This is a genomic window from Nostoc sp. MG11 (genome assembly GCF_014904695.1).
Taxonomy (GTDB): domain Bacteria; phylum Cyanobacteriota; class Cyanobacteriia; order Cyanobacteriales; family Nostocaceae; genus Komarekiella.
On sequence record NZ_JACXXN010000022.1, the window covers coordinates 1 to 57671 of the forward strand.

Annotated in this window: 55 protein-coding genes, 1 tRNA gene, 1 pseudogene and 1 CRISPR repeat array (1 of these 58 running past the window's edge); of the genes and pseudogenes, 21 read left to right on the top strand and 36 right to left on the bottom strand. The window is 39.5% G+C overall.

Features of this window, described 5'->3' with window-relative positions; translation table 11 throughout:
• Nucleotides 1-1162: transposase (locus HCR01_RS24230; RefSeq protein WP_193198645.1), on the bottom strand; the 1162-nt coding region annotated here is incomplete at its 3' end.
• 1044 nt (nucleotides 1163-2206) lie between these two features.
• Between HCR01_RS24230 and cysH the strand changes: the two genes are divergently transcribed.
• The 6 genes from cysH (at nucleotide 2207) to HCR01_RS24255 (ending at nucleotide 6497) form a co-directional block, all read left to right on the top strand.
• Nucleotides 2207-2932, top strand: coding sequence for a phosphoadenosine phosphosulfate reductase (gene cysH / locus HCR01_RS24235; RefSeq protein ID WP_193198646.1), 726 nt, complete (start codon nucleotides 2207-2209; stop codon nucleotides 2930-2932).
• 609 nt (nucleotides 2933-3541) lie between these two features.
• Nucleotides 3542-5281, top strand: a complete 1740-nt coding sequence (locus tag HCR01_RS24240) for a Mu transposase C-terminal domain-containing protein (protein ID WP_193198647.1) — start codon at nucleotides 3542-3544, stop codon at nucleotides 5279-5281.
• Nucleotides 5282-5284: 3 nt separating this feature from the next.
• On the top strand, nucleotides 5285-5536 hold the full coding sequence (locus HCR01_RS24245; RefSeq protein WP_226889591.1) for a hypothetical protein: 252 nt from the start codon (nucleotides 5285-5287) through the stop codon (nucleotides 5534-5536).
• Nucleotides 5502-5669, top strand: coding sequence for a TniB family NTP-binding protein (locus tag HCR01_RS39000; protein WP_226889592.1), 168 nt, complete (start codon nucleotides 5502-5504; stop codon nucleotides 5667-5669). Before HCR01_RS24245 ends, HCR01_RS39000 begins: the two co-directional genes overlap by 35 nt.
• A complete protein-coding gene (locus HCR01_RS24250) occupies nucleotides 5611-5787 on the top strand; it encodes a hypothetical protein (protein WP_193198716.1) in 177 nt (58 codons plus the stop codon). Before HCR01_RS39000 ends, HCR01_RS24250 begins: the two co-directional genes overlap by 59 nt.
• A gap of 233 nt (nucleotides 5788-6020) precedes the next feature.
• The gene (locus HCR01_RS24255) at nucleotides 6021-6497 is read left to right on the top strand and encodes a DUF6262 family protein (RefSeq protein ID WP_193198648.1); all 477 of its coding nucleotides are present in this window, start codon (nucleotides 6021-6023) and stop codon (nucleotides 6495-6497) included.
• Nucleotides 6498-6781: 284 nt separating this feature from the next.
• Here HCR01_RS24255 and HCR01_RS24260 read toward each other — a convergent pair whose 3' ends face one another.
• From HCR01_RS24260 to HCR01_RS24270, 3 genes are all read right to left on the bottom strand, one after another.
• Nucleotides 6782-7546 carry a hypothetical protein gene (locus tag HCR01_RS24260; protein ID WP_193198649.1) on the bottom strand — a complete coding sequence of 255 codons (765 nt, stop codon included), beginning with the start codon at nucleotides 7544-7546 and terminating at the stop codon, nucleotides 6782-6784.
• Between the two features lie 303 nt (nucleotides 7547-7849).
• Nucleotides 7850-8110, bottom strand: coding sequence for a hypothetical protein (locus HCR01_RS24265; protein WP_193198650.1), 261 nt, complete (start codon nucleotides 8108-8110; stop codon nucleotides 7850-7852).
• A 157-nt stretch (nucleotides 8111-8267) separates the two neighbouring features.
• Nucleotides 8268-8750: a MerR family transcriptional regulator gene (locus HCR01_RS24270; RefSeq protein WP_193198651.1), complete on the bottom strand. Its 483-nt coding sequence runs from the start codon at nucleotides 8748-8750 to the stop codon at nucleotides 8268-8270.
• Between the two features lie 70 nt (nucleotides 8751-8820).
• Between HCR01_RS24270 and HCR01_RS40495 the strand changes: the two genes are divergently transcribed.
• The 3 genes from HCR01_RS40495 to cas12k (HCR01_RS40505) are packed head-to-tail and all read left to right on the top strand — an operon-like array spanning nucleotide 8821 to nucleotide 10762.
• Nucleotides 8821-9072: a hypothetical protein gene (locus tag HCR01_RS40495; protein WP_320073167.1), complete on the top strand. Its 252-nt coding sequence runs from the start codon at nucleotides 8821-8823 to the stop codon at nucleotides 9070-9072.
• Between the two features lie 53 nt (nucleotides 9073-9125).
• Nucleotides 9126-10013 (top strand): type V CRISPR-associated protein Cas12k, encoded by an 888-nt coding sequence (gene cas12k, locus HCR01_RS40500; protein WP_320073168.1) that lies wholly within the window; start codon nucleotides 9126-9128, stop codon nucleotides 10011-10013.
• Nucleotides 10014-10027: 14 nt separating this feature from the next.
• Nucleotides 10028-10762: a type V CRISPR-associated protein Cas12k gene (gene cas12k, locus HCR01_RS40505; RefSeq protein WP_320073169.1), complete on the top strand. Its 735-nt coding sequence runs from the start codon at nucleotides 10028-10030 to the stop codon at nucleotides 10760-10762.
• 787 nt (nucleotides 10763-11549) lie between these two features.
• Here the strand turns inward: cas12k (HCR01_RS40505) and HCR01_RS24280 are convergent.
• Nucleotides 11550-11620 (bottom strand) — tRNA-Cys (locus HCR01_RS24280).
• A gap of 516 nt (nucleotides 11621-12136) precedes the next feature.
• Here HCR01_RS24280 and HCR01_RS24285 point away from each other — a divergent pair.
• Nucleotides 12137-12664, top strand: a pseudogene (locus HCR01_RS24285) (IS701 family transposase); the annotation flags it as partial.
• A 669-nt stretch (nucleotides 12665-13333) separates the two neighbouring features.
• Here HCR01_RS24285 and HCR01_RS24290 read toward each other — a convergent pair.
• The 4 genes from HCR01_RS24290 to HCR01_RS24305 form a co-directional block, all read right to left on the bottom strand.
• Entirely contained in the window at nucleotides 13334-14434 is a 1101-nt protein-coding gene (locus HCR01_RS24290) for an ABC transporter ATP-binding protein (protein ID WP_193198652.1), read from the bottom strand.
• A gap of 8 nt (nucleotides 14435-14442) precedes the next feature.
• Complete coding sequence (locus tag HCR01_RS24295) at nucleotides 14443-15324, bottom strand: carbohydrate ABC transporter permease (RefSeq protein WP_193198653.1); 882 nt, start codon at nucleotides 15322-15324, stop codon at nucleotides 14443-14445.
• A gap of 76 nt (nucleotides 15325-15400) precedes the next feature.
• Nucleotides 15401-16312, bottom strand: a complete 912-nt coding sequence (locus HCR01_RS24300) for a carbohydrate ABC transporter permease (protein ID WP_193198654.1) — start codon at nucleotides 16310-16312, stop codon at nucleotides 15401-15403.
• Nucleotides 16313-16430: 118 nt separating this feature from the next.
• Nucleotides 16431-17744, bottom strand: a complete 1314-nt coding sequence (locus HCR01_RS24305; protein WP_193198655.1) for an ABC transporter substrate-binding protein — start codon at nucleotides 17742-17744, stop codon at nucleotides 16431-16433.
• 658 nt (nucleotides 17745-18402) lie between these two features.
• Here HCR01_RS24305 and HCR01_RS24310 point away from each other — a divergent pair.
• Nucleotides 18403-18600 carry a DUF2811 domain-containing protein gene (locus HCR01_RS24310; protein ID WP_193198656.1) on the top strand — a complete coding sequence of 66 codons (198 nt, stop codon included), beginning with the start codon at nucleotides 18403-18405 and terminating at the stop codon, nucleotides 18598-18600.
• Between the two features lie 166 nt (nucleotides 18601-18766).
• On the opposite strand, the gene HCR01_RS24315 is transcribed toward HCR01_RS24310, so the two are convergent.
• The 9 genes from HCR01_RS24315 to HCR01_RS24345 all read right to left on the bottom strand — a co-directional run bounded on the left by HCR01_RS24315 (nucleotide 18767) and on the right by HCR01_RS24345 (nucleotide 27126).
• Nucleotides 18767-19900: a putative CRISPR-associated protein gene (locus HCR01_RS24315; RefSeq protein ID WP_193198657.1), complete on the bottom strand. Its 1134-nt coding sequence runs from the start codon at nucleotides 19898-19900 to the stop codon at nucleotides 18767-18769.
• A gap of 90 nt (nucleotides 19901-19990) precedes the next feature.
• Nucleotides 19991-21904 carry an RAMP superfamily CRISPR-associated protein gene (locus HCR01_RS24320; RefSeq protein WP_193198658.1) on the bottom strand — a complete coding sequence of 638 codons (1914 nt, stop codon included), beginning with the start codon at nucleotides 21902-21904 and terminating at the stop codon, nucleotides 19991-19993.
• A gap of 5 nt (nucleotides 21905-21909) precedes the next feature.
• Nucleotides 21910-22317, bottom strand: coding sequence for a hypothetical protein (locus HCR01_RS24325; RefSeq protein ID WP_193198659.1), 408 nt, complete (start codon nucleotides 22315-22317; stop codon nucleotides 21910-21912).
• Nucleotides 22293-23129 carry an RAMP superfamily CRISPR-associated protein gene (locus tag HCR01_RS24330; RefSeq protein ID WP_193198660.1) on the bottom strand — a complete coding sequence of 279 codons (837 nt, stop codon included), beginning with the start codon at nucleotides 23127-23129 and terminating at the stop codon, nucleotides 22293-22295. Before HCR01_RS24330 ends, HCR01_RS24325 begins: the two co-directional genes overlap by 25 nt.
• Before the next feature lie 15 nt (nucleotides 23130-23144).
• A complete protein-coding gene (locus HCR01_RS24335) occupies nucleotides 23145-24116 on the bottom strand; it encodes a type III-B CRISPR module-associated Cmr3 family protein (RefSeq protein WP_320073170.1) in 972 nt (323 codons plus the stop codon).
• Nucleotides 24110-24253 (bottom strand): hypothetical protein, encoded by a 144-nt coding sequence (locus HCR01_RS40510; protein ID WP_320073171.1) that lies wholly within the window; start codon nucleotides 24251-24253, stop codon nucleotides 24110-24112. Before HCR01_RS40510 ends, HCR01_RS24335 begins: the two co-directional genes overlap by 7 nt.
• Entirely contained in the window at nucleotides 24241-24930 is a 690-nt protein-coding gene (locus HCR01_RS39005; protein WP_226889593.1) for a Cas10/Cmr2 second palm domain-containing protein, read from the bottom strand. The genes HCR01_RS40510 and HCR01_RS39005 overlap by 13 nt, the downstream gene beginning before the upstream one ends.
• A gap of 42 nt (nucleotides 24931-24972) precedes the next feature.
• On the bottom strand, nucleotides 24973-25890 hold the full coding sequence (locus HCR01_RS39010) for a type III-B CRISPR-associated protein Cas10/Cmr2 (protein WP_226889594.1): 918 nt from the start codon (nucleotides 25888-25890) through the stop codon (nucleotides 24973-24975).
• Between the two features lie 246 nt (nucleotides 25891-26136).
• Entirely contained in the window at nucleotides 26137-27126 is a 990-nt protein-coding gene (locus HCR01_RS24345; RefSeq protein WP_193198661.1) for a CRISPR-associated protein Csx3, read from the bottom strand.
• 218 nt (nucleotides 27127-27344) lie between these two features.
• Here HCR01_RS24345 and HCR01_RS24350 point away from each other — a divergent pair, with 218 nt between their 5' ends.
• A complete protein-coding gene (locus HCR01_RS24350; RefSeq protein ID WP_193198662.1) occupies nucleotides 27345-28202 on the top strand; it encodes an Rpn family recombination-promoting nuclease/putative transposase in 858 nt (285 codons plus the stop codon).
• A 47-nt stretch (nucleotides 28203-28249) separates the two neighbouring features.
• On the opposite strand, the gene HCR01_RS24355 is transcribed toward HCR01_RS24350, so the two are convergent.
• The 5 genes from HCR01_RS24355 to HCR01_RS24375 all read right to left on the bottom strand — a co-directional run bounded on the left by HCR01_RS24355 (nucleotide 28250) and on the right by HCR01_RS24375 (nucleotide 31613).
• Nucleotides 28250-29647 carry a HesA/MoeB/ThiF family protein gene (locus tag HCR01_RS24355; protein ID WP_193198663.1) on the bottom strand — a complete coding sequence of 466 codons (1398 nt, stop codon included), beginning with the start codon at nucleotides 29645-29647 and terminating at the stop codon, nucleotides 28250-28252.
• Between the two features lie 65 nt (nucleotides 29648-29712).
• Entirely contained in the window at nucleotides 29713-30198 is a 486-nt protein-coding gene (locus HCR01_RS24360) for a hypothetical protein (protein WP_193198664.1), read from the bottom strand.
• Between the two features lie 98 nt (nucleotides 30199-30296).
• Nucleotides 30297-30494, bottom strand: coding sequence for a hypothetical protein (locus HCR01_RS24365; RefSeq protein WP_193198665.1), 198 nt, complete (start codon nucleotides 30492-30494; stop codon nucleotides 30297-30299).
• A 42-nt stretch (nucleotides 30495-30536) separates the two neighbouring features.
• A complete protein-coding gene (locus tag HCR01_RS24370) occupies nucleotides 30537-30950 on the bottom strand; it encodes a hypothetical protein (protein ID WP_193198666.1) in 414 nt (137 codons plus the stop codon).
• A 42-nt stretch (nucleotides 30951-30992) separates the two neighbouring features.
• Nucleotides 30993-31613, bottom strand: a complete 621-nt coding sequence (locus tag HCR01_RS24375; RefSeq protein ID WP_226889595.1) for an NYN domain-containing protein — start codon at nucleotides 31611-31613, stop codon at nucleotides 30993-30995.
• A gap of 310 nt (nucleotides 31614-31923) precedes the next feature.
• Between HCR01_RS24375 and HCR01_RS24380 the strand changes: the two genes are divergently transcribed.
• A complete protein-coding gene (locus HCR01_RS24380; RefSeq protein WP_193198667.1) occupies nucleotides 31924-32538 on the top strand; it encodes a hypothetical protein in 615 nt (204 codons plus the stop codon).
• Between the two features lie 91 nt (nucleotides 32539-32629).
• A CRISPR array of direct repeats spans nucleotides 32630-35733; the repeat unit is 36 nt; unit sequence GTTTCCAACTAATCCGATTTAACCCAATCGGTGGGG.
• A gap of 17 nt (nucleotides 35734-35750) precedes the next feature.
• Here the strand turns inward: HCR01_RS24380 and HCR01_RS24385 are convergent.
• The 6 genes from HCR01_RS24385 to HCR01_RS24410 all read right to left on the bottom strand — a co-directional run bounded on the left by HCR01_RS24385 (nucleotide 35751) and on the right by HCR01_RS24410 (nucleotide 40487).
• Nucleotides 35751-35921 (bottom strand): hypothetical protein, encoded by a 171-nt coding sequence (locus tag HCR01_RS24385; protein ID WP_193198668.1) that lies wholly within the window; start codon nucleotides 35919-35921, stop codon nucleotides 35751-35753.
• A 29-nt stretch (nucleotides 35922-35950) separates the two neighbouring features.
• Nucleotides 35951-36226, bottom strand: a complete 276-nt coding sequence (cas2, locus tag HCR01_RS24390; RefSeq protein ID WP_193198669.1) for a CRISPR-associated endonuclease Cas2 — start codon at nucleotides 36224-36226, stop codon at nucleotides 35951-35953.
• A 272-nt stretch (nucleotides 36227-36498) separates the two neighbouring features.
• Complete coding sequence (gene cas1 / locus HCR01_RS24395) at nucleotides 36499-37503, bottom strand: CRISPR-associated endonuclease Cas1 (RefSeq protein WP_193198670.1); 1005 nt, start codon at nucleotides 37501-37503, stop codon at nucleotides 36499-36501.
• Nucleotides 37504-37748: 245 nt separating this feature from the next.
• Complete coding sequence (locus HCR01_RS24400; RefSeq protein ID WP_193198671.1) at nucleotides 37749-38699, bottom strand: reverse transcriptase domain-containing protein; 951 nt, start codon at nucleotides 38697-38699, stop codon at nucleotides 37749-37751.
• A 23-nt stretch (nucleotides 38700-38722) separates the two neighbouring features.
• The gene (locus tag HCR01_RS24405; RefSeq protein ID WP_226889596.1) at nucleotides 38723-40231 is read right to left on the bottom strand and encodes a TIGR03985 family CRISPR-associated protein; all 1509 of its coding nucleotides are present in this window, start codon (nucleotides 40229-40231) and stop codon (nucleotides 38723-38725) included.
• Between the two features lie 64 nt (nucleotides 40232-40295).
• Nucleotides 40296-40487, bottom strand: coding sequence for a hypothetical protein (locus HCR01_RS24410; RefSeq protein WP_193198672.1), 192 nt, complete (start codon nucleotides 40485-40487; stop codon nucleotides 40296-40298).
• 100 nt (nucleotides 40488-40587) lie between these two features.
• Here HCR01_RS24410 and HCR01_RS24415 point away from each other — a divergent pair, with 100 nt between their 5' ends.
• Entirely contained in the window at nucleotides 40588-41712 is a 1125-nt protein-coding gene (locus tag HCR01_RS24415) for a site-2 protease family protein (protein ID WP_193198714.1), read from the top strand.
• Between the two features lie 430 nt (nucleotides 41713-42142).
• Here HCR01_RS24415 and HCR01_RS24420 read toward each other — a convergent pair whose 3' ends face one another.
• A complete protein-coding gene (locus tag HCR01_RS24420; protein WP_193198673.1) occupies nucleotides 42143-44431 on the bottom strand; it encodes a dynamin family protein in 2289 nt (762 codons plus the stop codon).
• A 258-nt stretch (nucleotides 44432-44689) separates the two neighbouring features.
• Here HCR01_RS24420 and HCR01_RS24425 point away from each other — a divergent pair, with 258 nt between their 5' ends.
• The 3 genes from HCR01_RS24425 to HCR01_RS24435 all read left to right on the top strand — a co-directional run bounded on the left by HCR01_RS24425 (nucleotide 44690) and on the right by HCR01_RS24435 (nucleotide 46458).
• Nucleotides 44690-45295, top strand: a complete 606-nt coding sequence (locus HCR01_RS24425) for a vWA domain-containing protein (protein WP_193198674.1) — start codon at nucleotides 44690-44692, stop codon at nucleotides 45293-45295.
• A gap of 55 nt (nucleotides 45296-45350) precedes the next feature.
• Nucleotides 45351-45956 carry a vWA domain-containing protein gene (locus HCR01_RS24430; RefSeq protein WP_193198675.1) on the top strand — a complete coding sequence of 202 codons (606 nt, stop codon included), beginning with the start codon at nucleotides 45351-45353 and terminating at the stop codon, nucleotides 45954-45956.
• Nucleotides 45957-46065: 109 nt separating this feature from the next.
• Nucleotides 46066-46458 (top strand): salt stress protein, Slr1339 family, encoded by a 393-nt coding sequence (locus tag HCR01_RS24435; protein WP_193198676.1) that lies wholly within the window; start codon nucleotides 46066-46068, stop codon nucleotides 46456-46458.
• A 201-nt stretch (nucleotides 46459-46659) separates the two neighbouring features.
• On the opposite strand, the gene HCR01_RS24440 is transcribed toward HCR01_RS24435, so the two are convergent.
• Nucleotides 46660-47007, bottom strand: coding sequence for a winged helix-turn-helix transcriptional regulator (locus HCR01_RS24440; protein ID WP_193198677.1), 348 nt, complete (start codon nucleotides 47005-47007; stop codon nucleotides 46660-46662).
• A gap of 276 nt (nucleotides 47008-47283) precedes the next feature.
• On the bottom strand, nucleotides 47284-48027 hold the full coding sequence (locus HCR01_RS24445) for a response regulator transcription factor (protein WP_162394484.1): 744 nt from the start codon (nucleotides 48025-48027) through the stop codon (nucleotides 47284-47286).
• Nucleotides 48028-48180: 153 nt separating this feature from the next.
• On the opposite strand from HCR01_RS24445, the gene HCR01_RS24450 reads away from it, so the two are divergent.
• Nucleotides 48181-49233: a YheT family hydrolase gene (locus HCR01_RS24450; RefSeq protein ID WP_193198678.1), complete on the top strand. Its 1053-nt coding sequence runs from the start codon at nucleotides 48181-48183 to the stop codon at nucleotides 49231-49233.
• Nucleotides 49234-49301: 68 nt separating this feature from the next.
• On the opposite strand, the gene HCR01_RS24455 is transcribed toward HCR01_RS24450, so the two are convergent.
• Both HCR01_RS24455 and HCR01_RS24460 read right to left on the bottom strand, forming a co-directional pair.
• A complete protein-coding gene (locus HCR01_RS24455; protein WP_193198679.1) occupies nucleotides 49302-49466 on the bottom strand; it encodes a hypothetical protein in 165 nt (54 codons plus the stop codon).
• A 45-nt stretch (nucleotides 49467-49511) separates the two neighbouring features.
• Nucleotides 49512-49781: a hypothetical protein gene (locus HCR01_RS24460; protein ID WP_193198680.1), complete on the bottom strand. Its 270-nt coding sequence runs from the start codon at nucleotides 49779-49781 to the stop codon at nucleotides 49512-49514.
• 356 nt (nucleotides 49782-50137) lie between these two features.
• Between HCR01_RS24460 and hetI the strand changes: the two genes are divergently transcribed.
• Nucleotides 50138-50857 (top strand): 4'-phosphopantetheinyl transferase HetI, encoded by a 720-nt coding sequence (gene hetI / locus HCR01_RS24465; protein ID WP_193198681.1) that lies wholly within the window; start codon nucleotides 50138-50140, stop codon nucleotides 50855-50857.
• A gap of 131 nt (nucleotides 50858-50988) precedes the next feature.
• Here hetI and HCR01_RS24470 read toward each other — a convergent pair whose 3' ends face one another.
• Together HCR01_RS24470 and HCR01_RS24475 are read right to left on the bottom strand one after the other, a co-directional pair.
• Nucleotides 50989-51792 (bottom strand): SDR family NAD(P)-dependent oxidoreductase, encoded by an 804-nt coding sequence (locus tag HCR01_RS24470; RefSeq protein WP_193198682.1) that lies wholly within the window; start codon nucleotides 51790-51792, stop codon nucleotides 50989-50991.
• Nucleotides 51793-52550: 758 nt separating this feature from the next.
• Entirely contained in the window at nucleotides 52551-53081 is a 531-nt protein-coding gene (locus tag HCR01_RS24475; protein ID WP_193198683.1) for a PadR family transcriptional regulator, read from the bottom strand.
• Between the two features lie 627 nt (nucleotides 53082-53708).
• Here HCR01_RS24475 and HCR01_RS24480 point away from each other — a divergent pair.
• Both HCR01_RS24480 and HCR01_RS24485 read left to right on the top strand, forming a co-directional pair.
• On the top strand, nucleotides 53709-55121 hold the full coding sequence (locus HCR01_RS24480) for an efflux RND transporter periplasmic adaptor subunit (protein WP_193198684.1): 1413 nt from the start codon (nucleotides 53709-53711) through the stop codon (nucleotides 55119-55121).
• 135 nt (nucleotides 55122-55256) lie between these two features.
• On the top strand, nucleotides 55257-57671 hold the 5' portion of the coding sequence (locus HCR01_RS24485; RefSeq protein WP_193198685.1) for an efflux RND transporter permease subunit. Its footprint extends 777 nt past the window's final position; only the first 2415 of its 3192 coding nucleotides appear in the window; it begins with the start codon at nucleotides 55257-55259; its stop codon lies beyond the right edge, outside the window.

Consider the following 57671-nt stretch of genomic DNA (forward strand, 5'->3'; position numbering starts at 1 on the left):
CAAATCCTAGTCCGGCCTTTGCTTGCCACCCAACATTGAGAGCTACTGGCCCCAACAGGTCAATGTTATAGTCTCGCTGTGAGGTAGAAAGTAATTGTGCTGATGTGTATGCTTGGTCAACCAAGTGCTGTTGAGGCAGGAGGTTTTTTTCTCCCAAAGCTTGGTGAATTGAGGGAACAACAGTTAGGTCTTGAGTTGTGGCAGCAGTCGTCTCTACATGAGTGATAATATGAGGCGAATCTTCATCACAACTTTCTGTCAAATGCACTTTGTAGCCTGTCCAGTTGGTAGTGCGTTTGGTGCTGTTACGGGCATCTAAGTCATAGGGAGAGCGAATTCGCACAGCTCCGGGTGGCCCATCTTTGTCATTGCGTAATTCAATTTTGTCTGTTGGTGCATAGTATTGCTGTAACCAAACCTGACGCAAAATTTCTACGGCTGGCAGTTGCCGCAGTTGGATGGGGGAAGTTTGGGAATAGATGTTATCGAGTAAATAAAAGCCATCAGCCCCAATTGTCTGAGCTAAAAATTCTCGCTCCCAAGCCGTTCTGGGCAATCGGGTATCTTCAAAGCGTCTGCTATAGCGGTCATACCATTCGGCGGGAGCTAATGACTTCAGCCAAGTCGGTGCAACTTCAGCCACAGCATTCAAAGCGTACCGCAGGGTTTCTCCCAAATGCTCTAGTCTTGTTAGGTCTCTAACTACTGTTAACACATGGGTTGAGTCAGTGCGCTGTTTTCCCTTTGCCCAGAGCAGTTTCCGTTCCTGAAATCTCAACAACATCTTGTCTAGTATTTGCTGCTCGACACCACCTGTTATTAATCTGTCGCGGAATTCGCTCAAAACACTAAAATCAAAACCAGGATCTGTTAACTCCAACGACAAAGCATATTTCCAGTCAATCCGCCCTTGCACTGCCTGCGCTGCTTGTCTATCAGATAAATTTTCTAAATATTGCATCACCAGTATCATCGCCAATCGCCAAGGTGCTTGCGCTGGCTGACCCCGTTGTGGATAAAGTGATGCGAAATCTTCATCCTGATAAAACACCCCAAGTTCATCACGCAGTCGCATATATAAATTACCTTTGGGAAACGCAGCTTTGGCTACACGTACCGTTTCATCGGGAATAGGAAGAATTTCTTCGGGATGTAAGCACATATACTGCCTCCAAAGGTATTTCTTCTAGTTTATTGATAATTGAGGCAGCTAAGTTAATTTTTTCTCTCCGTGTAATACACGGAAAGGTAAAACCAGCCTCTCCATGTAATACGCGGTAAAATCAGCGTTTTTATATTAAGTAATATTTCGCCAACGGTATCAGATACGTGCAAAATGGGACACGTTGTAAAGTTATGTTACGCAGATGGCTGAAAACCCTAGATTTTGCCTTGTTTCAATACCGATTTGAGCGTCTTCTCTCTTGTGAAAACATCACCAAAAAAGGTCATTAATGGGCAAGTGTAAGGGACGAAAAGCCGTAAAAGCTTGGTTTTAGCATGGAAGATTTGGATTACTCCATCATCATTTTTGGGCAAGTTAGTAAATCAACAAGGCATTCTCTGCAATATTTATTTACAACGTGTTCCAATTTGCAGGTATCCCGGCGGCCACCCTTATACACCAATACAGTTCAGTTAAGCCCAAAAAATTAAATTATGTAGGTTGGGTTTCACTGCGTTCAACCCAACCTACAATTATTCTTAACTGAACCGTATTGCCTTATACACAAAATGTAAAAACCCTACTCAGTTCTGAGCAGGGCTATGTAAAGTTTTTTGCTAAAATTCTCAGTTTTATTTTTAGAACACGTTCATGATCGTAATAATGCTAACGCTAGTTAACATAATCAAAACGCCCATAGTTAAGGATTGGCTTAATGTATTGGAAGATTTTGAATTGTTCATTTAAGTAAAATCCTTTTTATTAAGGTTCTCTTAACCATATCAATGCCAGTATAAATATCCATAAAAGCACAGCAAAACTTAAAATCCTGTAAAGTTTCTTAGTAAATACTATGATTTGTACTTCCTAGTCAATTGTACTGAGTAAAAAAAATCAGACAATGGTCGATGCTCTATGCTCTATGCTCCATAATGTAGCGATCGCCGAATATCTGAATTACCTAATCTCCGAGCGGATTATGCGCCTTTTGTAGTGTAAAATTTACATTAATCAAGGTAGACATTTGAACAAAAAATTATTATGACAGCTTTCACGGCATCTCAAAACCAAACGAGCGCTTTTGACCTAGAGCAATTAAATCAGCAATTTGAAACAGCCACTCCAAAAGAAATTTTGGCATGGTCTATAGAGAATATCCCAACAGGGCTGGTGCAAACTAGCGCTTTTAATGTGGATGACATGGTAATTACACATATTCTTTACAGTGAACTTAAGCATCCGGTTCCTGTGATATTTCTCGACACCTTGCACCACTTCCGTGAAAGCCTAGAATTAGTTGCCAAAGCCAAACAGGTTTATAACCTAGATCTAAAAACATACAAAACTCCAGATGTAGACACCCGCGAAGCCTTTAATGCTAAATATGGCGAAGCACTTTGGGACAGAGATATTGCCCAATTCCACCACATTACGAAAATTGAACCTCTGCAACGTAGTTTAGACGAACTAAATACAGTTGCTTGGATAACCGGACGCCGCCGTGACCAAGCAGTAACCCGTGCTAACATGCCCATATTTGAATTGGATAACCAAGGTCGGCTGAAAATAAATCCTATTGCCACCTGGACACGCCAAGATAGCTGGGTTTATGTGGCTGAACACAAAGTGATCTACAACCCTCTGCACGACCAAGGTTATCCCAGCATTGGGGATGAACCTATCACTACCAAAGTAGGTCAAGGCGAAGACGAACGCGCCGGACGCTGGCGGGGAAGTAATAAAACTGAATGTGGAATTCATATTTAAGGATAAGTAGGGAATAGGGAGTAGGGAGTGAGAAATGGAAGAAAATAATATATTTCTCCATTCTTCTAATCGCCCTCTCTCCTCGTCTAATTACTCTGCACGTCTACGGTTAGATCAAGAATCGCATAAAACAAATTACATAACTGGTTATCTATATGAGTTTCTATCCGCAACCAGGGTATAAGCTAAACCTCTTAGGATACTCATAAAAATACCCCTAGCGATCGCAGGGGTTTAGGGTATTCAGATAGCTCAGTTAACTCTCGGTTTAGCTTTTGACTATCAAGTATCTCTTTTGAACTAATTTTGAAAGTTCTAAAAGGCTAAAAGCCTTGTACATTCACTAATTATTTGTCCATTTAACAAAATATTGTCAAAATATTCTAAATACCTAAAACCCGAACATAGCAGAGATTATGCCAGGTTTTTTCCTATTTAAGACAGTTATACCCATCTAAGCCGATATTCACTAATTAGATGTCAAATACCAGATATTTCACAATTTAATTGTCACTTCCAAAAACCTGGAAAAATCATGAGTTTTCATAAATTAACAAATTATTTGTCAATTTAATAGTATAATACAACTATGTTTTGATAAAACACTGTATGGAAAATGCAGAATTTTCTACAACCTCTACGACTTGGGCAAGCTCCGCAGATGTTAATAATGATCTTGCTGAAGCAAACGTTATAGTTTCTAAACTTTCAGATGAAGCTTTGCTGAAAATGGAGGTGATTCAAAATCTTTTAAAAAATCGCGATCGCACTACATATACTCAAAAGCTCAAGGAAGCAGCAGAAAAGCTTGGGAAGTCAGTACGTACAGTGCGACGGCTAGTAGACAAATGGGAACACGAAGGTTTGGCTGGACTGGTGCAAAATCAACGGGTGGATAAAGGGAAGCATCGAGTTGATGAAGACTGGCAAAAGTTTGTGTTGAAGACTTATAAGGACGGTAATGAAGGTAGTAAAAGAATGACTCGCCAGCAGGTATTTATTAAAGCTAAGGCCAGAGCTGATGAACTGGGAGTTAAGCCTCCTTCCCACATGACGGTTTACCGAATTTTGCAACCGTTAATAGATAAAATTGAGCAAGCTAAAAGTATTCGCAGTCCGGGTTGGCGTGGTTCGCGGCTATCAGTCAAAACCCGTGATGGAAAAGATTTACAAATAGAACACAGTAACCAAGTTTGGCAGTGCGACCACACCCTTGTTGACGTTTTATTAGTAGATCAGCATGGCAAAATTCTTAGTCGTCCTTGGTTAACAACAGTTATTGATAGTTATTCACGCTGCATTATGGGGATTAACTTGGGCTACGATGCACCAAGTTCGACTGTTGTAGCTTTGGCGCTACGTCATGCAATTTTGCCCAAGCAATATGGGTCAGAATATGGACTTCACGAAGAATGGGGTACTTCTGGTTTGCCGCAACACTTTTATACCGATGGGGGTAAAGATTTTCGTTCCAACCATTTACAGCAAATAGGGGTGCAGTTAGGATTTGTTTGTCATTTGCGCGTTAGCGAAGCGGCTCTGAAAGAGCTTCGCCCATCTGAAGGTGGTACTGTCGAACGTCCATTTAAAACTTTAAATACAGAATTATTCTCAACTTTACAAGGATATACAGGTTCAAACGTTCAAGAGCGACCAGAGGAAGCGGAGAAAGAAGCTTGCTTAACGTTGCGGCAATTAGAGCAAATGTTGGTGCGTTACATCGTTGATAACTATAACCAGCGACTTGATGCTCGAATGGGCGACCAGACAAGATTTCAACGCTGGGAATCTGGTTTAATTGCAGCACCCGATTTACTTTCCGAGAGGGATTTGGATATTTGCTTAATGAAGCAAACACGGCGACAAATTCAACGCGGGGGATATCTGCAATTTGAAAACTTGATGTATCGAGGTGAACTCTTAGCGGGTTATGCGGGGGAAAGTGTTGTGTTGCGATATGACCCCAGAGACATCACAACGATTTTGGTTTATCGCATAGAAGGGGATAAAGAGGTATTTATTGCTCGTGCTTATGCTCAAGATTTGGAGGCAGAAGAACTATCTTTAGATGAAGCAAAAGCTAGTAGCCGTAAGGTCAGAGAAGCGGGTAAGGCTGTGAGCAATCGCTCAATTTTGGCTGAAGTTAGGGAACGCGAAACATTCCAAACTCAAAAGAAAACTAAAAAAGAGCGTCAGAAAGTAGAACAGGCTGAGGTCAAAAAATCTAAACAACTTATACCTGTTGAGCCAGAAGAATCAGTAGAGATGGTATCTATTGATAGCGAACCTGAGCCAGAGATGCCGGAAGTTTTTGATTATGAACAAATGCGTGAAGATTACGGATTTTAAAAAATGACTTCAAAAGAAGCCCAAGCAGTCGCCCAACAATTAGGTGATATTCCCGTTAATAGTGAAAAATTACAGGCGGAGATTCAACGATTAAATCGTAAAGGTTTTGTCCCACTTGAACAAGTGCAAATTCTTCATGATTGGTTGGAAGGAAAGCGTCAATCAAGACAATCTGGGCGTGTGGTAGGTGAGTCCAGAACAGGTAAAACAATGGGTTGTGATGCCTATAGGCTTAGGAATATATCAAGTAACTAAAGGAACAGTGGCAGAAATTCGAGATAGAACACTGCGGGTTCTTAAAGGTTGCGGGGTAGAGATGTTGATTATTGATGAAGCTGACCAATTTAAGCGGGGGTGCGATCGCCCGATGGGAAAAGTTTTGGTTTAATCCGCCTCCTTCTCGGCAGCAGTTGGAAGCGTTGGCTATTGTGGTGGGAGTTGAGGCCGATAGGTTAGAGCAGATGTTACCACCTGCTGGGGAGGGAATGAAGATGGAGCCAATTTGATGTTTGCCAATATGACAAGTGATCAGAAGTGTTTATAGACTTTATTTTTGAGTATTGACTGTTTATGTTTTACTTTATAGAATTTTCTATAAAAATTGTATATGATGTATACCATAATTAATAAAAATATTAAACAAATTTAATAATAAATTATCTGAAATCAAAAATTTTCAAACAATGAACAATAGCAGTAATAATCAAACTTAGTATTGTTTTTTTAGGAGAAAGTTAAGGTGAATCATGATAGAAATGTTGAAGGCTTACGTCAGAATGCTTATAGAAAGCGACTAGAAGCTATTGAAAAGACAGAAAAAGGAATTCAAAAACTTCTACAAGAAGGTAAAAGTATAAACTTTAAAGCTGTTGCTGAAGCTGCTGAAGTTTCCACAGCTTGGCTTTATAAGGAACCAGTGATTAAAGAACGTATTCAAATTTTAAGGGATCAAAATACTAAAAAAAAGAAGCAATATTCTTTGAAATGTCAGACTTTTAATGATGAAATATGTGCTGATATAATTGTGGTAATAGATAAAGCAGTAAACAAAATAGAAACAAAAAACATGGATTGGGATGAATGCACTAGATGTATAAAGCAAATAAGCACACAAATCGCAGAACTTGATGAGCAAATACACTCTTTGAAAATTGAAAACTTAAAACTTAAAAAACAGATCGCTTATATAGCTTCAGAAATGAATCAGAATATTTAGCAAATTTGATTTAATTAAAAAAGGCATATTAAATATGCCTAGATTTAATGAAAAATATAACTTTACTTAACTTGAGCGTTATTTATTTAAAACTAACAGTCGATCACAACTTATTATCTTAATTTGACGCTAAAATGTGTAGATGCTTATTCAGTGAAAGTTTTGCTAGTTCTTTTGCAGCTTCATAATCACTATTTTCTCGATGTAAGTTTTTGGACATTAAATTCAAACAAAATTCCTTTTCATATTCGTCAACAGATTTATACTGTTGTTGCTTATTTTTTCTATTCTTCATATGATTCTCCTTGTACTTTAGGCTTTTTAACTTGATGATAGTAATTAGCAAAGAAGAGAGGATTTAAGTGTTGTTCAAAATATTGCTTCTGCTTAATCCATATGAAACCATCTCCTTTGGAAATTACTGCTACATCGATCAACCCTCCTACAGTTTCATCTTCCATTGATATTTTTTGCCTTAGTGCTGTCAAATTTACCAGCGACTCTGCCATTACCGCTAGTTCTTCTTTTGGAAGAACTGCACAAGCGTTGATAATAGGATTAACATGTTTTTCTCTTCTATATTTTGACATATTTGAGTTGAAATCATTTAGTACATTAGTACTTAATTTCTTAAGTTTTTTAATAAGTTCAGTTCTACGGGTATTGTTTAATTCAGTTATGTGATTTACTATCTGAACATGATACTCTTCAAAAATTGCATCTAAGTACCCTTCAAGACATAAACGGTAGTCAGGATGTATACCCTCCATGAATGTATAAACCATTTTATGTTGTGCAAAAGGAACAATAGCTGCTGTCATATCAGAACTAATTTGAGTCTCTCCTGTTTGTTTATATTTTAATCTATTGTTAGCTACACCTTCAATTAAGTATGCCATCACTGATGGATATATATCTGACTCGCCAAAGCCTGCAATTACAATTCCAGAACTTAGCTCTGAAGGAAATATATCTTTTGAAAATAGATAACCACAGATTTCAGTCAACTTAATATTAAGGTTTTTTGTGTTAACTAATTTTCCAAACACATCTTTTTTAGCTGATTCTATTTCTTCGTCATACTTATCAAGAATTTCTTGAAAATGATTTTCTGAAACAGAAGGAATATTCTTTGCCTGGCGTAAAAGCTTATGAGTATATGTAATTCTTTCAGATAGTATTTTTTTATATTTTTGTTTAGTTAATTCTTCTTCTTCATATATAATTTGTTTTATTTTATTACCAATTTCTTCTTTAAGAGTTTCAAATAAATTGCTAATAGCAGCATATACATAGTCTGATTGTTCTGTTTCAGGAAAAAGAGGGTTTCCATTATCAAGATAAGTTACAAATTACTCTGCATATTCTTGGAGTGTCTCAAATTTTTGATCTCCAAGTTTTTTGGAATACATTTTTATGATTGTTTCCCAAGGAATACTCATCAAATCTGCATTGCCATAAACCATAATGCCAACAGGATGATACTTAGATAGCATGAATAGTTTATTAACTGTGTTATATACTTTTCTTCCTCCTTGACCAACAACTGTAACTGCACTATCTGCGGCTAGGGCAACAGCCATTCTATTCATTACTGCTACTTCTGCTGTCATAGAAGCTTTTCCAGATAAAATTTATGTACTTTGTAAGTATATAAACAAAGTAAATACTACGTCAAGAGTAAGCTAAATTTTTTACTGCTTTGTAGTGTTTGAGCAAGAGTTTGTTAGGCTTTTGAAGCCCTATATTATGCAGTTATGTGGAGATTCGTTATTCTATATTGTCTTCACGGTTGATGGCTTTATCCCGTAGACTATTTACTACCGACAAATAAATTACATCTAACCATACGGGAATCACTGCTTTACCTTCCACTACAGAAGCGATCGCTTTTTCTCGGTCAAACTCCACAAGGGAAAGCATCAGCCCTGTTCCTCCCTTGGCAGCTTTTTCTCCCACTGTTCCTAACAACATAAAACGCTTTCCCTGACCAGATTTAAACAACTCCGGCTCCTTGTCTTTCAGGGTTTTGACCGTTTCACCAGCCAAATCAAAACTCAACCCAGCAGACAGAAAATATACCATCACAGCCAATTCCACCAAATTGGCTTTTGAGTAATAAATACTACGCCCAGTTCCCGTTTCACTGATAACAGGAACAATCACCCCCTTCTCTCGCCAGTACTGGAGCTGACGCAGGGTACAGCCTGTTATTTCAGCCGCTTGTTTGCTCGTAAAAAATGTGTCCTGCATGAAATAATTTTACACATAGCTGTTTATAAGACAAAAATGTTATTATTAAACATATATGTTTTAAAATGCCATGAGCCAAATCACAATTCAGTGCCGTTTGGTGTCCAGTGCATCTACCCGCCAATACTTATGGAAGTTAATGGCAGAGCAAAACACGCCTCTGATTAACGAGTTACTGGAACAATTGGGACATCACCCAGACCTTGAAAATTGGCGACAAAAAGCTAAAATCCCTGCTGATATAGTTAAGCAACTATGTCTGACACTTAAAACTGACCCTCGCTACAGTGGTCAGCCTTCTCGGTTTTATGCCAGTGCGTAGACGCGTTCGCGGAGCGTCTCGAAGAGAAGCGGCTTGCCGAAGGCATCGCATTGGTGAATTACACCTATAAATCATGGCTGGCGTTAATGAAGCGGTTGCAGTCACAACTCGATAGCAAAATCTACTGGCTGGAAATGCTCAGAAGTGATGCTGAATTAGTTGAAACCTGCGGTGCATCCTTGGATGGAATTCGCACTAAAGCAACTAAAATTTTGGCTCAAATTGCTCCAGTCGATATAATTGACACTCAACAGCCAAAGACCAGCAAAGTCAAAAAGAGCAAAAAGTCTGCGCTTTCACAGACTGATGGTGTAAAGCACGCACTTCAAACAAGCGATCGCCATGTATTTAATACCTTATTTGAAATTTACCGCAATACCGAAGACATCCTGACTCGTTGCGCCATTAGCTATTTACTCAAAAATAGCTGCAAAGTCACTGATAAAGAAGAAGACTACGAAAAATTTACTCAACGCCGCCGTAAACTTGAGATTCAGATTGAACGCCTCAAAGAACAATTAGAAGCACGAATTCCCAAAGGTCGAGATTTAACTAATACTAAGTGGTTGCAAACACTCTTCACCGCTATACACAACGTCCCTCAAAGTGAAACCGAGGCGAAATCTTGGCAAAACAGCCTTTTAAGACAATCTAGTTCTGTACCGTTCCCAGTAGCTTACGAAGGCAGCGAAGAGATGACTTGGTTTCAAAACCAAAAGGGACGCATTTGTGTAAAATTTAAAGGTATCAGCGAGCATACCTTTGAAGTATATTGCGATAGTAGGCAGCTACATTGGTTTAAACGCTTTTTAGAAGACCAACAAATCAAACGCAACAGTAAACATCAGCACTCCAGTAGTTTGTTCACTCTTCGCAGTGGTCGTATTGCTTGGCAGGAACAGGAAGGTAAAGGCGAACCCTGGAATGTGTTCACAGTCTAACTCTCTACTGTTGTGTGGATACTCGCCTCTGGACAGATGAAGGTACAGAACAAGTAAAGCAAGAAAAAGCAGAAGAAATCGCCAAAATCATCACCAGAACCGAAGCGAAAGGCAATCTCAACTCCAAACAAGAACTATTTATCAAGCGGAAAAACTCGACACTATCTAGAATCAACAACTCCTTTCCTCGTCCGAGTCAACCTTTGTACAAAGGTAAATCTCATATTTTAGTAGGTGTTAGCCTTGGTCTAAAGAAACCTGCAACAGTAGCAGTAGTGGACGGCATTACAGACAAAGTTATCACCTATCAAAGCATTAAACAGCTACTTGGGAATAATTACAAACTGTTAAACAGACAGCAAAGAGAAAAACAAACTTTATCTCACAAACGCCAAATAGCCCAAATATTCGCTTCACCAAAACCATTTGAAGAATCCGAGTTGGGGGAGTACATAGATAGATTACTCGCTAAAAAAATTGTCACCCTTGCTCAAACATACTCTGTTGGTAGCATAGTCCTGCCCAAACTAGGCGATATACGAGAGCAGGTAAACAGTGAAATTCAAGCAATAGCTGAACAAAAATGTCCAGATTGCCTGGAAGCACAGAAAAATTATGCCAAACAGTATCGGCATAGTGTCCATCAGTGGAGTTATGGCAGATTGATTGAGTGTGTTCAAACTCAAGCGGCTAAAGCTGGAATTGTTACAGAAGAAGGGAAACAGCCTATCCGAGGCAGTCCACACTAGAAAGCAAAAGAGTTAGCGATCGCCGCCTACAAATCACGCCAAATGGCAGATTGACAAAAATTTGAACCTTGAAAATAAAATAAGTAATAGCGCCGCAGTTCATGTTGTAATCAACCGCTGAACTGTGAAAAGTTTGGGTTAGTTTGACTGTGGGAACACAGTCGTGCTTTCTGACCCTAGTAGCTGCCCACCTTGAAGCTGCTGTCTGTTGTAGACAGGAATCAAGTGCGCCCCCAGTAATAGAGGTGCGGGTTTACCGCAGTAGTGGCTACCGAATCACCTCCGACCAAGGAGGAACCCACCTTAATTATTTTTGATAGGGGTTAAAGATTCAAGCAGTTTCAACTCCCGTTCTTAAATTAGGAGGGTTGAAAGATTCTTAGAGGAAAAGGTTAGCGCATCCTTGGGTGCTTTAAAAACCCTTTCAAGCGGATGGGTTGAAAAAACCGACAGGGAGCGAGTTAAAAGCCTTTCCATCTATAAGGCTTATTGAAGGTTGAGTACTGACACATTTTCAGATACGCGTAGGCGTAGCCCGCGGTAGGCATCGCTTTTTTCAATAAGCCTCTATCAAGTTTGAGTTGAGAAAGCTTCTACATATTAAGGTTTTAGTAGTTATACTAAAACTTTGCTAGATTTATGGTGGGTTGAAAGGTAAGGCAGAGGTCTGCCTTTGTGATGGGTATCCGTTTGTAGTTGTGACAAAAAATCTGTTAACAGTGACATCATTTTGTTAAACATGACATTAATCTGTTAACAGTGACAAATAATTAGTTAATGTACAGAAAGGCGGCACCCGGATTTGAACCGGGGATGGAGGTTTTGCAGACCTCTGCCTTACCACTTGGCTATGCCGCCAGACATTTAATAACTTATTATATCAAAATTTTATCTAAATTTGCACTCTCTATCTTGGTAAATCCTCCAGTGTATAACAAGATTCAGAATTCAATAGCCTCTTTGCACCCCATGAGATGGCAATACTGAGTGCACCATAATTTATCATCTTTCATTATGTTACTTTCTTGGCTGATAATTCTCCTTGAAAAGCTCTGTTGATAGATTTGGTGTGATTAAAAAACTTGGAATTTTCGATGTTAAGTCCATACTCAATCTCATTGAAGCCAATTCATCTACGCGATAATTAGCTATAGTTTGTATATAGTGTAAAACTTACGCATTGACAGAGTGCTAATATAATGCAGACTTGAAATTGGTGTCGTCTACTCACAGGTATTAGAGAAATCAGCAAACCCTCGACAGCACAATGTAATCTGGAACATTACACTCTATTTCTGCTATCAGAGCCAAAGCATGGGGGATGCAGCCGATTAGCAGAGATATTGGAAAATGTTTCACATGATAGTGTAAATCTCAGGAGTGGAGAACTTGAAATTTCTAAGAAACCAGGAATTGGGTTTTCTATTCGGTGTTGAGAAAAATAGAACTGTCTCGAATGAAGCAGGTAAATACAGCCAGGTAAGCACTCTAGAGATTCCAGATGAAGGTTTAAGAACTCATCTAAAAGAATTTGAATTTATTAAGTTGTTTAGGAAAGTCTTTAAAAAAGAAGACTCTAAACACTATATTTTATATCTACCTGATGAGGACAAGCTCCAACAAATAGCGAGGAGTGAATTGATCACAATTCATGATACCCATTGGGGAATTGAAACATTTCATCGAGCAATCAAACAGGTCTGTGGAATCTGTCGATTTATGGTTAGAGATAGCCAAGCAATTAAGACTTATATATTTTGCTCACTTCAAGCATTTGTTAGATTGGAGCTAATGCGTTCTGAAAAAACAATTACCAACTGGTATGAAGTGCAAAGGAACTTATTTACAGAAGTCGTGCGCGAGTATATTTTGAACAACATCACTAGTGCAGGCGTTTATTAAAGTTTATAAGTGATGTTTTTTGTCAATGCGTAAGTCATATAGTGTAATATTGCTTAATATATAGATATAACGCAAAGACTCAATGCATTTAGTGTGCAATGAAGTTATGAGATCGTGCCTTATAGATAATCGCTATCTTTATGAGTAGTCTAAGAGGATGTCTGAGAAGTCAAAAATGTCATGCTGAACGTAGCGCCAGCGGGGTGTTCGCGTAGCGTTCAGAATGACAAAATATACCTTGCCAAAACTTTTCAGACATCCTCTAATGTAAACCACAAGAAATCCTCCATTCTTATGACTGTAAAACTCCAGACCGAAAACGACTTTATTCCGGCAAGCACTAGCATAAAGATAAATCAAGAAACAGAAAACGAAAAAGTTTTATGTTCTCATTGTCAGCGCACCGCTACGAACGGTATTAAATGTAAAGGGATTTGTGTGGCTGACAATGATTATTAAGGTATGAATTTTATCGCTGCAATTTAGATGGGTAAGCAAGATTTTCAATATTCTCCATTAATAAGGACAATCCTGAACTCAGGGGCAAGGGTGGGTGCTGGACGCCAACACAATTTATATATCCTTGTAAAGTTTTTAAGCACGATGTTCAATATCATAACTGTCATCGGTGTAAGCAAAAATTTTTCTATCAAAGCTATAACTGTAGCACTAGCTCCTCGCATCTAACATTTGCCTCCTGACAAGAGCATGGCCAGATTGAACATCAAACCAGTGAATATCCTCAGAGGGCAATGTCAGTGTAATATCTTTGCTACTCCAATTTTGGTCTGTTGGCAACAAAGCACGTACTATAATCGCTTCAGTTTGTGAACTCTCAACTCTGACACTGACTAAATAGTGCATACCCAAGTTTTCTACTAGATACACTTGCCCTTGGATAGTTTGGGTATCACCTGGTTGGGCAATGCGAACGTTTTCTGGGCGGATACCTAGCACAATCTGAGGTGGTACAGTTGGTATATCTGGCAGAGGCACTTGGAAGTTACCTAGTATTGCGTATCGTCCTTTACAAGGTAGAGTCAGCAAATTCATCTGAGGACTACCAACAAATCCAGCTACAAATAAATTAGCTGGATGGTTATAGATGAGTTCGGGCGGGTCAAGTTGCTGAACATAGCCATCGTTGAGCAAAGCTACTTTCGTGGATAGTGTCATCGCTTCTGTTTGGTCATGAGTGACATAGACCACAGGGACTTTTTGTGCTGCAAAAATTTGCTTGAGGTCGGCTCGGACTCGCTCCCGCAACAGCGCATCCAAGTTACTTAATGGTTCATCTAGTAGGTACACATTGGCATTACGCACTAAGGCGCGACCGACCGCAACACGCTGGCGTTGACCTCCTGACATTTGACCAGGCTTGCGGTTCATTAACTCTTCTAATCCTAAAACTTCTGCTACTTCTGCTACTCGCTGTTTAATTTCTACAGGTGGTACTTTTCTTAGCTTGAGTCCAGAAGCGAGGTTTTCGTACACTGTCATGTGGGGATAGAGTGCATAGCTTTGAAACACCATCGCAATGTTGCGATCGCCTGCTGGCTTATAGGTGACATCCAAATCCCCAATCTTAATCTGACCACGAGTAGGTTCCTCAAGACCCGCAATCATGCGTAGGACGGTGGATTTGCCACAGCCAGAAGGGCCAAGTAACGTAAGAAACTCATCGTTATCTACTGTTAAACTAACGTCTTTGACAGGGACGATTTTAGAAGTATAGGTTTTATTCAAGTTTTTGAGTTCAAGTTTAGCCATTTTTATTTTTATCCTTTGACTGCACCAGCGGTAAGACCTTGGACAATCCGGCGCTGGAAAAACAAAACTAGTAAAACCAGAGGTAACGTCCCCACAACAGTAGCAGCAGCGATCGCACCATAGGGAATTTCAAATACTGTCGCACCACCTAACTGAGCAGCAGCAACAGGAATCGTCTTTAACTCTTCACGAGTCATAAACGTCAAAGCAAAGATAAACTCGTTCCAGGCAAAAATAAAGGTGAGAATCCCAGTAGTCACTAAGGCGGGAAGTGTCATCGGTAGCACGATTTGCCACAGTAGTTGAAAGGTGTTGTAGCCATCGACCCTAGCAGAATCTTCTAAGTCTTTGGGCAATTGTTGGAAAAAGCTTCTGAGTACTAGAATTGTCAGCGGCAAATTGATGGCAGTGTAGGGTATAATCAACGCTAAATAGTTGTTTCCCAGTCTGAGCGCTTGGATAATTTCTAACAGTCCCAAGAACAATAGAATTCCAGGAAATAAAGTCACAATTAAAATGCTTGCGAGGATAACTTTTTCACCCCAAGGGCGTAACCGTGCCAGGGCATAAGCAGCGGGTGCGCCGATCGCTAAAGCTAAAGCTGTAGAAGTAATCGACACAAAGGCACTGTTGAAGATGTAGCGCCAGAATGGACGACGGGTGAATAACTCAATGTAGTGATTGAAAGTGAATCGTGTGGGGAAATAAACAGTAGGAACAGCTGCAATATCTTCGTTAACTTTAAATGAGGTCAGCAATTGCCATAAGGCTGGCGCTAGGCTGAATAAAACTACTGAGGCAATTGCGATTAGCAGCAAGATTCTTTTCAGAGAAAACTTAGTTTTCCCTGTTCGTTTTGGAGTTGTTGAAACTACTTGTGGAGAACTCATGAGTTATATCATGTCCGATTGATTATCTAATGGTCTATGTATGCAAAAATGTAAAAACTCTTTCTCCCCCTGCTCCTTAAGTGGCTCCTGGTGTTCTGGCACGGTACTTGTTAAGCAAGAAACTAGCGATCGCCACCGCAGAAATTAATATTAGAAATGTTACTACTACAAGAGCTGCTCCATAACCAAAATCTAAGTAGCGCATCACCGTGGAGTAGATGTACAACGACACCACCTCAGTAGCACCACCGGGGCCACCTCCAGTCATCACAGCAATCAAGTCAAAAATTCCGAAAGCTTGAGCAAATCGAAATAGGACTGCAATTAAGATTTGCGGCAGCAGCAGTGGCAGGGTAATATTGCGGAAGCTTTGCCAAGTATTTGCCCCATCGACTGAGTAAGCTTCATAGAGGTCTTTTGATATCGACTGTAAGCCAGCTAGCAGCAGAATACTGATAAAGGGTGTAGTTTTCCAAACATCAGCAAATATCGCTGCACTCATTGCCAGAGTTGGATCTCCTAACCAATTAATTCCAGTTTGAATTAACCCCAATCGTAGGAGAAGATCGTTGACAATCCCAAACTGGTCGTTAAAAATCCAAGCCCATGCCAGACCAATCAGAGCGGTAGGCAAAGCCCAAGGTAAAATGGCGATCGTCCGCACTATGCCCCGTCCAAAAAACGCCTGATTAAGAACTAGGGCAATCCCCAATCCTAGCAATAATTCTGAGAGTACGGATACTGTTGTGAACACAGTCGTCGCCCATAAACTCTGCCAAAAACGACCATCCCCCGCCATCCGCACATAATTGTCAAAACCAGAGAATACGGATTGTAGTTCAGTTCCCAAATTCCTGGTAAATACACTTAACCAGAATGCTCGTAAAATCGGGTAGGCAAATACAAACAACAACAGCAGCAATGCTGGTGTTAGTAAGATCCAGGCCGTTCTTTGTTCCCGACTTCGGAGTGTATGCAGATTAGTCATTTGTTATTAGTCATTTGTCATTTGTCAGGAATGAAATGGTAAAGGGTAAAGGGATGAGAAATTACATTAGTATTACTTTCTTGCCGTTTTCCCTTTTCCCTTTCCCCCTCTTATCTCCCTAATCCCTAGCACCTAGCAGTCGGCGCGTTTCATTAGCAGCAGCTTGCATTGCCCGTTCTGGACTTATTCGACCAGATAGGGCGGCGCTGAGATAACGCTGCAAAATATCAGATGTCTGGGCATATTGTGCGATCGGCGAGCGTAAAACTGCATTGTCCACGACCTCCAATAACTGCGGATAGTGGGGATATTTAGCAACAATTTCTGGATTTGTAAACAAATCTCGGCGACTTGGCACATAGCCTGCACTCAAAATGAATCGGCGCTGTGCTTTTTCACTGGTGAAGTATTGAATTGCTTTCCAAGCTTCTTCGGGATGTTTAGAAGATTTAGCAATCCCTATACCCCAGCCTCCTAGGCAAGCCGCTCCAGTCTTACCAGGAGCATGAACCATTGGTTTAATTGCAATTTTGCCTTGAATTGGCGAACCTTTTGCTTGGGCTAAAGGCCATGCATAGGGCCAGCTGCGTAAAAACGCCACTTGACCACTTTGGAACAAACGTCGAGTGTCTTCTTCTTGATAAGTCGTCACTCCAGGAGGAGAAACGCCCTCCCTGATAGTACTACGCAAAAACTCAATTGCTCGTAATGTTTCTGGTCGATCTAGTCCGACTTCAAGTGTGTCAGGATTAACCCAGAAGCCACCAAAGCCATCAAGGACTTCCACAAACATTGCTACGAGTCCTTCATATTGGCGTCCCTGCCAAACATAGCCCCAATTTACCTTGTCTTTTTTCTGCAAGGTTTGGGAAATTTGCATCAAATCCTCGAAGGTTTCTGGCGGTTTCAATCCTGCTTCTTTGATTAAATCTTCCCGGTAGTAGAGCATTCCTACGTCGGAACGCACGGGAATGCGGTACAGCTTGTTCTGGTAACGTCCGCCTTCTACATCCTTGGGTGAAAATACTGCCAACTCCTGCTTGGAGATGCGATCATCTAGGGGTAGCAACCATCCAGCAGCAGCAAACTTGGGCGTCCAGATGACATCCATATTCACTAGATCGTAAGGGGATTCACCTAAGATAAAAGATGAGGTATACAGGTCTTCAAGCAAATTTGTGGCATTCGGCCCCTCTACCAAGTTAATGCGAATGCCTGGATTTTCAGCCTCAAAGTCTCTAATCAAACCCTGCTTCCAAGGTTGGGCATCAGGGGCAGTAATTAACATACTGAGGGTAACTGGTCGCTGCGAGAGTGCTACCCAATTGAACAATATGATACCAAACAGAATGGCCAGAAAAATCCCCACAGACAAAAAATTTTGTTTTTGGATTAATTTTTGCAGCTTGTTTATTGGGTTTTGGTACAACATTATTAATGTAGCGATCGCTAATAGGAATAATTATATAGTTATCTATGAAGGCAACTGTGTTTAGTACCTATTTACGAGGTGTAACTATCTCTATTACTTACTGTTTGCGGTTTTCTTTCCTGATTATACTCTCCCTGTAGTAACAAAAGCGGTTGACGAAGTTGAGTTTCTTAGGGAATTGTAACGCCGAAGATCATAGATTTGGACTTTTTGTAATTCTTATCATTAGCTGAACTTTTCTTAACTTATTCCACAGACTTTCCACAGCTATTTCATCTGTTTTCCACAACCGCTTTACAAGCTAATAAGCTTTCTTTACACTACTGGGGATTTTGTCTCACAGGGTCAAGCATTCTGAGTTACTGAGTTACTATTTAGTAACGTAACAAATATATAGCTGCAATCCTGATTCTGCTGTAAATATTTATTTTTTCTATAGTTATGTTTAATATTTTGTAGCATTGACAAACCTACCCCCTCTGGCTGCACAATAATTCGACTAGCTTTTATAATCCGTCGAACTGGCAGCATCAACCGTATAAATTTACTCAAGTATTATTACAGGTTGTTCAGGAACCGAAGGACGGTGTGAAACAGCTTCAAATTACTCAATTGTGCTATTTGTCCTGATTAATTTGCTCTCTAGAAGCAAAATCTTATGAAAGCAACAGTTAACATTTTGACAGCCATCCCGGAATCATTGCATGAATCCCTAAAAGTTTATCTAGAACAGCATCCTGATTGGGATGAAAACCGAGTAGTGACGGCGGCGATATCTCTTTTTCTGCTGCAACATGGAGATGGCGATCGCCGTGTTGCTCAAGTTTATTTAGAAACTCTGTTTCATCGCTGCTAAATGAGAATTAGTATTCAGATGGCAATGGTCATCAAATTTTAGATTTTGCGGAAAGTTGCGTGGGCGGCTGTGCCGACTTGAGCAGACTTTCCAAGACGGATTGATTCCACAGATAAATCTGCTTGCTCTATACCATCAAGGAATTGTCGGTCAAAATATCAATTAACTAAGGATTATTGTTGACTTCTGGTTCTAAACCATAGCGACGTAATATCAATTTTCCCTGAGAAATAGTATTACTAACCCGTGTATCTTGAGTTACTCGAAAATGGTCGATATTTCCCTTGTTAACATAGCGGTCATACTGTATTCCTCCATGTTGCCGAAGAATTGCAGTGTCACCATTTGACTCATCCAATAAACGTGTCACTGCCGCTAGAGTTTCTTGTAATTTGACTCGTTTAAATTTTTCTCTAACTCTGTTATGGTCAGCCTTAAAAGTATCTTGATATTCTAATCTAGAGAAGTGGATTAAATCACCAGAAAGCAAGTCACCTTTACACTGGTTCCAAATCAGTTGTCCCCAGGTTGAAAGTGTCATCTTTCCATCAACTTCCCCTAGCATCGTTTCGGGAATTCCTGCGGTTTCATCGGTAGAAAGTCCCACACCAGCATTTAATAAGGCTAGTTGCATGGTGTAGGGTTTAATTAAAGAAGTATCCACAGAAATTGGTAAACGGGGAATTGTAATTAAATCAGATTTTTCTCCTTCAAAAATGTAAATTATCTCATCTGCATAAAACATTCCAATAGTGTTGAGATAACCTTGTAAACTCTTGAAACCACCTACCAAATTAAAACAAATTTTATATTTACTTTCCTTCAAGGGTGGAATATTTTCTTGCAGCCAAACAATCAAGGCATCAATTCCCATAGAAAAGGCTTCGGTGCTAGCAGTAGAAAGACCGCTGGGAGAATAGATATTAGTATTAGTTAAACCTTGTTTTCTGAGAAAAGTTTCGACAATTTGAGCCGAAGTTTTGCCTTGGACTGTATCGGTAGCAATGAGATAATGGCAATCTTCTTTACCCTTGGTCAAATCCTCTTGATAAATACCATAAATACCATTTAATTCCGCACTTGCACGACGAATTTGAGGAATTTTTGCACTAGATAATTCTGTATCTGCTCTTTGTTTAAGAGTAGTAATAATATCTTTGATACTTTCTGGTGTTTCCTGCTCATTAAGATTAGCTGTATCGCGCAGATGCGAATACCAATCTTTTTCTGCCGGGTTTGCGCGATTAATTTGATTGGTGAGTAAACTAGTACCAATGGTAGATAAAATTACGCGACGCATGATGTTTTTAATTGATTATTTATACTTGTTAACTATTGCCTTAAAAATCATTTTATTTAAGGAAGAATTTTTTTACTGTATTCTTCATCCTTACCCAACTCGCTTCCATTCTGCCTGAAAAGCAAGCCATTCAATCAGCGATTTTGCTTCAGCACATCCTTTGGGGAAAATAGTAATTAATTCTATGTATTGGTCATTTTTTAAAGGATACATTCGATGCCAAAGTCTACCAATCTGGGTTGGATCAGGTGATTTTTGTTTATCTTGGAGTCTACCAGTTAAGGATGTCCGATAAATATTAGGTCTAGTAGAAACTGGATTTATTGGCTTTGCAGGTCTTTGGAATGCTGAAGGTTTACTTTGGTTTTGTGGTTTGTTTGGTGGATTGTGATAACTACCCTTTTGGGGTTGCTGATTTCCTCCTTGTTTAGAAGAATGCAACCAGTGAATAACCTTAGAATCTACTGCATTTTTAGCAATTATTCCCCATACTTGTACATTTTCTTGATGCCATGCTTCGCGCCATTCTGTTACCTGTGTTGCTTGATTTTGCTTTTTATTAGGTCTAGGTATTGGTTTGTTGAGTTGTGGCTGTTTAGGGATATTTGATGTTGCTGTCGAGTTGTTATTGAGTGGCTGGGTAGTTATAGATTGTATCACCTCATAACCTCTTTTTACCATCCATTCTTTTGCTGCTTTGAGTATTTCTTTAATTAACGTTGTCGCATCATCTAAACTTTGATTATCTAAACTTTTAATTGGATTATTATCATCTACCCAATTCCAATGGCAACCAATTATATGTTCAGTGTATTTTGGGTAGAATATTCGATGGTCAGCGCGTCGCCAAGATTTACCAAATCCACCGAGTAGCATTGCAAACTGAGTTAACTTTTCTACAAAATTTTGTAAGTAAGGACGATGTTTAAAATTTTCTAGCTTTCCTAATAGTAACCAAATTAATTTACCGCTGACATCATAAACATCACTATCATTAACAAAATCTGGGTTTTCTTGATAAAATGCCATTCCCAACAATCCTATTTTTTCTTTTCCTGGGCGAATACCTCCAAATAATTCATCAACAATATCTTCAGCTTGATTTGGATTTAAACCGCCAAATATTCGTAGTGCATGACCTCGTAATGCAGCTCGAAAAATATTTGGTCTAAATTCAAATTTTTTATCAATAAGTTTAGATGATGCACCTTTTCCATGCAGTTTTACTTGGTAAAGAACATCTCCTGTAATTTTATCTGCTAATCCATATCCACAACTAACTCTGCACCCGATACCGAAACCTAAGGCCTTTTCCCAAATATTCCAAATCTCATCCCAGTTAATTTCTTTTAGCTGACAAGAAATACCAAATTTAATGGTGGGTTTGTACAAAGAAATTAACGCAAAAGCACTTTCATTTTTTGGTTTATTAGTAGTATCTAATGTTTGAACTTGCCATTGTTGCTGCGGATGCACAATATCTAATAGATTTTCCTGCCATTTATTAACTGGATAACCACCATGAAAACGGAGGATACCGGGTTGAGAATCACCCTCTTTTAATTTTGCACCACAATAGCGATCGCAAGTTCCCAAAGAAAGTCTCCCGGCTTCTTCTTCTCGTCTGCAAGCTTCTCTAAAAGCTCCTTTCATACTGCTACCGGGATAATATGGTAAACCAGATGCAGCAATTAACGGCCGGATAATCCGGTCATCTTTACCACCATTAGTCACAAATCGCCAAGAAATTTTGTATTGCTTAGTTTGAAATTGGGTAGTCTCTTTAGCTAAGTCATCATCCAATAAAGAATTACGAGAATTTTTGCTCTCCGATTGAGATTCTAACCATTGCTTTACCCAACGTTCAGAATATTGTTCTTCTGTTTCTAACTCTTCTTCTTGGGCAATCTCCTGCAAATCTTTTGGCCCATAAATGCGATGTAACTGGCAACGTTTTTCAAGTTGCGCTCGATACATTAAGGGTACGTCGTTTTTGTCAGGCATAATAATTATTGTTTTGCGTCGTTTTTATATCGTTGTGTCCACCACACCATGCAATCGCAAAGTTGCGTTAAAACTGCTAGTGCAATTTGTTGGTCTTCACGTTTTAATTGCCATAATTTATCTGCCATTTTAGCAACATCATCATGTTTAGGTAACTTGACTTCTGCTTTTTCTAAAGTTTCGGCTAAGATATTCCAAGTTTCTTTCCAATATATAGCTAAAGCAGGCGAGTCTTTTTCATGACGTTTGGCTTCACCCCAAAATCTTTCTAATCCATAAACTACTGTTTCGCGCATTTTATAGGATTCTTTAAAAGCTTGTTTGCTAGCTTCTCTAATTCCTTGATCTTTTTCCAGAGCATTTTTGACTAATTGCCTAGCTTTTTCATCTAAAGCGTATGGCTTCCAGGACATAATTTGTACTCCTTTGATGCTAATTTGACATGACAACGACCGAACCCAATCGATTCCAAACCGCCAAAATAAAGGTCTTGGGATGTTTGATTAACAAATGGATGCCAACCTGCATCTTTAATAGCAATAGGAAATATCAAAATGCTACTTTCTGGTAAAGCTTCTACTCCAAAGAAATTTTCTACTTTTTTGACATCGTTCTCTAACTTAGTACGAGTTTGACGGTAAAGCGCCATGTCATGAATAATGCCGATTTCGGTATCATCAACCACGACTAAGTTATCTAGTTCAACCCCTTCAGGAACCCAATCAGATAGCTGTGGATTTGGGGTTAAGTCGTCCAAAAAGCCTAAATTGAAGAAGAGAAATTTGCGATCGCGTTTGAGTTTCGCATTTCCAGCTTCGGGTAGCTGTGCAAGTTTTGTTTTACCGTTTTCTGTAACCGTTGGTTTTCCTGTAATCTGCTGATAGCGCTTCAGCAATCTACGACATGTCACCCAAACAATCGGTTGACCAGGACAAAATACGGGAAGCCATACCAAAGAAGCATATTCAAACTTTACTAATGCTTCTGTTGTGGTGTTTTCCTCTCTCGATATGGCTTCATGACCGTACCATTGGCTTTCACTTCCCTGGGAACGCGATCGCATATCTGCCCGAAATCTACCCCGAATCGAACTACCAGGAATAATCCCTGTTTGGGTGAATTGGTCGCGGAAAATTAGGTTAAGATTTCCAGTTTCTTCCCCCGCACTTGCTCCAATGTGCAGAGGTGCTAAAGTTTCAATAATGCCGTATGCTTTTTGATACATTGATATTACTCTTGATTAATTACCTGTACTCGCTAAAGGTAGTGCCAATCCAAATCCCCAACGCTTCAAAGAAGGGCCTTCTTGAGGAAACCAATTAACATCCCAATCTTGCCAGGGTTGATTTATTGGTTTTTCTAAAACGTAAACAGTACCCGCAGGAACGGCATAGCGTCCCCTTGAAAGTAACTTAGTTTCACCTTTACCCCCCAAACGGTAACGGAAGGGTATGGGACGTTCTGTGAACAGTGCTTTTAGTTTCCAAACATTTTTTTCTTGGCTTTCTGGTTCTGGTTGTTCATAGAAAGCCTGATCACGTTTTTCTAGGTAAACAGGTTCTCGCTGCGATAACCGATTAGAACCCCAAACCGCAGGTGTAATTAGGGCAAAATTGTTTTCTATAGGTTGCTGGAAAAAGCTAGCGATCGCATTGCCAATCGGTTCGCATCGCACATCAACCAGATGCCCCTCACCACCAAAGCGATACCAACCAGGTTCAAGTTTGGTGTTGGACAAGTAAACTAAACAAGTACCAGTTTCCATCTGCACGGAGTTTTCGAGAAATAAACTCCCCTGTTCTTGATGATTTCTGATGACGTGTCGTTCATCCTGTTCCAAACGTGGATGCAAGTGTGCTAAAAACCGCCAAGGATTTTTCTTGATTTCCTTTGGCTTCTCCCAGTCATTAATGGCTAACCAAGTATTACTCTCATATTTATCAGTTGGAGTTTTATCTTGTTGATTTAGCCATGCCTCCTTTTCGTTGTTCCAACTCAGTTTATCAACGATTTTTCCATCTTTAACTAGATAGTTGCGTGGAGTCGGTATGTAAAAGTTCTGTTCATCTGAAATTACTTCATCTACATTCCCCCAAAATGGCCCTGCTAACATCAAATCGCGGATGTCTGCGTTTTTACCTTGAGAAGCTGCAAACAAACCCGATAGAGTCGCAGCACTAGGGGGAAAACTACTACCAGAACGTCCTACCAAGTTTTCTGTGAGAGAAATCTTCCCGAACTACCGTAGAGTAGACCCAAGGGTTCGATAATGATGAGATATTCAAAGGGGGAACGGGGAGGAAGGTATTTTTCTTTAGATGTGTTATCTGCGGTTTCTACTGCTGACATAGGTGAAATCCAACTTTGGCAAGGTTAATAATCCAGTTAGTTAAAGCTTTGTTGACTTTAGTTTGGTCGATTTCTTCGGAATTTTCTTTGTAGTACAGATGCTTTGCGCCTAAAACCCCGGCTTGAGTCTGTGTCAAATCTGCTTTAGGTGGATGCAATTGCTTGTGTCTGTCTGTAAATACATTTACATAGTTGGGAAAATATATTTCCAGTAAACCTAATGCAACATCTAAACCATTGCCATCGAAAGCATGACGGGATTCTAAGACAGCGACATCATTGTATATATGCGTCCAATTTTGTTTCTTTTCTCTATCCTGGTAACTCGACAGTAAACCAGTTTCTAAAAGCCACCAGGGACACACCCACTCTAAGCAATTACCGTTATTAAATAAGATGCGGAAAGCAATGCGATCGCGTCCATTATTTTTGGCAGATTTTTCCGCATCCCGACAGTGTTGCAGTACATCCCGTTGAGGAATACCGGGGAAAGCCCAAACAAAACCAACGCTGACAGTTATTTTCTTTTTATTGGCTTCATTTCCATGCCAAATTTTCGGTTTAAAATCTTTAAACCAATCAACACAATACCTTGGTTTTAATTCCTCTTTTGAATCTTCATTATCATAAAATACACCTAAAAAATCATCGCCTCCAGCATAAATAACTCGACCCATTTTCAACGGTCTATTTTTGAACCATTTACCCCAATTTCGCATTTATTGACTAAAATCATGAGTCTTTTCTGGGTATTGTTTCAAATATTCACCAGCTTGATCGCCATCCCCTTGAAACCATCCTTGAAAACCTCCATTCTCTTTGTGTCGATTTAAATCTTTGAAAGATGATGGTTGTAAGTCTGTTGATATCTGTTGTATTTCCTTAATTAATGGTTCAATATTTGCCTGATCTTTACCGAATTTATCTTGAAAACTTGCAATTAACTGATTAGAAACACTCTCATAGGTAATCATCCGCTTAATTAACTCAGGAATACTAAGTTGTTCCTTTGGATCGATAAATGATTCCCCTAATTTCTCGCTGAGTGCTTCATAAAAAGCTGTGACATCTTGCTTTTCTTGCTGGTAATTATAATTGCGAGGGTCGGAAATTTTACCGAGTTTTGGATAGGCGATCGCATCTGTACCAGAAAGAGTAGAACTCTCACCTTGCCAGTTTATCCCAGTCCAATCGCGCCAACGTTTTTTCTCATTTAATTTTTCCCTGACTTCACTTATAGACTTACCATCTTCTCCTTGAACCCAAAAAAATTCCCATGCATATTTTGTCCACAAACCCCAACTTCTTTTCCAGGGTTTGTAATCACCTGGAACATTATCTTCAACCCATTGACGACAAGTTTCTGTAACACATTCCCAAGCTGTTAAGAATGCTGATTTAGCTTTGTTTTCTGGGAAATCACCCTTAATAATAATTTGATTGGGCATTCCTTGAGTGATATTTATGGAAGCTGGCGAAACAACTTCACAATCATGTTGTTTTGCCGTGTTACAGATTACCCATGATAAGTAAGAAAGTAGATACGAACTCCCATATAAATCTCGCAACTTCCGCGATTTCTCAATAAACCCCTGCACCGGAGCAAAGGTAATTACAGTGTAAATTGTATTTGTCATATAAGGTGAAGATATATCTTTTGGCTCCCTTACCATGCTGAATTTTTACTAAACTTTGTAAAACTTTGTAATTTCTATAATTCCTTAATTATTGCAAAAAATGCTGATTTTTAGATTTATATGACAAATTTACAGCTAAAGAACTTAGATAAATCTAGAAGTATTACGTATTACTTTAGTCTTATTTTTGACAGAACAATACCTGCTTATGATTAATTTAAAATTTCATATTTATTGAAGCTTTTCTTAACACTTCGTCAAATGGATTAAAACCTCAGCTAATGCTTGCACCATCGGACGAGTTGATAAGTCTTCTCCCCGCTTCAAACCATGCACCCTACCTGTAAGTAAAGGAGCTTTTTCTAGTAATTCGCTTGTATTTTCTTGCCAACCATCAGCAAACCAAACTTCGTCTGACACAGCATCTAACTGACTGTGAATTTTCACAATAATTTTCAGTCCCAAGGCTTGACAAAATTCTTCCCACTCTGCAAATTTACTTACATTTCCTGAAAGAATAACTGCATGGGTTGCTGGCTGCATAATTGTCTTATTTTCTGGTGAAGTTTTGCCGCCAACATCAATAATATTGATTAACTGGTTTGCACTTCTCACCCATTTCACTGCTTCTTGTGCAAACTCTGGGGTTACATCTGCTTTATTATTACGCTTGCAGTCCTTGGCTACTGACTTATTATTTTCATAAGCTTCTTGATGCCAAGACCCTTCTCCATCAGGACAAGCGGTGATTACATAGGGATAAGGTGCGCCTAAATTACCCAAAATTGCTCTTTTTAAACCATCTCGCAAACAGGATTTCCCCGATTGTGGTGGCCCGCATAAGACTACTTTGATGATAGAACGCTCTTTTTGAGATTCTTTTGTTTCAATCAAATCTCCTACTTGATATTTTGCGGAACCGTGTGCAGAGGTGACTATATAGGTTTTATGTCTGATAGCACCATCTGGCGTACTGATTTTACTACCTAGTTTAGGGTCGAGGACGGCGACTACTTCATATAAATGCACAAGTTTGTGAGAAAGGACATAAGCAACAGGAACAGATTGCGGCCCGTCGATTAAAATACGCTTTCCTCCCGGAATTTCCCCCGAATCAATCATTTGATTTAATAATTCTAGAGTGTCTCGGACTATGCGATCGCCCTGTGCAGGAAGGTTACGATTAAACCCAACGTGCAATACCTCACCTTGTAACCTGATTTGGTAGCTGTGCATACTTGGTTTTTCAATATATCTTCTCACGATAAATTTAATATTACAGACTTGGTGGAATACGCTTATTCCATTCCCAGTTTAATTTTGGATTTGAGATAAAAATCACGCGATCGCTTTTTCTATGAATAATTTAATTATTGTTTATTTACAATAAATATTTAAATGTATCCATCATCTCAAGTTAATATGAGTCTCCGGCTAAAAGTGCATCTATAACAATGCCAAAACCCGCAGATACAAGCACAAAAAAACTAATTAGCCTAGCCCCCGATAATTGGGTGCTATGGGTGACAGATATTCCTAATATCAAAGCAAGTGAAATTTTATCGGGGGAATTTCAATGGATAAGTAGAGAAAGCGATGTATTAATTCGAGTCACAAGTTCCGAATATGGAGAATTTATCGTATTAAACGAACTGCAATTACGCTATAGTTCCAAAATGCCTCGTCGAATGCGTTCCTATGCCGCACTCGCAGAAGAAAAATACGAATTACCGACTTACCCGGTGTTAATTAATATCCTGCCAACAAGCGATATAGAAATACCCACAAACTTTACATCCAATCTAGCCGGATTAAGGGCTATTCAAGATTACCGCGTAATTAATTTGTGGGAAGTTGATGTTAAAGTTGCTTTCCAACAACCTTTGCCATCATTACTTCCATTTGTACCAATTCTTAAAGGAGGAGATAATGAGTCTACAATTAAGGAAGCACTGCAAATTTTGCGCCGGAATGAAGACTTAAATCAACTGGAGACGGTTCTAGCGTTTTTTGCTACCTTTGTATTAGAGAGTGCCGTAGTTCAAGACATTATGAGGTGGGACATGGGAATTTTACGCGAATCACCTTGGTATCAAGAAATATTACGTGAGGGAGAAGCACGCGGAGAAGCACGCGGGGAAGCACGGGGAATAATTACCAGTATCGAAATAAATTTAGAAGCAAAATTTGGCAATCGGGGTTTAGAATTGATGCCAAGGATTAAGCAAATAAATGATTTAGAGCAATTGAAGGATGTTTTACGCACCATAATTACAACAAGTGCGATCGATGATTTGCAACAATTTTTATGACGATATTTGTCACAACTCAACTCCAATATTTGGGGCTGAAAATTTTACTAAATAAAATTTGAATTCTCAAAATCGGAATTTGCAACCACTTCATCCAAACCCTTTACACCACAAAAATAGCAATCATCAGTTTGCAAATACTCAGTATTAGTCTTACGCCAATCATTACCAGGAAACTCATAAATCCAATCAATCCCAGAATCTACATTCAAAAAACCGCTCACCATCCCGTGAATTACACCAACACCTGTACTCGCACAGATGCTATTCAACCAAAATACTGCCGGATTGTTTACCCCTTCTAAATAACCTGCACCCGCAGCCATATTGTTAATCTCCAATGGTGCAGACTCTAAAGCTGCGCGTTGCAGGTTGATGATATTACCGCACATCAAACACCAACCACCACCCAGAGGAGGAACGGTAACTCTGCAATACATTCGCGGTGTGTTGTCTAGTTTTACATCTATATAAGTTCCCAAACACACCAAAGGACGCATATATTGCAACGCTAATTCTTGAGCAGTTTTTCGAGAAAGATGATTGTCAGTCGCCACCACAATTAAATCGCAAGTTGCTATTTCTTGCTTACTTAATTCAGTTTCAACTGCGGTTGCTATTGTTTTGACACAAGAACCCTCATGGTAAATTTTTTTAATTAGATGCTTGACATAATGTACTTTATACCATTGTTGTTCTACCATTTCTTGTGTAGCACCAGGCATCCGATTGAGGTTAACTGTCTCTAATTTATCGGGGTCAATTAATACCCAATTTTTAACACCCAAACGCCCCAATAATTCAGCAAAAATTGAACCAATACCACCACAACCAATTAATCCTACTTTTAGTTGATGAAGTATTTTTTGATTAGCTGAGCCAAATATTTTTTGCCGAGCAAACATTAAATCTGTATTATTCATCGCATTTTGATAATTAGAGAGTTCAAATAATGAATTACAGAAGTTAACATGCTCAAATTTCTGTCCTTTTCTATCCCAAACCCGAAATTTACCAGATTGTAAACCCTCATCAAATACCCCCGAAATCAAGCGCGGTTTTTTGGAAAAACTAGCGGCGATAAACCGCGCATATTCAGATTCATAACGGTCATCGACATAGGAAAAATCAGGTATACCTCGACCTGCATGAGTATGAATGTGAACTATATCTAAACCTGGTTGAAGATGATATTCTAGCAGATAGGAATGAAAATGCTGTTTTAATACCAATCCACTGGCAGATTGATGTTCGTAACAATCAGGAGAAGGAACAACCCAAGTTTTAGGAAAATACCGGACTTGATATTTTGAAACTTGATGGCGCTGACAAAACAAAAAACCAATTACTTCCTCATTAAACATGCGAGAATTGAGCATATTTTTCTGAAATTCAGACCACATTCTTGGTGGTATATGCAGAGAAATTGCAGCAGAATTTTTCATGCTTACTTAATTTTTAATGAACTATATAAATCTGATCTGATGACTGAAAAAAACCATTCTATTCTCTATTCATCACTATTAATTGCGTGACGTGCTGTTACAAATAAAGTCGCCAGATTATGTCCATTACCAGGATTATTATTAGGTCGCCAAGAATTTAACCAGACATCATGGTTAAATCCTCCTCCCAATCCAACGCAGTACCAATACCATCCTGCTTCACTCAGAAATGGCGCACCATAGTAACTTTGTCGGGTAAAGTGATGGTCTCCTTCTCCTACAGTATTCCACGGGTAATTTAGATAGCAACCAATGGGAGGAAGTCGCGGATAATCTGGTGGCAACAAAAACAAAATATCCGTGTTATAAACCGTGAACTTTTTAGAAGATAAAGGCATTCTCTTAATCAGAATAGCTATATATTTGATATCACCTAGTTTCTTGCTACCAACAATTACATTCTTAGCAACTTTTTCTAACAGCTTGAGTTCTTCTACAATTCGCAGACTTGGTTTAAATCCTGAGTTTTCTTGACTAATTGTAACTGCCATGTCTCACCTTCTCAATTTTAAATATAAAACTAGAAAATTGGATAATCCAAAATTTATAGACGCTTCTGCGGCTTACCGTAGGATAATCTAAAATCACATTACCCTTTGACAATTTTGGGTACAGTCCAGACCTTTGAACCTTCTTTCAGCGCTTCGTTATTTTTCAAAGGACGAGTACCACCAAAAACTTCTTCCATCACATCATCTTGACCAATTTCTGGTAATCTTTTTCTTAATTCTTCAACAGTTGCACCTTGTGGTAAATCAATCAGTTTACCATTAACAATTGCTCTCATTTTATTTCCTCACTTCGTTCTAATTATTGACTTGGTGGCGAGTTAAATATTTAGTAACAATTCATTTCTAGATTTTGGTTGAATTAATTCTAAAGATTCCGCTTTTTTCAGAGGCTTAATGCTATTATCTTCAGGTTTATTCTTCATACCAACTATCAGCCACAACCCTATGAAAGCAAGAACACTAGTTATTTTGAGAAAAAACAATTGTTTAGCTTGTTTTGATGTCAATTCCTCCAAAAAGCCAATTCTTTGCTCCAGCTTTTGCAGATGAGCTTGGCTAATATTTACCTCATGACTTATATTTTGTAAATACTGTGTGTAATTTTGTCTGCTAATAGCAGTTACCTGAGATTCTAAATATTCGCAACGTTGATTGATTATCTCAGTTATTTGTGTAAGTTCATCAAACTTGTTTAGTTCCTGATTAATTAATTTGCCATTTACTGTCATCATGAATAACTCCTTCCGGTTTTTGTTGATTGTAGAATTTTGTATTCATGAATCAAAGACATTAGAACTACCAATACGATAATAGTTTTGGCTAGTATCATGTTGGTCAAATTTATCAAATACCTCAGTTAAATCCACCACACTGTTAGCGGAATTTTTTAATTCACTTCCTAAAGATTGTTCCACTGAAGCTACTTCAACTCGGATGCCTCGTCTTCTCAATTTTTCTGCCAAATAAGCGAAATCTGAATCTCCTGTCACCAAAACTACAATATCTGGTTTAATTTCTAAGGCTAGTTCAATTGCATCTATCGCCATTACGACATCAACATTATTCTCATAATCATCACCTTTAGCCTTGCCTTCCCTTACAACAACTAAAAAACCATTACTTTTTGCCCAGTAGACAAATTTTTCTTTGTTTTTACGCTGTTCTTCAAATCTTTCTTTTGCGGGAGGTAGACCAATATAAATTACCATTTCAATTAACTCTCTCCCTTCTTTTGGGTCAGCTAAATAATCCCGCACTTTATGCCAATTAATTTTGCGATTAAAACTTTGTGCTGCCATAAAAGCATTATCACCATCCGCAATCACCATCACTCGATGAAGATTTCCCATATCCTTTGACCGTTTGTTTTGGGTTTGTGTTTTCTTCTTTTTCATTAAAACCTATGGATGGAATATGCTTTTTCCTTTAGAACTTCTATAGAGGATATTTGAAAAGTATTACGGGAAATACCAAAATCCTCAGAAACCTAACCCCCTAGCCCCCTTCTCTACGAGGGAAGTGGGAATTCAAAGCTTCTCTCCCTGAAAGGGAGAGGTTTGGAGAGAGGTTTCTAGTATACTTAACGACTTTCCAAACATAATCTTAGATAAATCATGGTCATAACTGGAAATAGCATTTTCCAGTAACTCATTAAATTAAATACATCAACGTCAGATTTAATGAATATTCAACAGTTAGAAACCTATGAAAAAAGAACCCACGAAAGCAAGCCAAATCTTTTCAGGACTAATTGCAGCTGAGGCGGCAATATATGAGGAACTAGCATCTTTGGTAGGTGAAGATGCGAAGAAAGCTGTAGAAACTATTAGACAACACTCATACATTTCTGCTACCTGTGGACTTCTTGTGATAACTCCAGGAGCCGATATATTAGCTTTTTTAGCTAATACTTGGACAATGTATGCCCGAATAAATAGCGCACTTGGTATTTCACTCAGCAAGAATATTTTAAAATCAGTTGCATCGGCAATAGGAACAAATGTGTTATCAGTTATTCCAGGAATGATATTGGGATCAGTTGGAGGTTCTATTTTAAAAATGTTTCCAGTTTTGGGAACAGCTGGAGGAATGGTAGTCACAGGTGCTACTTTCTATGCTATTTCGACTGTAATGGGTTGGACTTACTTGAAAGCAATTACGTTTCTTGTTTCCTCAAATGCACCCATTAATGAAGAGAATTTAAAAGTGGCAACAAAGCAAGTTACAAAAGATAAGGATTTTATCAGGGACATTTACAATTCAGCAAAATCTGATTTCAAGGAAGAACAAGAAGATTCTGACCATACTGGTGATAGCTAAAGTTTATCAACTTTCTCAAAGATTCAGATCCCCGACTTTTTCAAGAAGTCGGGGATCTTATTTTATGCAAGAGATATTTGAGTTTCTAACTAATTCCAACTAATCCGATTTAACCCAATCGGTGGGGTCAAATCCTGTTGATCTATTGACTTACGTTCTAAAGTTTCCAACTAATCCGATTTAACCCAATCGGTGGGGACAGCCGCGTTGCTTGCTTCTTGGGCATCTTTTGGTTTCCAACTAATCCGATTTAACCCAATCGGTGGGGTTTGTCATGACCGAAGAAAATGATGTACTCTTTTCAGGTTTCCAACTAATCCGATTTAACCCAATCGGTGGGGTCAATAAGCTTCATGATCATGGTATTAATGTTCGGGTTTCCAACTAATCCGATTTAACCCAATCGGTGGGGTCATTTTTTGCCGATAAATTGGTGATTGCCACTGGTTTCCAACTAATCCGATTTAACCCAATCGGTGGGGTTTTGTTAATAACTATCAAAAGGAAGTGTGGGAACAACAGTTTCCAACTAATCCGATTTAACCCAATCGGTGGGGTGATCCTGCTGCTGCTGCTGCTGGTGCTGCCTGTGGTTTCCAACTAATCCGATTTAACCCAATCGGTGGGGTCAACAAAGTCCTCATGCTATAGAGCTGGAGTTTCCAACTAATCCGATTTAACCCAATCGGTGGGGTTGATGTTCAAGTTGGTTGTGAAGTTTTCCTAACGTTTCCAACTAATCCGATTTAACCCAATCGGTGGGGTTGTCGGTGTTGCTGGTGTAGTTGCTTATATTATGGTTTCCAACTAATCCGATTTAACCCAATCGGTGGGGTTCAACAGGAGGTAATACCGGTATTTCTAATGGTTTCCAACTAATCCGATTTAACCCAATCGGTGGGGGTCAATACGTAGCATTAGAGGGTGTTCATACTTTACTGTTTCCAACTAATCCGATTTAACCCAATCGGTGGGGGGTAAAAAACATTAACGGCGATATTATAGGATCAGTGGTTTCCAACTAATCCGATTTAACCCAATCGGTGGGGGTTTCTGCGGTTTTTGCACAAACAACTGGAGCTAATGTTTCCAACTAATCCGATTTAACCCAATCGGTGGGGCTAAACAGCTATAATGCTGTCTTTATATTCAGTGTTTCCAACTAATCCGATTTAACCCAATCGGTGGGGCATGTGTACAATCGAACATAATCAACCCAATACTTGTTTCCAACTAATCCGATTTAACCCAATCGGTGGGGTACATAAAGGACACAGAACACAAAACTGTTACGGTTTCCAACTAATCCGATTTAACCCAATCGGTGGGGGAAATGGCTTTCCGAAAGCTGGAAGCCAACGGTGTTTCCAACTAATCCGATTTAACCCAATCGGTGGGGAAAAAGATGGTAAATCAAACTCCTGGTGATGCAGCTAAGTTTCCAACTAATCCGATTTAACCCAATCGGTGGGGTTGCACATGCGGGGCAATCAGTGCAGGAAATGGTTTCCAACTAATCCGATTTAACCCAATCGGTGGGGTAGCAGTTTTTTTCGTCTGCTGCGCTAAGATCTTACACACGTTTCCAACTAATCCGATTTAACCCAATCGGTGGGGTTTACGCCTTCAAGATGAGGCTATTATGTTGCGTTTCCAACTAATCCGATTTAACCCAATCGGTGGGGTTGTAATGGGAATGATATTACTTTCTCCTCTACAAGTTTCCAACTAATCCGATTTAACCCAATCGGTGGGGTTGTTTTGGCTTTCTCCGTTTTCTTTGGTTCCACTGTTTCCAACTAATCCGATTTAACCCAATCGGTGGGGCAGCTGTAATTCGTTTATTCGTCAATCTCGACGGTAAAAGTTTCCAACTAATCCGATTTAACCCAATCGGTGGGGTTGTTTTGGCTTTCTCCGTTTTCTTTGGTTCCACTGTTTCCAACTAATCCGATTTAACCCAATCGGTGGGGCGCAATTAGATTTAGGTAAATCTAACATTAAAAATGTTTCCAACTAATCCGATTTAACCCAATCGGTGGGGTAAGGAAACCTCTGTTAACTTCAAATTATTTTGGTTTCCAACTAATCCGATTTAACCCAATCGGTGGGGCAGAGAATTAGTTGATTATCAGCAGTATCTTTTAGTTTCCAACTAATCCGATTTAACCCAATCGGTGGGGACGTTCTGAAAACTACGTAATGCTAACTCTATACAATGTTTCCAACTAATCCGATTTAACCCAATCGGTGGGGCTTAAAGATGAAGACCTTAATGAGTTGTCTGCAATGTTTCCAACTAATCCGATTTAACCCAATCGGTGGGGCCAAACTCTCGCTGCCCAACTTGGTGTTTCTGAAGATCGTTTCCAACTAATCCGATTTAACCCAATCGGTGGGGCAACTTGGTGTTTCTGAAGATCAGATTACACCTCAGTGGTTTCCAACTAATCCGATTTAACCCAATCGGTGGGGTGTTTTTCCTGAAATTTTCTCGTTAAACACATTTGAAGTTTCCAACTAATCCGATTTAACCCAATCGGTGGGGTCAAAACCAGATACCTGAAATGAAGTTTCTTCGTAAAGTTTCCAACTAATCCGATTTAACCCAATCGGTGGGGCTTAGATTGCTTGATGCTGATTTAAGTGCTACACAGGTTTCCAACTAATCCGATTTAACCCAATCGGTGGGGCCGAGGAAATATTGACTATTGATGTAACAGACGTTTCCAACTAATCCGATTTAACCCAATCGGTGGGGGGACAGGAGTTTTGCTCCACTTACTCGACATACATTGTTTCCAACTAATCCGATTTAACCCAATCGGTGGGGACAGTGATGGCAACGCAATCAAAGACTATTATAAAATGTTTCCAACTAATCCGATTTAACCCAATCGGTGGGGTACATATTCCGTTGCAAATGATCCAAGTGTTTTGGAAAATGTTTCCAACTAATCCGATTTAACCCAATCGGTGGGGACCGGAAGACCTTTCAAGATGGTAGTCGAAGTTTCCAACTAATCCGATTTAACCCAATCGGTGGGGGTGTTAACAAAGCACTAGGAATGAACCGCCTTATAACGTTTCCAACTAATCCGATTTAACCCAATCGGTGGGGTTCCAGATTACGTGGTAAATCAAAGTGAATTACGTTTCGTTTCCAACTAATCCGATTTAACCCAATCGGTGGGGAGTTCGTCTATGAGCTTTTACCCAGCAAGGGTTTCAGCCGCCAAATCAACACCACTCTGAAAAACATTGTATACGAAAAGCAAAATCGAAGAAAATACATCCCTCAAACCCTTGCCCTGTAAGCAATCGACACCACTCAACCTAAAATGTAGGCTTTTGGCGATTCTCTGAGTGGTGTCGATGACCATGTTACAAAACCTCTTTAATTGCCTTAAAGCTAGATAACATAATACTTTGGTGGTGCTGCTGGTTCTTCACTACCAATAGTTAGCACTCTGGAAACAGCTTCCTCCGAAATCCAATAAAATCGCACATTATCCTCAGATGGTTTCACAAGTTTTTTCGATTTCTCAAAAAGCTGCCGCATTTCCTCTAAACTTAAAAAACATTCAAACACAGAAAACTGTACTCTTCGCCCGTAACCTTCTAGAAAGTTGGATAACTTAGTGCGCCTTTTATCATCAGGAATATCATACACAACAAGCACTAACATTTTTAGCAGTAATCACTAAAAATTTACGAAAATCTAAGCTGTTTGACTGACGACTCAAAAATTAATTAAAAATAGAGATTCTTCCTTCCGCTTTGCTCCAGTCAGAATGACATGTTTGACTGTGGAAAATAGACATCCTTCCGCTTTGCTCCAGTCAGAATGACAAATATACCATTACCTGGCCTTTAAAATATCCTCTAATCTGCCCTTAAAAAATATTCATAGGGAACCAGTGACAAATGACCAATAACAAATGACAACTGTCTAATCCTCTAACCTGCCCTTAAAAAAGATTCATAAGGAACTCCAGATAACAAACAACGTTTATATCTTCTCACTTGCAACTGAATGGCATGTCTGTATGTTACTTGAGATATTAAATCTGGATGGGAAACTTCTTCATTCATCCGAGCTTCAAATTGTTTGAGAAAAACTTTCCGCGCTGATTGACTTAAATACACCCCTCCCGTACTCGCAACTACATCAAAATCCTTTGGTTTAAATAAAGAATGGTTGATAATATTTAAAACCAAACTATCAACCACAGGAGAACGAAATTCTTCCATCAAATCGAAAGCTAAATATGGCTTCTGCTTTTCACCATAATGAAAGTTACCTATATATGGAGAAAGTCCTTCTGCAACAATAAAACTCAAGACATTATTAAATAATAGCGTGTAACCAAAACTCAATAACGAATTAATTTCATCAATTGGAGGTTGACGAAATCTCTGAGAAAAACTAAAAGCAGAATTAGTAATTAACTTGCCAAAAGCTGGAAAATATCTCGCAGCGGCAATTCCTTCATAACCGCGCAATGAATCCAAATTATCTACATATTCTAAGGCATCGATATCTTGATTAATCCCATAAATAGCCTTTTCCACATCTTCTAATTTGCGCTTCCGATTAAATCGCATTAATAATTGCTTAGAATTCATTAATTTACCTAAAACAACAGCTTTGGATACACCAAATTGAAAATTATTATTCTTATGTCTCTCAATCTGAATTAGCTGATTATTTAGATTAGTAGACTCTTCACTCCACAAATGACCGTGATATTGTCCAGATTGACTGAGAAATAATACAGCAATTTTCTCTTGCAAACAAGCATTAATTACAGGAGTTGATAGTTGAATATTACCAAATACCAGAATTTGCTCAACTTCTCGAATTGGAACTTCTAGCTTAGGCTTCTCTGAAACATGAATAATAAAACGTTGATAATCTTTATAGATTGATGTTCCTTGTTCAATTAAATAAATAGCTGCCATTTCTCGATTCCAAATGTTTTTTTGAAAAGGGCTATTATCCTCACTTTTTGAAGTTAATTTCGTCTCTAATTCTGCAAGAAATGGTTGGTGTAAATAGGCAATATTTTTTGGATCTCTCTCCTGCTCATTCTCAAGCTTGAGACTGGGAAGTAATTCAGAGAAGCTCTGCCTCTCGTCACTATTTAGAGGTATAATCTCTCTGATTGCATCACCATGCTCTGCATAGTAACGAGTATTTCCTAAGCTTATTTGATTAGATAAGAAAAGTTCTTCAGAAGTTTTTTTTTACTAGATTTTTTAGCTTGTTTCTGCTCTATCCCCGACTTTAATTTAGTTTGATTTGCGTCTACGGGGAAAATCGCATTTTCTAAAAAACCATGACCTAAAAACCGAAAACCACGCTCAAAATTGGTAATTTGGGTTTTCTCGGTATTTATCGTCAAACCCATTGCATCCAACAGATTGATAATTTCTAACTTAGCTGTCAAAATTCGTTCTTGACTGCGCGACAAAACCAAAAAATCATCTGCGTAACGCACGAGTTTTAAATCAGTAGCAATTACTATTTCATCAAATTCATGTAAATAAATATTCGCTAAAATGGGAGAAATCACTGCACCCTGAGGTATACCTTTTTGGGGCAAAATTAATCCTTCTTGTGTTAACACTCCAACGGAAATCCAAGATTTTATTAAACATAAAATTCCTGGATTATCTATATATAATCTCACTTCTTTTAATAACCTGTGATGGTCGATATTATCAAAAAATTTGACAATATCTGCATCTAATACCCAAGAATAACCCAGATCTCGCCAATCAGCGATTTTTTCCACTGCATTGATGTAAGATAAATTGGGACGATAAGCAAAACTGACAGGTAAAAATTTCTCCTCCATTAACGGATAAAGCACATTCAATAAAGCTTGTTGCACAATTCTGTCTCTAACACAAGGTATTTTTAATTCTCTTTGTTTGCCATTTTTTTTAGGAATAACCACCTGTTTATAAGGGAGAGGTTGATAACTACTATTAACAACAGCATTTAATAACTGATAAATATTAACAGTTTGATTGTGAGCAAAACTATCAATTGTTTCTCCATCTGTTCCTGCACAACCACGATTTTCAGCGACTTTTTCCCAAGCACGTTGAAAATTATTGATATCGAGAAATCTACTAGCAATATCAATCATAATAATTCACATTATTTATATCGTTATCTATAAAGCTTGGAAGTAGCTTCCATATCTTTTTTCATGCGCTGTCGTAAATCCCAAGGTAAAATTACCTCAACATTTGGACTCCAAGCCCGTAAACGCATGATGATGTTATTATCATCAACGCGGTAATTAACTTTGCAGTAAATATCGCTAGGTGAACGAGATTGTACTGTTAAAAGCAGATTTTTCTGCTCTGTTGATGCTGCGGGTGTGTAAAACTTGATGAATTTTTCAACTTGTTGACGGGATATTTTTCTAAACATTTCATCCCGTTCAGTTCCCAGAATATAATTACCGTAAAAATATTGTTCAAACCTCAACACAAGTAATTCCTGCGGTTTGTAAATATCAAATCCCCAAGCTACTGACATTTTATCTCTAATATCATCAGGACTTGGTGGATATTTACCCTGGCATTTATCTACAAAATGTTTAGGAATATTGACATTATCTAAATATTTTGGTAACTCATCTAATTTGAGAATTCGGTCGAGTCGATAATCATACCAATCAATTTTACTCCAACTATTGTTACTATCTTGCTGGGGTGTTTGACCGTAAGCAAATAGATAAGGTGCGCGTTGGTAGTAGTAAATACAGACTGGATAAACAATACAATCAACAGTATCTTGATATAGTTTGGCACTCTGATAATTTAATTGCACTAATGGTACTTTATCTTGTGTCCAAATACCCTTTAACTGTTTATGCAATAACTCCACGCGATTGTATAGTTTGGGATGAACTATATATTCTGTATGGATAAAAAATCTTTGAACACCGTTAATTGGTTGTGATAATGAATTATTGAAAGCAGATAATTCTTCATTCGTAAACTGTTTTACTTGGCTTTTGACATCTTTCAGACGGTCTAGAAAAAATTCTGGAAATTTATCCGCTTTTAAGTATGTAACTTGACTATTACTTTTCTTTACTTTTAACCAGCCGAGATTTACTAATGATTGAAAGTCATGGTCTTTTAAGTTACGACTTGTGACAGAAAATAAGCGTCCATCAGATAAGGATTTAGAAAATCGATGAGATTTTTGGCTATTGCTAGTATCAGCTAAGTTGTGATATTGTTTACCATCTTTGGAAGCATTATTAATCATTCCAGTCAATAGTAAATTTTTTAATTCATTATCTTGAATAGAATAATATTTCTTGAATGACCAACACCAATGGCTTTTTTGAACACTCAAATTTGATGCAAATAACCACTCAGTTAATTTTGTATTACAGCGACATTCTTCGTTATGTAAAATTGGAGTTTTATCGCGTAGATGATATTTTGCTGCGTCTCTAAAAAATAAATCGCGCCATTGCAGAAAAGTAAACTCTTCTCCTAATCGTAATTTGACTTCATCAATATCATCTCCATAGATGGAACGTAAAATAACCCATAGTCTTACTGCTTTTGCTAAGTTTTGTTTCAGAGAGCCTGGTGTTAACAATTTTAAGACTTCTACAGTGGGAGGATAGTTAAAAACTTCTCTCTGCATCATCTGTCTTGTTACTTGTGGGTGTGTGTTTCCAGATTAGCAGCAGGTGGAAAAAGCTATTTCCATCTCATCGAGTGTTTTTAGCGTAAACCACTTGTCCCAAAGTTTTTGTTCGGGAGGAAGCGATCGCAGCTAAGCTCAATAATAAATAGTACGGTCTTCTCGATAAACGAACGTTCAGATTCCCGACTTCTTTAAAGTCGGAAATCTGAGAATCTCCCCAATTACCAATAACCGCACCTTTACGGACGGACACCACTACAGTTACGAAGATTAAAAGCTCTTAACATTTCGTTACACTAAAGACATCGAGACAGACAAAAGTCAACATCTCGCAGATGAAAACAAAGGTGAACGACATGAATGGCACAATTCGCGTTGGTAATCTCTTCGGTATTCCCTTCTATATCCATCCATCGTGGTTTTTAGTTCTGGGTTTGGTAACTTGGAGCTATAGCAGTGGACTGGCGGCGCAATTTCCCTTAATATCCGGGGGATTAGCTGTACTACTAGGATTGATGACAGCGCTATTGTTATTTGCCTCTGTCGTCGCCCATGAATTAGGACACAGCTTCGTCGCCATTCGTCAGGGGATTGATGTCAAATCAATTACACTCTTCATATTTGGCGGTTTGGCCAGCTTAGAAAAAGAATCGAAAACTCCAGCAGAAGCTTTCTGGGTAGCGATCGCCGGGCCTTTAGTGAGCCTACTGCTATTTGGTAGTATTACAGCAATTGGTTTTGCTACTCCTGTATCCGGGCCATTGGCTGCAATTCTCGGCGTTTTGGCTTCTGTTAACCTGGCATTAGCACTATTTAACCTGATTCCTGGCTTGCCATTAGATGGCGGGAATATCCTCAAGGCAGCTGTTTGGAAAATTACAGGTAATCCTTATAAAGGTGTAGTTTTCGCCAGTCGAGTTGGACAAATCTTTGGTTGGGTAGCCGTTCTTTCCGGTGTACTTCCACTACTCTTATTTGGCAACTTCGGTAACTTCTGGAACTTATTAATTGGTTTCTTCTTGTTGCAAAATGCTGGTAATGCGGCGCAATTTGCCAGAGTGCAAGAAAAACTTACAGGCTTAACAGCTGAGGATGCTGTAACAGTTAATAGCCCAGTTGTATCAGCTAATCTTACCCTGAGAGAGTTTGCCGATGAACGGGTTATAAGTGGACAAAATTGGCGGCGGTTCTTAGTGACTGATGATGGGGGACAATTAGTAGGTGCGATCGCTGTTAATAATATGCGTTCCATCCCGACAGCAATGTGGTCAGAAACTCAAGTTAGAGAAGTAATGCAACCAATTGCCCAATCTACCACAGTCCAATCTGATCAACCACTTTTGGAAGTAGTACAACTACTCGAACAACAAAAGCTATCTGCACTTCCTGTGATTCGTAACAACGGCGTGCTAGTCGGAATTTTAGAAAAAGCAGCGGTTATCCAGCTACTCCAAAGCAGAACTCAACCTAACCCTGCATAGTTGTCTAATTAAAAAATATTCTTCTCAACCCTGCTCAGAACTCCTGAGAGGGTTTTTTTATAACATGAAGCATTACTGTGGGTGCAAAAAGTGCAATTATGCTCAAAATACTACCAAGCTACCTGTTTAAAGTAACAAAAGCCGTTAAGAAGCTTGAATAGCTAACTACCTCTAGGGAACCTTAGACTAGACTAGTACCACAGGGAACAAGCTAGAGCCAGTATTTACAATAGTTTGACTGGTTTTTGAGTAGCACCGCTACTGATTTGCTACTCAAAAAACGCGCTTGGCTGAATGATTTACCCTGTAAACTTTTTAGGCAAGCGCGTACATTTTTTTGCCTTCCTCTTAATTATTAAGATGCACATCTTCCAGTTTGGAGGAAACGACAGTGCGATATGTTCTCTGGGAATCAGCTTGGACTTTCAAATTAAGAGCAAAAATTAAAATTCAACCAAGGAATTGCAGCGAAAAAATCTCTGAGTATCTCAAGTTTGTTGAGAATTTGCTCAATGTGTTCCTTTGATTCTGTTTCAGGGTAAGATATCTCACGCAGATGTTCAAGATATTTGTTCCAGTCAGTTTCTACTGCATCAGCGCCTTTTCCAAAAGCATTAGCAGTGTCTTGCCAGAATTCATCAATCACTTTTAGGAATTGAATACACGCACCCTGTTTCTCGAAATCTGTAACAACCTTTTTAGCTAAACGCTTTTGCCAAGATTCTCCAAATAAGCCCCAAACTGCTAAACCTATTGCAACAGATACACCTATCCCAAGCACAATAGGGCCACCTATAGCTGCTACCAAAGACATTACCCCAGCAGTGCCGCCAGTTAAACCAAAACCAATACCTAAATATGACAAAAGACTTACAAATTTAGCAATTAATATGTAACCACCTAGATTTCCCAAAGATGCTGCCCAAAAACTCAAAGCTCCGAAGGCACTTGCACCTGCTGCAATTCCTGCTAGAAAAGACCCATTAGTATCAAATTTGAAATAAAAATCTTTATTTTTATAATTTTGATCTCCGGCTGCTTTGTATCCACGAAATTCTGCTTCTTTATATGCTTCAAGAAAAGAATCAATCTCTGTCTTTAACTTTTCAGAATTAGCTATAATTAAGTTTTCTAGCTGATTTTGAAATTGCTCCACTAGATAACCAGCAAGACATTCTTTTGCCTCTTTTTTGTCTTTGTACTTCTTGCGTATAATTTGTTCTACAACATCAACAGTGAGCAGTTGCTGTACATACAGTTGAAAGGAACTTTTAGTGTCTTGTTTTAACTCATCGATACGTTTAAGTACCTTGTCACGTTTTTGCTGAGTTTCTGGTTGACGAGCAACTTCATTTGTTTCAAGTGCTTCTAATTGTACTTGCTGTGCATTTTTTGCTTCTATATCAGTATCAGTAAAAATTGTTTTATATACCTCAATTAAGCTAAGGTACTTTTTTGTGTTATCTTCCTTTATTGCTTTCATTTCTCGGTCAATACGGCATATACATACTTGAGGGAGAAATTCACCTAGTATTTTAGTCAATTCATTAAATAGACGCTGACATCTATCGGGTCTTTCTGACCAAAAAGTGAAAAATCTTTGTCGCAAATCTGCTTCAGTAATAGTACGATTTGTTTGTTCTCTACGACGCTCTATAACCGTTTCACTTAGGTTGTTATATAGTCTTTTTGCAGCTTTATCTGAGATTGGTTTCAACTGTTCGTCAGAGATACTGGGGTCAGCATGAGTCGCCACAATGAAAAAGTTGCCTAGTGTGGGAAAATTACTGCTTTCATTTTCTGGGGCAGGAAGTGAACGTAGTAAGCTACCCAAGCGGATCATATCTTGACCGTTAATATGACCCTTAGCAGGGGAAGCATACAGCAAGACATCGGCTATTTGTGCAGCGCTATTAGCCTTCTCAACATCCTTTGATACTTCATCAGGTTGATCTGAGTATCCAGGGAGGTCTATCAGGTTGCAAGCTTTTAGCAAAGGGGCATTCATATATACTACGGCAGCATGGGCTGTTATCTCTTCATATTCTCCATGCACCCCATATTTCTGCAAAATATTGAAGCTTCCCGCTTGTATGGAATACTTCTCACAACGTTCCTGGTCATCTAGGAGTAGCAAGTCAATTATTAGCTTACCTTTTTCGTCTTTTAGCCAAAAGTCTTCATCAAAAATCAATACATCTCCCTTGAACCATTCAGGACGGTCTTCGATGTGACGAATAAATGTAATCACTCGTGTTGCTGGTTGATAGCCAACTGGCAAGTTTTTGCTACCCAAAAGAGCGTTTGCCATGTGTGACTTGCCAGCATCAAAGCCTCCAGTAAATACCACATTAGGCTTTTGTTTATAAAGCTTTAGTCGCCTTTTAAAGTCATTCGGGGTGGCTGGTTGTGTTGGCAGGTTTAATGCATCTACAGGAGGAGCCTCATCAACGTATTGATTCAGCAGATTCAGTCTGTGATAAAGTTCAGCGTATGGATTCCCTGGATCAATTGCTTTAAGTGATTGTATCGGTGCTGACATGGCAGTAGCAATGTCAACTCTAAATATTTGCAGCCATTTCACTAAAAGCCCCATTGGAACTGTTTCGGGTGCCTGCTCATAAAGGGAAACTTCTCCGTCTGAGATGCCTAGCATATTAGCCACCTGCACTTGACCCATGCCTACTTTTTGACGATATCCCCGCAAATCAATATTCATTGGTGTATCCAAAATATAAACGGAATATTACTTATTCAATTTTTGTATAACATATAGCTAATAACGAGTAGAGATTACCCATCCTTTGAATCAGAGTTAAGAAACAATGAGTAAGCTTTGAGTAGCCTAATCACGCTCAAAATGTTTAGCTTAGGCAGTCTTTTGAGTAGCAAGATTAATACGAAAGCTTAAAACCCTTGGTAAGTCGTGAAAGACCGAGGTTAGACTAGTACCACAGGCAACAATCAAAGGAATAATATGATGAGCGATCGCGACTATACATTAATCCTTGACAAAAGTGGTAGTATGTCCACCCCCGACCAAGCAGGTGGTAGAAGTAGATGGGAGATAGCCCAAGAGTCTACTCTGGCTTTAGCAAGAAAATGCGAACAGTTTGACCCAGATGGCATTACTGTTTACGTATTTTCCGGTAGATTTAAACGCTATGACGATGTTACCTCAGCCAAAGTCGCGCAGATATTTCTGGAAAATGACCCTGCTGGCACAACAAATTTAGCAGGTGTACTTCAAGATGCCCTCAATAATTACTTTAAACGCAAAGCAGCCGGTCAAACCAAACCCAATGGCGAGACAATTTTAGTAATTACCGATGGCGAACCAGACGATCGCAAAGCAGTATTTGAAGTCATAATTCAAGCTACTCGCCAAATGGAGCGTGATGAAGAATTGGCAATTTCTATGATTCAAGTCGGTTCAGATTCACAAGCGACCAAGTTTCTCAAAGCTTTAGATGACCAGTTGCAAAGTGTTGGCGCTAAATTTGATATTTGCGACACAGTGACTTTAGATGATTTAGAAGACATGAGTCTCGCAGATGTATTAATGAACGCAATAACTGACTAATTAGTCAAAAGTTAAAAGCTTTTTGACCATCAACCAATAGCTGGAGAATTAAATAATGCTAGAAAATCGTGATTATACCTTAATTATTGACAAAAGTGGCAGTATGGCCACACCAGATCAAAAGGGTGGTAGAAGCCGATGGGTAGCAGCACAAGAATCTACCTTAGCTTTAGCGAGTAAGTGTGAGCAATTTGATCCAGATGGCATCACTATTTATGTATTTTCTGGTAAATTCAAGCGCTATGAAAATGTTACATCAGCTAAAGTAGCACAAATTTTTCAAGAAAATGACCCCTCCGGTACTACTGATTTGGCAGCAGTATTGAAACATGCAACTGATGATTACTTTCAACGCAAAGCATCTGGTCAAAGTAAACCAAGTGGTGAAACAATTTTAGTAGTTACTGATGGTGAACCGGACGATCGCAAAGCAGTAATGAGGGTAATTATCGAAGCTTCTCGCCGTATGGATCGAGATGAAGAATTAGCCATTTCCTTCATTCAAGTTGGTACAGATCAGCAAGCTACTCGCTTTCTCAAAGTCTTGGACGATGATCTCCAAAGTGCTGGTGCTAAGTTTGATATCTGTGACACCATTACTATGGAAGATATGGAAGATTTAAGTTTATCAGAAGTGCTGCTGAATGCTATTAATGACTAGCAACGCTTTACGGAAAAATCCTTGTTTTCTAGGCTTCTAATATCTTGTCAGTCAGTATGTTTATTTCCGCTGTGCAGTACTAGCTATACTGTTTATAGGACTTGCAACAATGGATTCTATTGATGAACTGTTAGCTCAACTTAAAGCTGAGTACGAAGAAGTACAACCCAAACAGCAGCAACCAAAATCAAACGCAGCCAAATCATTTATCCAACCGTCAAAAAAATCGGCATCTTTAATAGATAATCTTTTAGCAGAAGTCAAGGCCAATTTTGCAGAGCAGGATGCTACTGAGGAGTTAAAAAGGCAACAAGAACTAGAACAAGAACGAATTCAACAAGAACAACTCAAAGCCAAACAAATAGAAGCTTTGAAAGTGCAAGCCAAAGAATGGTTAGCTAAGTTAGATCCTTTCTCATCCGAAGGACTTTGGTTTGAAAGGTTCGCTGAAAGATATTCCTCAAAATTAGAGGCAGCGATTGAATATTTGCAAAACAACTAGGCTTTTTACCTTCGTGTCTTTGTGTCTTAGTGGTTCAAAAATCAATTGTTTAACCACAAAGGCGAGGGCAGCCGTGTGGGTGGGTTTCCCGCGCCACTTGCCACAACGGGGGGAACCCCCGCAAGGCAGTGGCTTGACTTGAACGGACTGCCCGTACTAAGACACCAAGAGCAATACATTACACCTTGAAAAGCAACGCTCTCAACTTAAAAGTGATTTATTTGAGCTGTAATGTTTAATAGCCCATTCATGCATTGCATAGAGAATTGGTTGTAAACTTTCTCCTAAAGAAGTTAATGAATATTCCACTTTGGGAGGGATTTGAGGATAAACTTCTCGATGAATAATACCGTCTTCCTCCATTTCTCTAAGTTGCTGGGTCAGCATTTTTTGGGTAATTCCGGGTAAGGCTCGCTGCAATTCGCCAAACCGTTTTACACCATCCATTAATTCTCTAATAATTAAAACCTTCCAGCGTCCGCCAATCACCTTTAGCGTGGTTTCCACTTCACAATTCAGCCTGCTATGGTTTTCTGCTTCAGCTTTCATAGTTACTTTTTAGTAAGTATCTTACTTTTCAGTGCCTACTTTTCATATTAGCTATACATAGTTTAAAGTCAACTCGGCAGGAGTCATCGGCATTACAGACGTTTCTTTTATTCATCTGGAAAACCTCAATGCGGGTGATGCTGTGCTCGTGAACAGTCTTTCGCTCAAGCATTAACTAACTGGTAATTTTAATACCTGTTACCGATTGATTGGCACTCCCGGAATTTTTCCAGAACAGAGTGCCAAATCGTTTAGTTAAGGGGATTTAACGATATTTTATTCAACCACTGATGTGGAAGCTCCCTCAACTGATGGAGGTACACCGGGTAACTCTAGACAATATCCCGCGCCATATACAGTCTTAATATAACGAGGATGGCGAGGGTCTGGTTCTAGCTTGGTTCTCAAGTGGCGAATATGCACTCGAATTGTTTCAATGTCATCATCTGGATCGTAGCCCCAGACTTCTCTGAGGATTTCACTGGGGGAAACTGTTTGACCGTGGCGTTGAAGCAAGCAGTGAAGTAGCTCAAATTCCAAGTGAGTTAGTTTCACCGTCTCATTGAACCATATCGCCTCAAATCTTTCGGGAACGAGGGTGAGTGATCCATAGTTAAGAATTTCGCTATGCTTCGCTGCTTGGGGAATGCGGTCAGTACGCCGCAATAATGCCCGCACCCGCGCCAGCATTTCTTCAACTTCAAAGGGTTTGGTAAGGTAGTCATCCGCGCCAGCATTGAAGCCTTCTACCTTATCTTGAGTTTGACTTAGAGCCGTCAACATTAACACGGGAATTTCAGCGGTGCGATCGTCCCGACGCAGGCGTTGACAAACGGTAAATCCATCTACTCTTGGCAACATCAGATCGAGCATGATCAAGTCTGGTTGTAGCTGGAGAGCAAGGGCCTGACCTTTGATGCCGTCTTCAGCTTGACTAACATCGTAGCCGGCCATTTCTAAGTTGACGGCAACGAGTTCTGAAATTGCTGGGTCATCGTCTATGACTAGAATCCTCGGCATCTTAAAAAATTATTACTACTTATTAAGGATAAAGAAGAACCTTTGGTAGATACAAAGATTTCTGCACAGATTATAAAAAAGTTTTAAAATCTAACATAAATCTTAAGATGAAAGAATTGTGAAATCAAGACTAAATTACAGGAAAATCTAGCTATGATGTGTCACCCTCCCTACAAACCGCCTAAGTTTTTGCAAAACGGGGTGGCAATGACTGTTTACACGGCTTTGTGGGGAAAAAGATCCTGGGACATTAATCAATATCCTGAGCCGTTATACCATAAAAAAATCTTTATGGGTGGGCAAGATGTACCAATTTTTGGTTGGGTTGCCATCCCTGAAAATGCTCATAGCACAATTGTGGGTACTTATGGCATCACAGGTGAGCTAGAGACAGAATGGTCTTTGAAGCTTTTAGGACAAAAGGCATACGCTCAAGGCTATGCTGTGGTGTTATTTGATTGGCGTGCTCACGGCAAAACTGCTGAATTATCCCCGACTTTGACTTCTGATGGGTTGTACGAGGGAGAAGATTTTGTTCGCATTGCAGCAGCAGCAGCAGAAATGGGATGTCCGAAAAAGTTTTGGTTCACAGGGTTTTCTTTGGGGGGACAATTAGCATTATGGGGGGTGAAAACTGCTGAGGATTTACTAGCTAGGAACGATGAGTATTTAGGGCTAAAAAACAGCGATATTGCTGGTGGTGCGGTGATTTGCCCAAGTTTGGATTCTTTGCGATCGCTATCTTATTTAGTCAAGAGGCCTTTTGGCAAATATTTAGAAGCTGGGATTGCACGGAATTTGAAAAAACTAGCATGGCGAATACATGATGCTCATCCTGGAACCATTGACCCAGCCGCAATTGAACGAGCAAACAGCATTTGGGATTTTGACAAGGAACTGGTAATCAATCAACTAGGTTTTGATTCTGTAGAAGCATATTATGAAGCTAGCAGTGCGCTGCAAATACTGCCGCAGCTTGCAAAACCGACCTTGATTGTATACGCTGCTGATGACCCACTTTTTCACCCGGCTATCATACCTGATTTAGAAGCTGCCTGTGCCAGCAATCCTGTAATAGATTTGTTGCTAACTCGTTACGGGGGTCATGTTGGCTATTTGAGCAGTAAAAAGTGCCAGCGTCAAGCAAAAGACCCTGACCCTTGGTGGGCATGGAATCGAGTTTTACAATGGCTGGAACAGAAGTAAAGTTCAATTCAATCATCGAACTATATGCAGCTATCGTTGCAAAGATGAGGATGGCATTGATTGAGACATTACCACAACATTATTGGTAAACCAGCAATCACAGAAGCAATACTTGTCCAGAGAGTAAAGCCCTCAATATCTACTTCATCTAGAGCAATACTCATTTGCTTAATTGCTAATAGCAGCGCTGCAAGTAGCAACACAAAAAAGGCAAGATAGCCCAAATTAATCATTATTTATCCTCACTATCTTTACAAGTAGTTAGTCCTAATAGGTTTTTAGCAAGCTTTGACAAGGGTTTTTTGTTGCAGATTTAGCACTTTCGCAGAAAAACTCTTGAGCGGTGAACAAATATCCACCTCAGATAACCAAATCATAGTCTCATAGCCAACCCGGCCCATTTCTGGCTCTGGCCCCATAGGCATTTTCACTAAATAGTCCCAGCTATCTGCCTCAAATCGGTAGTTTTTGATAATGCCTTCCCCACCGATAAAGCTTACTATTTGACCTTCACGAAACTTAGGTGCTGCCAAAAAACTTGCAGACATTCCTGGTAATTCCTCTGAGTAATACAGTCATAACTAATGTTGTAGCTAAAAGAAAATTTGCTATTCTCTGTCAAGAGTTTTAACGTACTCTCTTTCAGAGGTTCAACATCGAATCAGGGATCGTACATCTAGAGTAATAAAGGAAGTAAGTATATTTAGAGTAATCATTAGACCCACTGAAGCGATCGCGGCTAATTACAAGCCAGTATTAAGTAGTGATATTTACACCTAAACTTAACATTAGTCATTTGTAAACACAAATGACTAATGACGGTCTTTAAGAGAAAATGCAAGATGTAGGCGCGTTAGCTGATAACAGCTGCTTCCATTTACCTCTCTCTTGACTTTCTGACTTAATGACTGCACTTAATCATCTCTGGCTACCTGCACCGACAGATTTAACTTTGTTACCAAATGATGTCCATGTCTGGCAAATAGACCTTGACCAACCAGAACAACAGCTGCAATATTTGGCTGCAACCCTGTCTAGTGACGAAATTGCTAGAGCTGAGCGGTTTTATTTTCAAAAGCATCGGCAACGTTTCATCGCTGGTCGCGGTATCCTCCGAACTATATTAGGTCGCTACTTGGGCATCGAGCCGCAAAATATCCGATTTGATTATCAATCGCGAGGGAAACCAGTATTAGCAGATACATTTGCTGACAGTGGACTAGTGTTTAATTTGTCTCACTCCCAGAACTTAGGTTTGTTTGGGGTGAATTGCACTCGCCAGATTGGTGTGGATTTAGAGTATATTCGTCCGGTTTCTGACTTAGAATCTCTTGCCAAACGGTTCTTTTTAGCTAGAGAATATGCTGTATTGCGATCGCTATCTCCCAACCAACAGCAAGAGGTATTTTTCCGTTACTGGACTTGCAAGGAAGCTTATTTAAAGGCAACTGGAGATGGATTAGTTGGGCTAGAGCGCATTGAAGTATCACTAACTCCCACTGAACCAGCCACATTACAGACATCTGAAGACTGGGGTCTTGTTGAGCTAGTACCCGCTAAAGATTATGTTGCAGCGGTAGCTGTTGCAGGTTTAGGTTGGCATTTAAAATGCTGGCAGTATTGATTAGACTTGTCTTGAAAATAGGGAATGGGGAGCAGGGGGGAAGTTGCAGAGAGTTTTTCCCCTTTGCCCCTCCGCCTCTTGACCCTTGACAAATGACAAATGACAAATAACGAATGACAAATAACAATACGCTATTTATTTTCCTGCATACTTCTCACAATTTTTGTCACCTGTTTTCTGGGTATAAACCTGACACTTTTTGCCAGGATTTTATTTAAGAAACCAGGAATTACAACAGTTTTACCCCGCATTAAGGCATGATAACCAATCTTCGCTACTGTTTCTGCATCCATCATCTTCTTACCCTTGAGCAACTTAGAGCCTGCCATTCCTGTTCTTTCATGAAAGGCAGATTCGGTTGAGCCTGGACAAAGAACTGTGACGGTGACACCTGTACCTTCTAATTCATTAGCGATCGCTTCTGAAAACGATAAAATATAGGCTTTAGTCGCAAAATAAACTGCCATTAAAGGCCCTGGTTGGAAAGCAGCAGCAGAGGCAACATTTAAGATTTTGCCATCGCCTTGCTTTACCATATCCTTGAGAAATAATTTAGTTAAATGAGTCAGACACACCAAATTTACCTGGAGCATTTCCAATTCAGTGGTCAGATTTGTTTCATTAAATAATCCATAAGTCCCAAATCCAGCATTATTCACTAGCACATCAATTTTGATGGTTGCTTTTTGTAACTCAGTGAAAATTTCTTCGGGAGATGTTGATATAGATAAATCCTTGATCATAGGTTTGATGAAAATGCCAAATTCTTCTTGGAATTTAGACACCATCTCTACGAGTTTTAGTTCGTTTCTATCTACTACTACAAGATCGTAATCATGAGCGGCAAAAATGCGTGCTAATTGGTAGCCAATGCCACTAGCTGCCCCAGTAATAAGAGCAATTGGTTTACACTGACTTTGGTGTATTGTATTCATGTCATAAAGTTGGTGAATTCAACTTGATTAAGCTGTGTTGCATTGACATTTACAGTGGCGATCGCTTGCCTAAAATCAAGTAAATTTAATGACTAAAGCTACAAGAAACATCTTGAGTCTTTAGCTTTTTAAATGCTTGTGTAGTGCATTGGTAGAGAGCTTGATAAGTGTAGCAGTGAAAAGCTAGATCTAGGACTTACGCATTGTAAAAATTAAGCATCAATGCACTTAGTTCCTTTCAAACTGCTAATTAACTACCCTAGAATACATGTAGTATATTATCCACAAAAGCATAGAAAAGTCAAACTTTTGTGTCTAACAACTACCATTGTATACTCGATTTTTTATCTCAATCTGTAAGTTCTAAAAATTTATTTTTAAAACCACAGCCAATTAGGGCAATTATATTGCTGCTGCGGGTTTTGATGTTTTTAGCTGATTTCTGAGTTGCTGATTTCTGAGTAAAGAATTAAGAAATGTTGGATACATTTTTTGATTACTTCAGTATTCAGCACTTATACCTAAATAGTATAACTAAAATACTAATTGACACTCTTGTAAGCGTTACGCTTTTAAATTGCATAGTTACTCATCAGGATTGTCAAGAGGAGCCAGCACCGTGGGCGGGTTTCCCGACTTGTTCGCGCAGCGTCTCCTTTAGGAGAGGCGACTGGCGTTCAAAAGTCAAGGTTAATCTGGACTCTGGACTTTTGACTACCTAAACTAAAAGATGTGCAAGTTAGGTGCGCGACAGCTTACTATCCACTTACCGTTTGCGTAATCGATGTTTGCCCCCTAGCAAGTTGTTCGGTTAGCCACTGTATTTCACTTTCAATAAACGCTGTATACCTTTGCCACGCCGCAGTCTGATAGGGGTCGGATGGGAGTGGTTCCATTTCTTGGCTTTCCAAGCGCAGCCGACAAACCATTAAACGATGTTCCAGTAACTTCAGCCGTTCTTTGGGTTCTAGGGAACTAAAAAAGAAAAACTTGATCATAAAGCGAGAACGAGCGTGTACCCAGCTTTCATGGGGATGTTCCAGCATCTCTTTTTTCCAACGCTCTCGCCCTAGCTCGGTAATTCTGTAAACCTTACGAGTTTGACCCCCATCTACACCCTCGACTAGCACAGAAATTGCTCCTTGTTCTTCCAGTCGCTTCAACAGAGGGTAAATCGCACCATAGTTGACGCTGATGCAACCGCTCATAAACTGTTCTATTTGCTGCTTCAGGCGATATCCATGTAGGGGTTCACGTAGCAGTAGACCTAAAGTTGCTAACTCAAGCATTTATATCAAATTGATGTATCTATATAGTATCATGTTAATCTGTAGTCACATTTTGCGCCTAACCATGAGTACACCTTGAACTTTAGTTCAGGGGCCTCATAGCCAAAGTTCGCCAAAACGCACTGAAATACATATTAAGTCAGTTAAAGCTGACTTAGAGCTATAAGCCAAGAATTTATTTCTTAATAGACTAAAAACTAGGTGCAAGATATTTAATGTACAAACACTAGCTAGACCAAGAAAAGTTAAAAAATTGATTTGAGGAGTATTGAAAGGTATTGCTTGATTTACCTGACCAAACACTCCTTTATAGAGTTATGCCTTAGTAAAAAATTGTCTAGATTTCAGAACTTCTCAAATATGTCTTTGTAAAGATTGAAAAGGTTATTAAAACTTAAAATATCTACCTATAGGAGAAGTTACAAATCACAAGTAAAAATACTTTAATAAAATATAAAAATAATTGAATATAAACCTAAAACACCTATAAATAAATCTAAAAACTATTAGATTCTTATATTTGTATAAAGAGGGCAAATCAAGTGAAATTAAAATTTCATTAAAAGTGTGTGTTGATTGCTAATTTTTCCTACTTGCAGGAAATTATCCAATTAGGTATTTACGTATATGAAGAACTCAGAATCTTTCGAGGAAACAAAGCAGATAAGAGCGAATAAGGATGATAGCGATGATCAGCGCTCTAACGTGGCAGTTATATCGGAAGATACTGACACAGTGGATGAAGTTAATACTGATGCTTCGCAAAAATCTGAACAAAAACACTCATCAAGAAAGCGGAAGTGGCTGCTGATTTTAGGAGCGATCGCGCTAGTAGTTGGCGGAGGTATTGGTTGGCGTTGGTGGGAAACCAGTAATGCTCAAACGCAAACACCACCAGGTCAAGGCCAAACCCAAGCTGTAGCTGTGAAAATATCTCCAGTGGAAACAGGAACAATTAGAGAAAGTTCGGAGTTTGTCGCCAACTTAGAGTCACGCCGAGCAGTTACTCTTGTGCCTCAAATTCAGGGACGAGTATCCCAAATTTTTGTCAGACCAGGAGATGAGGTGAAAACTGGGACGCCGATTCTCCAAATCAATCCTGATGAACAACAAGCAGCAGTTAGTAGTGCTAGTGCCAGTATTGCCGCTGCACAAGCTGAAGTCAAAAATGCTAGAGCAACACTCAGTTCTTTAGAAGCCGAGCGGCTTTCCAACCAATCTCAGTCAAGATTAAGCCAGCAGCAATACGAAAGATACTCTCGTCTAGCTACAGAAGGAGCAGTATCACGAGATACTAGAGATCAATATTTCAATCAACTCCAAGCAGCTAACTCCAGCCTTGGTGCGATCAATCAGCGGATTGAAGCTCAGAGAGCTGTTGTAGCTCAGGCTGAAAAAGCTGTGCAGCAAGCACAAGCGAATACTAAGCAAGCACAAGTTCAACTTCAGTACTTCCAATTGAAAGCACCTTTTGCGGGTACTGTTGGTAATATTCCAGTTAAGCTAGGAGACTTTGTTAATACTTCTACTCAACTAACAACCGTTACTCAAAATCAACCCTTAGAGGTCAATATTTCTCTGCCCTTACAGCAGGCTACGAGAGTGCGCGAAGGTACTCCAGTAGAGCTAATTAACTCACAAGATCAGGTAGTTGGTACTAGTAAAGTATTCTTCATCTCTCCTCAAACTGCAAATGACACCCAATCTGTACTAATTAAAGCCCTATTTGATAATTCTAAAGGTCAACTGCGGGCTAATTCATATCTGCAAGCAAGAGTCATTTGGCAAGAGCGTCCTGGGGTTCTCATCCCAACTGAGGCAGTCTCTCGCGTAGGAGGACAAACTTTTGTTTATGTGGCTGAACAAGCAGAAAACCAACAAGAACAAGCTCAACTTGTAGCTAGACAAAAGCCAGTTAAGTTAGGCAACATCCAAGGTAATAGTTATCAAGTGCTGGAAGGATTAAAGGCAGGAGAAAGAATCATCGTCACAGGTTTGCTTAACCTGAGAAATAATGCTCCTATTACCCCAGAATCGTAGGATAAACAGTATTAGACTTCCTGCAAAAATCAATTTTTCGTGAAGAAAAAGCCAGAATTCAGCAGTCAGGGAACAGAATTTTCTGACTTCTGACTGCTGCCTTTTTAATTCAATAGTCCTACTGCCAATCTACTTATGTTTGTTGACTTTTTTATTAAGCGACCTGTCTTTGCTAGCGTCTGCACTATACTTATCTTGCTAGTTGGAGCAATTAGTATTCCCACGCTATCAATTGCTCAATATCCTGAAATTAGTCCTCCCCAAGTTAACGTTAGTGCCAACTACACTGGAGCTAATGCTGAGGTTGTCGAAAATACAGTTACGACTGTCTTAGAAAGAGAAATTAATGGTATCCCCGGTCAAAGGTATATCAGTTCGAGCAGTAGTAACTCTGGTAGTAGTTCAATATCAGTCACGTTTGACGCCAACCGTAACCAAGATATTGCAGCTGTTGATGTCCAAAACCGCGTGTCTGCGGCCGAAGCTCAGTTACCAGAAGTGGTACAGCAGACGGGAGTTACCGTTACTAAAAGATCTAGCTCAATTCTCTTAGGTTTTGGTCTGTATACAGACAACAATGAGTATGACACCATCTTTTTAAGTAACTACGCTGACATCTATCTAGTAGATGCCCTCAAACGTGTAGAAGGCGTTGGTGATGTCACTATCTTTGGTGAACGTAAGTATTCAATGCGTGTGTGGCTAGATCCAAACCAGCTTGCTAGTCGCAGTCTCACTGCTGAGGATGTAACCGCAGCACTCCAAGAACAGAATTTACAAGTAGGTGCGGGGCGACTCGGACAGCAGCCAGCACCGGACGGGCAAAGGTTTCAACTTGACGTGCAGGCCCAGAGCCAACTACAAGACGCTACAGAGTTTGAGAATATTATCATCAAAACAGGGGAAAATGGCACGCTGGTTAGGCTAAAAGATGTTGGTAGGGTGGAATTAGGAGCAGAAAACTACGATTCCTTCCTGCGATTTCGGGGCAAAGATGCTGTTGGATTGGGGATTTATCAACTTCCTGGTAGTAATGCTTTGGATGTTGCTAATGCAGCTAAAGCCGAAATGCAAAGGCTAGCTCTTAATTTTCCCCCAGGAATCAAATATGATATCGGGTTTGACACAACTTTGTTTGTGCAAGCTTCACTTACAGAAGTGATCGTGACTCTAGCGATCGCGATCGCCCTAGTTGTACTAATCATCTTTGTCTTCTTGCAAGACTGGCGCACCACAATCATCCCGTCCCTGACAATTCCAGTTGCTTTGATTGGGACTTTTGCTTTTATCAAGGTTTTTGGGTTCACGATTAATAGCTTGACCTTGTTCGGTTTGACCCTAGCAAGTGGGATGGTCGTTGATGATGCGATCGTTGTGGTTGAGGATATCTCGCGCCTCATCCAAGAAAAAGGTATGGAGCCGCGTGAAGCTGCTTCCACAGCAATGCACGAGTTATTTGGCGCAGTCATTGCAACTTCCCTTGTGCTAATGGCAGTGTTTGTCCCGGTTGCTTTCTTTCCAGGAACGACGGGAGCGCTTTATCAACAGTTTGCCTTGACTATAGCCTTTTCTATTGCGATTTCTACCTTTTTAGCGTTGACAATTACTCCATCACTCTCAGGTTTGTTGCTGCGTCAGGGGCAAAAACCTGGCGGTTGGTTGGGGTGGATTTTTGACCGCATTAATGGATTTCTTGACTGGTTGGGTCGAGGTTATGAGCGAGTCCTTAATCAAATAGTTAAGATTAAATACATCATTCTGGCGGTGTTTGTCGCCAGCTTAGGATTGACGGCTTGGCTGTTCTTCAGCGTTCCAACAGCATTTTTACCTGAAGAAGACCAAGGCTACTTCGTTACCTTGGTGCAAGGGCCACCAGGAGTATCGCTGGAATATACCGATGAGGTGATGGCTAGGGTAGAACAAGAAATCTTAAAATTGCCCGAAGTCAGAAGTACTTTTGCAATTGGTGGTTTTGGTTTCTCTGGTAATACTGCTAACAATGGCGTGGTTTTTACTTCTCTCAACCCTTGGCAAGACCGAACTGGAGCAGAGCAGTCAGTACAGGCAATTATCAATAAGTTAAGAGGAGAGCTGTCAGCAATATCCGAAGCTAGAGTTCTCCCAAATAATCCCCCAGCAATTCCGGGTTTAGGCTCCACTGGTGGTTTCCAATTTCAGCTACAAGACCAGGGAAACGTCGGTCTTGATACTTTAGTTCAAGTAGCAAACCAGTTGATTGCAAAAGCCAATCAAACACCAGGATTGCAAAGTGTGTACACCACTTTTTCCGCAGATACGCCACAAGTGCTTGTAGAAGTGAATCGCAACCAAGCTAAGGCGTTACAAGTTCCCATAGCAGATGTCTTTAATACACTGCAAACTCTGTTGGGATCTCAATATGTGAATGACTTTACATTACAGCAGCGAAATTACCGCGTATATGTGCAAGCAGATGCACAATACCGAGCTAACCCTGATGATATCAGTCAACTATATGTTCGGAACGAACAAGATAGGATGATTCCTCTGAGCAACTTAGTGAAGATTACT

Coding starts and splice junctions, on each gene's coding strand:
- cas2 (WP_193198669.1), bottom strand. CDS start 36,226: ATGTTAGTGCTTGTTGTGTATGATATTCCTGATGATAAAAGGCGCACT.
- HCR01_RS24455 (WP_193198679.1), bottom strand. CDS start 49,466: ATGATTAATTTGGGCTATCTTGCCTTTTTTGTGTTGCTACTTGCAGCG.
- HCR01_RS40495 (WP_320073167.1), top strand. CDS start 8,821: ATGAGCCAAATCACAATTCAGTGCCGTTTGGTGTCCAGTGCATCTACC.
- HCR01_RS24420 (WP_193198673.1), bottom strand. CDS start 44,431: ATGAATATTGATTTGCGGGGATATCGTCAAAAAGTAGGCATGGGTCAA.
- HCR01_RS24265 (WP_193198650.1), bottom strand. CDS start 8,110: ATGACAGCAGAAGTAGCAGTAATGAATAGAATGGCTGTTGCCCTAGCC.
- HCR01_RS24270 (WP_193198651.1), bottom strand. CDS start 8,750: ATGCAGGACACATTTTTTACGAGCAAACAAGCGGCTGAAATAACAGGC.
- HCR01_RS24450 (WP_193198678.1), top strand. CDS start 48,181: ATGATGTGTCACCCTCCCTACAAACCGCCTAAGTTTTTGCAAAACGGG.
- HCR01_RS24325 (WP_193198659.1), bottom strand. CDS start 22,317: ATGTCCTGGAAGCCATACGCTTTAGATGAAAAAGCTAGGCAATTAGTC.
- HCR01_RS24295 (WP_193198653.1), bottom strand. CDS start 15,324: ATGAGTTCTCCACAAGTAGTTTCAACAACTCCAAAACGAACAGGGAAA.
- HCR01_RS24480 (WP_193198684.1), top strand. CDS start 53,709: ATGAAGAACTCAGAATCTTTCGAGGAAACAAAGCAGATAAGAGCGAAT.
- HCR01_RS24440 (WP_193198677.1), bottom strand. CDS start 47,007: ATGAAAGCTGAAGCAGAAAACCATAGCAGGCTGAATTGTGAAGTGGAA.
- HCR01_RS24350 (WP_193198662.1), top strand. CDS start 27,345: ATGCCAAAACCCGCAGATACAAGCACAAAAAAACTAATTAGCCTAGCC.
- HCR01_RS24345 (WP_193198661.1), bottom strand. CDS start 27,126: ATGCACAGCTACCAAATCAGGTTACAAGGTGAGGTATTGCACGTTGGG.
- HCR01_RS24445 (WP_162394484.1), bottom strand. CDS start 48,027: ATGCCGAGGATTCTAGTCATAGACGATGACCCAGCAATTTCAGAACTC.
- HCR01_RS24370 (WP_193198666.1), bottom strand. CDS start 30,950: ATGATGACAGTAAATGGCAAATTAATTAATCAGGAACTAAACAAGTTT.
- HCR01_RS39000 (WP_226889592.1), top strand. CDS start 5,502: ATGCCTATAGGCTTAGGAATATATCAAGTAACTAAAGGAACAGTGGCA.
- HCR01_RS24415 (WP_193198714.1), top strand. CDS start 40,588: ATGAATGGCACAATTCGCGTTGGTAATCTCTTCGGTATTCCCTTCTAT.
- HCR01_RS24405 (WP_226889596.1), bottom strand. CDS start 40,231: ATGATGCAGAGAGAAGTTTTTAACTATCCTCCCACTGTAGAAGTCTTA.
- HCR01_RS24315 (WP_193198657.1), bottom strand. CDS start 19,900: ATGCGTCGCGTAATTTTATCTACCATTGGTACTAGTTTACTCACCAAT.
- HCR01_RS24380 (WP_193198667.1), top strand. CDS start 31,924: ATGAAAAAAGAACCCACGAAAGCAAGCCAAATCTTTTCAGGACTAATT.
- HCR01_RS24470 (WP_193198682.1), bottom strand. CDS start 51,792: ATGAATACAATACACCAAAGTCAGTGTAAACCAATTGCTCTTATTACT.
- hetI (WP_193198681.1), top strand. CDS start 50,138: ATGACTGCACTTAATCATCTCTGGCTACCTGCACCGACAGATTTAACT.
- HCR01_RS24435 (WP_193198676.1), top strand. CDS start 46,066: ATGGATTCTATTGATGAACTGTTAGCTCAACTTAAAGCTGAGTACGAA.
- HCR01_RS24310 (WP_193198656.1), top strand. CDS start 18,403: ATGAAAGCAACAGTTAACATTTTGACAGCCATCCCGGAATCATTGCAT.
- HCR01_RS39010 (WP_226889594.1), bottom strand. CDS start 25,890: ATGACAAATACAATTTACACTGTAATTACCTTTGCTCCGGTGCAGGGG.
- HCR01_RS24425 (WP_193198674.1), top strand. CDS start 44,690: ATGATGAGCGATCGCGACTATACATTAATCCTTGACAAAAGTGGTAGT.
- HCR01_RS24245 (WP_226889591.1), top strand. CDS start 5,285: ATGACTTCAAAAGAAGCCCAAGCAGTCGCCCAACAATTAGGTGATATT.
- HCR01_RS24240 (WP_193198647.1), top strand. CDS start 3,542: ATGGAAAATGCAGAATTTTCTACAACCTCTACGACTTGGGCAAGCTCC.
- HCR01_RS24250 (WP_193198716.1), top strand. CDS start 5,611: ATGAAGCTGACCAATTTAAGCGGGGGTGCGATCGCCCGATGGGAAAAG.
- cas1 (WP_193198670.1), bottom strand. CDS start 37,503: ATGGCAGCTATTTATTTAATTGAACAAGGAACATCAATCTATAAAGAT.
- HCR01_RS24365 (WP_193198665.1), bottom strand. CDS start 30,494: ATGAGAGCAATTGTTAATGGTAAACTGATTGATTTACCACAAGGTGCA.
- HCR01_RS24460 (WP_193198680.1), bottom strand. CDS start 49,781: ATGTCTGCAAGTTTTTTGGCAGCACCTAAGTTTCGTGAAGGTCAAATA.
- HCR01_RS24475 (WP_193198683.1), bottom strand. CDS start 53,081: ATGCTTGAGTTAGCAACTTTAGGTCTACTGCTACGTGAACCCCTACAT.
- HCR01_RS24430 (WP_193198675.1), top strand. CDS start 45,351: ATGCTAGAAAATCGTGATTATACCTTAATTATTGACAAAAGTGGCAGT.
- HCR01_RS24300 (WP_193198654.1), bottom strand. CDS start 16,312: ATGACTAATCTGCATACACTCCGAAGTCGGGAACAAAGAACGGCCTGG.
- HCR01_RS24400 (WP_193198671.1), bottom strand. CDS start 38,699: ATGATTGATATTGCTAGTAGATTTCTCGATATCAATAATTTTCAACGT.
- HCR01_RS24375 (WP_226889595.1), bottom strand. CDS start 31,613: ATGAAAAAGAAGAAAACACAAACCCAAAACAAACGGTCAAAGGATATG.
- HCR01_RS40510 (WP_320073171.1), bottom strand. CDS start 24,253: ATGTCAGCAGTAGAAACCGCAGATAACACATCTAAAGAAAAATACCTT.
- HCR01_RS24385 (WP_193198668.1), bottom strand. CDS start 35,921: ATGGTCATCGACACCACTCAGAGAATCGCCAAAAGCCTACATTTTAGG.
- HCR01_RS24305 (WP_193198655.1), bottom strand. CDS start 17,744: ATGTTGTACCAAAACCCAATAAACAAGCTGCAAAAATTAATCCAAAAA.
- HCR01_RS24360 (WP_193198664.1), bottom strand. CDS start 30,198: ATGGCAGTTACAATTAGTCAAGAAAACTCAGGATTTAAACCAAGTCTG.
- HCR01_RS24320 (WP_193198658.1), bottom strand. CDS start 21,904: ATGCCTGACAAAAACGACGTACCCTTAATGTATCGAGCGCAACTTGAA.
- HCR01_RS24290 (WP_193198652.1), bottom strand. CDS start 14,434: ATGGCTAAACTTGAACTCAAAAACTTGAATAAAACCTATACTTCTAAA.
- HCR01_RS24330 (WP_193198660.1), bottom strand. CDS start 23,129: ATGTATCAAAAAGCATACGGCATTATTGAAACTTTAGCACCTCTGCAC.
- cysH (WP_193198646.1), top strand. CDS start 2,207: ATGACAGCTTTCACGGCATCTCAAAACCAAACGAGCGCTTTTGACCTA.
- HCR01_RS24355 (WP_193198663.1), bottom strand. CDS start 29,647: ATGAAAAATTCTGCTGCAATTTCTCTGCATATACCACCAAGAATGTGG.
- HCR01_RS39005 (WP_226889593.1), bottom strand. CDS start 24,930: ATGGGTCGAGTTATTTATGCTGGAGGCGATGATTTTTTAGGTGTATTT.